General features: G+C 41.1%; 54 protein-coding genes (1 of these 54 cut by a window edge). 29 read left to right on the top strand and 25 right to left on the bottom strand.

Annotation, left to right across the window (positions count from 1 at the left end; translation table 11 throughout):
* The 3 genes in view from gshB to ruvX are tightly spaced (at most 30 nt apart) and all read left to right on the top strand, a layout consistent with a single transcriptional unit that may run on beyond the window.
* Window positions 1–296, top strand: the 3' end of a protein-coding gene (gene gshB, locus L3V38_RS17290; protein ID WP_130150763.1) for a glutathione synthase. It extends 658 nt beyond the left edge of the window; 296 of the gene's 954 nt are visible here — the last part of the coding sequence; its start codon lies beyond the left edge, outside the window; the stop codon is at window positions 294–296.
* 24 nt (window positions 297–320) lie between these two features.
* Window positions 321–878, top strand: coding sequence for a YqgE/AlgH family protein (locus tag L3V38_RS17295; protein ID WP_062570121.1), 558 nt, complete (start codon window positions 321–323; stop codon window positions 876–878).
* A gap of 30 nt (window positions 879–908) precedes the next feature.
* Window positions 909–1358 (top strand): Holliday junction resolvase RuvX, encoded by a 450-nt coding sequence (gene ruvX / locus L3V38_RS17300; RefSeq protein WP_237120139.1) that lies wholly within the window; start codon window positions 909–911, stop codon window positions 1356–1358.
* Here the strand turns inward: ruvX and L3V38_RS17305 are convergent.
* Genes L3V38_RS17305 through L3V38_RS17315 form a run of 3 tightly spaced genes read right to left on the bottom strand, consistent with a single transcriptional unit; the run spans window position 1355 to window position 4412 of the window.
* Window positions 1355–2224, bottom strand: coding sequence for a hypothetical protein (locus L3V38_RS17305; protein ID WP_237120140.1), 870 nt, complete (start codon window positions 2222–2224; stop codon window positions 1355–1357). The two genes, ruvX and L3V38_RS17305, sit on opposite strands and share 4 nt — an antisense overlap.
* Window positions 2224–3357: a PilT/PilU family type 4a pilus ATPase gene (locus L3V38_RS17310; RefSeq protein WP_062570118.1), complete on the bottom strand. Its 1134-nt coding sequence runs from the start codon at window positions 3355–3357 to the stop codon at window positions 2224–2226. Before L3V38_RS17310 ends, L3V38_RS17305 begins: the two co-directional genes overlap by 1 nt.
* Window positions 3358–3371: 14 nt before the next feature.
* Entirely contained in the window at window positions 3372–4412 is a 1041-nt protein-coding gene (locus L3V38_RS17315; RefSeq protein WP_062570117.1) for a type IV pilus twitching motility protein PilT, read from the bottom strand.
* A 2-nt stretch (window positions 4413–4414) separates the two neighbouring features.
* Here L3V38_RS17315 and L3V38_RS17320 point away from each other — a divergent pair, with 2 nt between their 5' ends.
* The 9 genes from L3V38_RS17320 (at window position 4415) to L3V38_RS17360 (ending at window position 12683) form a co-directional block, all read left to right on the top strand.
* Entirely contained in the window at window positions 4415–5128 is a 714-nt protein-coding gene (locus L3V38_RS17320; RefSeq protein ID WP_237120141.1) for a YggS family pyridoxal phosphate-dependent enzyme, read from the top strand.
* A 17-nt stretch (window positions 5129–5145) separates the two neighbouring features.
* Entirely contained in the window at window positions 5146–5967 is an 822-nt protein-coding gene (proC, locus tag L3V38_RS17325) for a pyrroline-5-carboxylate reductase (protein ID WP_237120142.1), read from the top strand.
* A 24-nt stretch (window positions 5968–5991) separates the two neighbouring features.
* On the top strand, window positions 5992–6525 hold the full coding sequence (locus L3V38_RS17330) for a YggT family protein (protein WP_062570114.1): 534 nt from the start codon (window positions 5992–5994) through the stop codon (window positions 6523–6525).
* A gap of 54 nt (window positions 6526–6579) precedes the next feature.
* Window positions 6580–7020 (top strand): DUF4426 domain-containing protein, encoded by a 441-nt coding sequence (locus L3V38_RS17335; protein ID WP_237120143.1) that lies wholly within the window; start codon window positions 6580–6582, stop codon window positions 7018–7020.
* A 7-nt stretch (window positions 7021–7027) separates the two neighbouring features.
* Entirely contained in the window at window positions 7028–7627 is a 600-nt protein-coding gene (locus L3V38_RS17340; protein WP_130150758.1) for an XTP/dITP diphosphatase, read from the top strand.
* Window positions 7624–8760: a radical SAM family heme chaperone HemW gene (gene hemW, locus L3V38_RS17345; RefSeq protein ID WP_237120144.1), complete on the top strand. Its 1137-nt coding sequence runs from the start codon at window positions 7624–7626 to the stop codon at window positions 8758–8760. Before L3V38_RS17340 ends, hemW begins: the two co-directional genes overlap by 4 nt.
* A 40-nt stretch (window positions 8761–8800) precedes the next feature.
* Window positions 8801–10636 carry a DUF885 domain-containing protein gene (locus tag L3V38_RS17350; protein ID WP_130150756.1) on the top strand — a complete coding sequence of 612 codons (1836 nt, stop codon included), beginning with the start codon at window positions 8801–8803 and terminating at the stop codon, window positions 10634–10636.
* Window positions 10637–10738: 102 nt separating this feature from the next.
* Complete coding sequence (locus L3V38_RS17355) at window positions 10739–11419, top strand: hypothetical protein (protein WP_237120145.1); 681 nt, start codon at window positions 10739–10741, stop codon at window positions 11417–11419.
* Between the two features lie 7 nt (window positions 11420–11426).
* Window positions 11427–12683 carry an oligosaccharide flippase family protein gene (locus tag L3V38_RS17360; RefSeq protein WP_237120146.1) on the top strand — a complete coding sequence of 419 codons (1257 nt, stop codon included), beginning with the start codon at window positions 11427–11429 and terminating at the stop codon, window positions 12681–12683.
* Here L3V38_RS17360 and L3V38_RS17365 read toward each other — a convergent pair.
* Window positions 12672–13388, bottom strand: coding sequence for an SIMPL domain-containing protein (locus tag L3V38_RS17365; protein WP_237120147.1), 717 nt, complete (start codon window positions 13386–13388; stop codon window positions 12672–12674). The genes L3V38_RS17360 and L3V38_RS17365 overlap by 12 nt on opposite strands.
* 142 nt (window positions 13389–13530) lie before the next feature.
* Between L3V38_RS17365 and L3V38_RS17370 the strand changes: the two genes are divergently transcribed.
* Together L3V38_RS17370 and L3V38_RS17375 are read left to right on the top strand one after the other, a co-directional pair.
* Entirely contained in the window at window positions 13531–16200 is a 2670-nt protein-coding gene (locus L3V38_RS17370) for a bifunctional acetate--CoA ligase family protein/GNAT family N-acetyltransferase (RefSeq protein WP_237120148.1), read from the top strand.
* A 13-nt stretch (window positions 16201–16213) separates the two neighbouring features.
* Window positions 16214–17164, top strand: coding sequence for an ion transporter (locus tag L3V38_RS17375; RefSeq protein ID WP_237120168.1), 951 nt, complete (start codon window positions 16214–16216; stop codon window positions 17162–17164).
* 24 nt (window positions 17165–17188) lie between these two features.
* On the opposite strand, the gene L3V38_RS17380 is transcribed toward L3V38_RS17375, so the two are convergent.
* From L3V38_RS17380 to L3V38_RS17390, 3 genes are read right to left on the bottom strand one after another with little or no spacing between them, the layout of a single operon-like run.
* Window positions 17189–21694 (bottom strand): EAL domain-containing protein, encoded by a 4506-nt coding sequence (locus L3V38_RS17380; RefSeq protein WP_237120149.1) that lies wholly within the window; start codon window positions 21692–21694, stop codon window positions 17189–17191.
* 12 nt (window positions 21695–21706) lie between these two features.
* Window positions 21707–22135 (bottom strand): GNAT family N-acetyltransferase, encoded by a 429-nt coding sequence (locus tag L3V38_RS17385; protein WP_130150749.1) that lies wholly within the window; start codon window positions 22133–22135, stop codon window positions 21707–21709.
* A gap of 2 nt (window positions 22136–22137) precedes the next feature.
* Window positions 22138–22338: a DUF3283 family protein gene (locus L3V38_RS17390; RefSeq protein ID WP_130150748.1), complete on the bottom strand. Its 201-nt coding sequence runs from the start codon at window positions 22336–22338 to the stop codon at window positions 22138–22140.
* Between the two features lie 140 nt (window positions 22339–22478).
* On the opposite strand from L3V38_RS17390, the gene L3V38_RS17395 reads away from it, so the two are divergent.
* Window positions 22479–23174, top strand: a complete 696-nt coding sequence (locus L3V38_RS17395) for a transporter substrate-binding domain-containing protein (RefSeq protein ID WP_130150747.1) — start codon at window positions 22479–22481, stop codon at window positions 23172–23174.
* On the opposite strand, the gene L3V38_RS17400 is transcribed toward L3V38_RS17395, so the two are convergent.
* The 4 genes from L3V38_RS17400 to zntR all read right to left on the bottom strand — a co-directional run bounded on the left by L3V38_RS17400 (window position 23171) and on the right by zntR (window position 26351).
* Complete coding sequence (locus L3V38_RS17400; protein WP_130150844.1) at window positions 23171–23419, bottom strand: DUF1289 domain-containing protein; 249 nt, start codon at window positions 23417–23419, stop codon at window positions 23171–23173. The two genes, L3V38_RS17395 and L3V38_RS17400, sit on opposite strands and share 4 nt — an antisense overlap.
* A 99-nt stretch (window positions 23420–23518) precedes the next feature.
* Complete coding sequence (locus L3V38_RS17405) at window positions 23519–24646, bottom strand: 1-acyl-sn-glycerol-3-phosphate acyltransferase (RefSeq protein WP_130150746.1); 1128 nt, start codon at window positions 24644–24646, stop codon at window positions 23519–23521.
* 153 nt (window positions 24647–24799) lie between these two features.
* Entirely contained in the window at window positions 24800–25954 is a 1155-nt protein-coding gene (locus L3V38_RS17410) for an SO_0444 family Cu/Zn efflux transporter (RefSeq protein WP_237120150.1), read from the bottom strand.
* Window positions 25938–26351 carry a Zn(2+)-responsive transcriptional regulator gene (zntR, locus tag L3V38_RS17415; RefSeq protein WP_193988341.1) on the bottom strand — a complete coding sequence of 138 codons (414 nt, stop codon included), beginning with the start codon at window positions 26349–26351 and terminating at the stop codon, window positions 25938–25940. The genes L3V38_RS17410 and zntR overlap by 17 nt, the downstream gene beginning before the upstream one ends.
* A gap of 85 nt (window positions 26352–26436) precedes the next feature.
* Between zntR and L3V38_RS17420 the strand changes: the two genes are divergently transcribed.
* Window positions 26437–27381: a D-2-hydroxyacid dehydrogenase gene (locus tag L3V38_RS17420; RefSeq protein WP_130150743.1), complete on the top strand. Its 945-nt coding sequence runs from the start codon at window positions 26437–26439 to the stop codon at window positions 27379–27381.
* A 157-nt stretch (window positions 27382–27538) separates the two neighbouring features.
* Entirely contained in the window at window positions 27539–27922 is a 384-nt protein-coding gene (locus tag L3V38_RS17425; protein ID WP_130150742.1) for a DUF3192 domain-containing protein, read from the top strand.
* A gap of 28 nt (window positions 27923–27950) precedes the next feature.
* On the opposite strand, the gene L3V38_RS17430 is transcribed toward L3V38_RS17425, so the two are convergent.
* The 3 genes from L3V38_RS17430 to L3V38_RS17440 form a co-directional block, all read right to left on the bottom strand.
* Entirely contained in the window at window positions 27951–28874 is a 924-nt protein-coding gene (locus L3V38_RS17430) for a diguanylate cyclase (RefSeq protein ID WP_237120151.1), read from the bottom strand.
* On the bottom strand, window positions 28843–32295 hold the full coding sequence (locus L3V38_RS17435; protein ID WP_237120152.1) for a response regulator: 3453 nt from the start codon (window positions 32293–32295) through the stop codon (window positions 28843–28845). The genes L3V38_RS17430 and L3V38_RS17435 overlap by 32 nt, the downstream gene beginning before the upstream one ends.
* A 62-nt stretch (window positions 32296–32357) precedes the next feature.
* A complete protein-coding gene (locus L3V38_RS17440) occupies window positions 32358–33755 on the bottom strand; it encodes a PhoH family protein (protein ID WP_130150739.1) in 1398 nt (465 codons plus the stop codon).
* Between the two features lie 299 nt (window positions 33756–34054).
* Between L3V38_RS17440 and rapA the strand changes: the two genes are divergently transcribed.
* On the top strand, window positions 34055–36949 hold the full coding sequence (gene rapA, locus L3V38_RS17445) for an RNA polymerase-associated protein RapA (protein ID WP_237120153.1): 2895 nt from the start codon (window positions 34055–34057) through the stop codon (window positions 36947–36949).
* Between the two features lie 55 nt (window positions 36950–37004).
* Here the strand turns inward: rapA and L3V38_RS17450 are convergent, their stop codons facing one another.
* Window positions 37005–37235: a hypothetical protein gene (locus tag L3V38_RS17450; protein WP_237120154.1), complete on the bottom strand. Its 231-nt coding sequence runs from the start codon at window positions 37233–37235 to the stop codon at window positions 37005–37007.
* A gap of 133 nt (window positions 37236–37368) precedes the next feature.
* On the opposite strand from L3V38_RS17450, the gene rluA reads away from it, so the two are divergent.
* Both rluA and L3V38_RS17460 read left to right on the top strand, forming a co-directional pair.
* On the top strand, window positions 37369–38022 hold the full coding sequence (gene rluA / locus L3V38_RS17455) for a bifunctional tRNA pseudouridine(32) synthase/23S rRNA pseudouridine(746) synthase RluA (RefSeq protein WP_130150737.1): 654 nt from the start codon (window positions 37369–37371) through the stop codon (window positions 38020–38022).
* Window positions 38023–38090: 68 nt separating this feature from the next.
* On the top strand, window positions 38091–38984 hold the full coding sequence (locus L3V38_RS17460; protein ID WP_237120155.1) for a DUF3530 family protein: 894 nt from the start codon (window positions 38091–38093) through the stop codon (window positions 38982–38984).
* Here the strand turns inward: L3V38_RS17460 and djlA are convergent.
* Genes djlA through L3V38_RS17475 form a run of 3 tightly spaced genes read right to left on the bottom strand, consistent with a single transcriptional unit; the run spans window position 38967 to window position 41507 of the window.
* Window positions 38967–39827, bottom strand: coding sequence for a co-chaperone DjlA (djlA, locus tag L3V38_RS17465; RefSeq protein ID WP_237120169.1), 861 nt, complete (start codon window positions 39825–39827; stop codon window positions 38967–38969). The two genes, L3V38_RS17460 and djlA, sit on opposite strands and share 18 nt — an antisense overlap.
* A gap of 16 nt (window positions 39828–39843) precedes the next feature.
* Window positions 39844–40509: an N-acetylmuramate alpha-1-phosphate uridylyltransferase MurU gene (gene murU, locus L3V38_RS17470; RefSeq protein WP_237120156.1), complete on the bottom strand. Its 666-nt coding sequence runs from the start codon at window positions 40507–40509 to the stop codon at window positions 39844–39846.
* Window positions 40506–41507, bottom strand: coding sequence for a phosphotransferase (locus tag L3V38_RS17475; protein WP_237120157.1), 1002 nt, complete (start codon window positions 41505–41507; stop codon window positions 40506–40508). The genes murU and L3V38_RS17475 overlap by 4 nt, the downstream gene beginning before the upstream one ends.
* 103 nt (window positions 41508–41610) lie before the next feature.
* Here L3V38_RS17475 and lptD point away from each other — a divergent pair, with 103 nt between their 5' ends.
* From lptD to L3V38_RS17510, 7 genes are all read left to right on the top strand, one after another.
* On the top strand, window positions 41611–43857 hold the full coding sequence (lptD, locus tag L3V38_RS17480; protein ID WP_237120158.1) for an LPS assembly protein LptD: 2247 nt from the start codon (window positions 41611–41613) through the stop codon (window positions 43855–43857).
* Window positions 43858–43893: 36 nt separating this feature from the next.
* Complete coding sequence (surA, locus tag L3V38_RS17485; protein ID WP_062570089.1) at window positions 43894–45186, top strand: peptidylprolyl isomerase SurA; 1293 nt, start codon at window positions 43894–43896, stop codon at window positions 45184–45186.
* Window positions 45187–45191: 5 nt separating this feature from the next.
* Window positions 45192–46184, top strand: coding sequence for a 4-hydroxythreonine-4-phosphate dehydrogenase PdxA (gene pdxA, locus L3V38_RS17490; RefSeq protein ID WP_130150732.1), 993 nt, complete (start codon window positions 45192–45194; stop codon window positions 46182–46184).
* Window positions 46181–46987, top strand: coding sequence for a 16S rRNA (adenine(1518)-N(6)/adenine(1519)-N(6))-dimethyltransferase RsmA (gene rsmA / locus L3V38_RS17495; protein ID WP_130150731.1), 807 nt, complete (start codon window positions 46181–46183; stop codon window positions 46985–46987). Before pdxA ends, rsmA begins: the two co-directional genes overlap by 4 nt.
* Entirely contained in the window at window positions 46971–47360 is a 390-nt protein-coding gene (apaG, locus tag L3V38_RS17500; RefSeq protein ID WP_036965974.1) for a Co2+/Mg2+ efflux protein ApaG, read from the top strand. Before rsmA ends, apaG begins: the two co-directional genes overlap by 17 nt.
* Window positions 47361–47366: 6 nt before the next feature.
* Window positions 47367–48182, top strand: coding sequence for a symmetrical bis(5'-nucleosyl)-tetraphosphatase (locus L3V38_RS17505; RefSeq protein ID WP_237120159.1), 816 nt, complete (start codon window positions 47367–47369; stop codon window positions 48180–48182).
* Window positions 48183–48324: 142 nt separating this feature from the next.
* The gene (locus tag L3V38_RS17510) at window positions 48325–50340 is read left to right on the top strand and encodes a methyl-accepting chemotaxis protein (protein WP_237120160.1); all 2016 of its coding nucleotides are present in this window, start codon (window positions 48325–48327) and stop codon (window positions 50338–50340) included.
* Between the two features lie 377 nt (window positions 50341–50717).
* Here L3V38_RS17510 and L3V38_RS17515 read toward each other — a convergent pair whose 3' ends face one another.
* The 5 genes from L3V38_RS17515 to rplU all read right to left on the bottom strand — a co-directional run bounded on the left by L3V38_RS17515 (window position 50718) and on the right by rplU (window position 53625).
* Window positions 50718–51092 (bottom strand): DUF3718 domain-containing protein, encoded by a 375-nt coding sequence (locus tag L3V38_RS17515; RefSeq protein ID WP_062570084.1) that lies wholly within the window; start codon window positions 51090–51092, stop codon window positions 50718–50720.
* Window positions 51093–51171: 79 nt separating this feature from the next.
* Window positions 51172–51663, bottom strand: coding sequence for a type 3 dihydrofolate reductase (gene folA / locus L3V38_RS17520; RefSeq protein ID WP_237120161.1), 492 nt, complete (start codon window positions 51661–51663; stop codon window positions 51172–51174).
* 66 nt (window positions 51664–51729) lie between these two features.
* Window positions 51730–52881 (bottom strand): Obg family GTPase CgtA, encoded by a 1152-nt coding sequence (cgtA, locus tag L3V38_RS17525; RefSeq protein ID WP_130150728.1) that lies wholly within the window; start codon window positions 52879–52881, stop codon window positions 51730–51732.
* 157 nt (window positions 52882–53038) lie between these two features.
* Window positions 53039–53296 carry a 50S ribosomal protein L27 gene (gene rpmA, locus L3V38_RS17530; protein WP_054551015.1) on the bottom strand — a complete coding sequence of 86 codons (258 nt, stop codon included), beginning with the start codon at window positions 53294–53296 and terminating at the stop codon, window positions 53039–53041.
* Window positions 53297–53313: 17 nt separating this feature from the next.
* Window positions 53314–53625, bottom strand: a complete 312-nt coding sequence (gene rplU, locus L3V38_RS17535; RefSeq protein ID WP_036965957.1) for a 50S ribosomal protein L21 — start codon at window positions 53623–53625, stop codon at window positions 53314–53316.
* Window positions 53626–54035: 410 nt separating this feature from the next.
* Here rplU and ispB point away from each other — a divergent pair, with 410 nt between their 5' ends.
* Complete coding sequence (gene ispB / locus L3V38_RS17540) at window positions 54036–55007, top strand: octaprenyl diphosphate synthase (RefSeq protein ID WP_237120162.1); 972 nt, start codon at window positions 54036–54038, stop codon at window positions 55005–55007.
* A 95-nt stretch (window positions 55008–55102) separates the two neighbouring features.
* Here ispB and mdh read toward each other — a convergent pair whose 3' ends face one another.
* Window positions 55103–56038, bottom strand: coding sequence for a malate dehydrogenase (gene mdh, locus L3V38_RS17545; protein WP_130150726.1), 936 nt, complete (start codon window positions 56036–56038; stop codon window positions 55103–55105).
* Between the two features lie 225 nt (window positions 56039–56263).
* On the opposite strand from mdh, the gene argR reads away from it, so the two are divergent.
* On the top strand, window positions 56264–56731 hold the full coding sequence (gene argR, locus L3V38_RS17550) for a transcriptional regulator ArgR (protein WP_062570079.1): 468 nt from the start codon (window positions 56264–56266) through the stop codon (window positions 56729–56731).
* Here argR and L3V38_RS17555 read toward each other — a convergent pair.
* On the bottom strand, window positions 56728–57627 hold the full coding sequence (locus tag L3V38_RS17555) for a Dyp-type peroxidase (protein ID WP_130150725.1): 900 nt from the start codon (window positions 57625–57627) through the stop codon (window positions 56728–56730). The two genes, argR and L3V38_RS17555, sit on opposite strands and share 4 nt — an antisense overlap.
* Between the last annotated feature and the right edge of the window lie 44 nt (window positions 57628–57671).

A 57671-nucleotide genomic window follows, 5' to 3' on the forward strand; every position in this document is an offset into this window, starting at 1 on the left:
TGCCATACTGTCTTGCTCGTATACCACAAAACGGTGAAACACGTGGTAATTTAGCCGCAGGTGGTCGTGGTGAAGCTCGCCCAATAAGCGACTCAGATCGTAAAATCGCAGAAGCCGTAGCACCTACACTTAAAGCAAAAGGTCTCATTTTTGTGGGGCTGGATATCATTGGTGACCGCTTAACCGAAATTAATGTAACAGCACCAACCTGTGTAAAAGAGATTGAAGCAGCTTATGACATTTCAATCACTGGCTACTTATTTGATGCCATTGAAAGAAAACTGAGCCATACTTAATTTAAACAACAAAAGGGGCGACCTATGCAGTCATTAGAGAATCATTTCTTAATTGCAATGCCTAGCATGCAAGACCCTTTCTTTAAGCATGCTGTAACGTACATTTGTGAGCATAATCAAGATGGTGCAATGGGTTTGGTGATTAACCAACCCATCAATATCACAGTGGGTGAGTTACTCGATAAAATTGAGATCGATAACGATAAAAGCCAAGATGCGGCAAGTCTTGCTGTCTATGCCGGTGGCCCAGTAAAAACAGACAGAGGTTTTGTACTGCACTCCCCAAAGCCAGGCTATGCTGCAAGCCAAAAGCTTAGTAGTGATATTATGATCACCACGTCAAAAGATGTACTGGCAAGCTTAACGACAGCAGAAGCACCCGAGCAATTTATTATTACACTGGGTTATGCCGGTTGGGATCAAGGTCAGCTTGAACAAGAACTACTTGAAAATTCGTGGCTGATCATCAAAGCAGATCCTGAGATCATCTTTAACACCCCAGTAGAAAAGCGCTGGGAAAAAGCAGTCTCAATGCTGGGCTTTGACGTCAGTCAGTTAAGTTCCGAAGCTGGTCATGCCTAATTTTTACCGCCTTATTTTAATTGATTCATTATGACAAAAAGAACGTTTAAGCCTGTAGGCGAGCGAACCGTTATGGGCTTTGACTTTGGTACCAAAAGTATCGGTATTGCCATTGGCCAAGAGTTAACAGGTACGGCGTCAAGCCTACAAGCAGTCAAAGCTAAAGATGGTATTCCTGATTGGCAGCAAATTAAAAAACAAGTGGATGAATGGCAACCTGATCTTATGGTTGTTGGCTTGCCGCTCAATATGGATGGCACCACACAAGAAGTGACGTTCAAAGCGAAGAAATTTGCGAACCGCCTACATAATCATTTTGCTATTCCTGTTGAAACTCAGGATGAACGCTTAACCACCGCAGACGCTAAGGCACGCTTATTTGAACAAGGTGGCTATCGCAACTTAGGCAAAGGGAATGTGGATAATATGTCTGCTGTGATTATTCTTGAGAGCTTTTTTGAACAATTTTACGGTGATTAATCTGTACTGTTAATCACGGTGTAATCGTTTAAGTTAGGAATGAAGCCTGCCTCTTTGTAGGCTTTTTCTATTGCCCCCTGTTTACGCAATTGCTTGAGCCCTGCTTGCAGCGCAGCATACGCTTGGGTTGCATCAGGGTGATGCTTAGAAATAATAAAATGACGGCTATCATTGAGCTGTAAGACTATATTTGGCACCGCGACTAAACGAATGTCCTCCAAATGATATTGATTTTTGAGGCTTGGCATCAGTGGCATCATCACAAAATCAACCCACTTCATAGACACCATACGAACTTGACTCAACCACTCGTCTTCTCTCAGCAGCTCTTTTAATGGCAGCGCAGACAAGGTTTGCCAGTCTGTTAGCCATTTAGGTGTAGATACAGCAGTCAACGATTTGAAGTCTTCACGTTTTTGTAGTTTTAATACACGATGATTAGACGGTGAAGTAAATACACCAGCATAGTACTCCCCCTTACGAATAACCGCATCAGAAATATAAACATCTTTAGCGAGCTGCTCAGCATCAAGGGACCACACACTATCAAAACTAATCAGTAACTTACCGTCTTCAAGTAACTTAGTCTTACGAAAGTTCACATTCCCTGTATGGTAGCTAAACGACTTAGTAAAGCCACCCAACATCAAAGCTTGCTGCGCGATAATCATATCCACCACATCACGGCGGATATATGCCCCAGTAAAGTCTTTCACTTCACTGGGCTGACGGCCATTTAAGAAGCGATTATAATCGTCATACACATCGTCACGGATAAAAATAACGATGTCATTTAAGTTGCTTGCTTTTGTAGGAAAAGCACTCAAAATAAAAAGAACGCATGCTATTTTTATCCGCATCAACATCAGCTATTACCCTTTTCATCAAGGCCGTCAATAGTCACCCCTTGTAAAAAGCCTGCCCCTTTTTGCTCGTTATTTTGTAACTTGATCATCAAGCGTAAATCGTTTGGCGAGTCAGCATGATGCAAGGCATCGGCATAATTAATACGCTGATGTTTATAAAGCTCAAACAAGGCTTGGTCAAAAGTCTGCATACCCATTTCTTTTGATTTCGCCATAGTTTCTTTAATTGAACCAATGTCACCGCGTTTTATAAGTTCTGCGACCATAGGAGAATTAAGCAAGATCTCGATAGCAGCCACACGGCCTTCCCCATCCGCTGTTGGCACCAGTTGCTGTGCAACAATTGCGCGTAGGTTCAGTGCTAAGTCGTATTTTAACTTATCGTGTTTTTCTTTTGGTACTAAGTGCATAATACGGTCAATGGCTTGGTTGGCATTATTAGCGTGCAGGGTTGCGACGCATAAATGCCCTGTTTCAGCAAAGCTTAAGGCATATTCCATGGTTTCTTGTGAACGAATTTCACCAATTAAAATAACATCAGGTGCTTGGCGTAATGAGCTTTTCAACGCTGACTCAAAGCTTTCAGTATCAAGACCTACTTCGCGTTGAGTAATAATACTTTTTTGGTGCTCATGCACAAACTCGATAGGATCTTCAATAGTAAGAATATGTCCACGTTGATTACGATTTCGATAACCTAAAAGCGCAGCAAGCGAGGTTGACTTACCGGTACCGGTCCCCCCTACAAACAGCACTAAGCCTCGTTTTGCCATTATCACATCGGTAAGAATAGACGGTAATCCTAAATCGTTTACATCAGGAATTTGCGTCACAATTCGGCGAATAACCATACCCGCTTGGTCTCGCTGCCAAAATGCAGAAACACGAAACCGGCCTTCTTCTGTTGCAATGGCAAAGTTACACTCTTTTGTTGCGTGAAACTCATTACGTTGCTTTTCGTTCATCGCAGACTCAACCATAGCCAGTGCCTGCTCATCAGATAACTTATCGTCGGTCAGCGGCTGCAATTCACCGTTAATTTTGGCACTAACAGGTAAGCCACTGGACACAAATAAATCTGAACCATTCTTGTCGATCATCACCTGTAAAAAGCGATTTAAAGGTATTGTCATAATTAAGTGCTCCGTTAGCCACCAAACTGAGTTTTATCTTGCGCTTTAGCTCTAGCATCTGCTGTAGTAACAATGCCGTAGTTCACTAAATTACCTAAACATTGATCCATCGTTTGCATACCATGTGATGCGCCAGTTTGAATCGATGAGTACATCTGTGCAATTTTATCCTCACGAATAAGATTTCGAATAGCAGGGATCCCTATCATAATCTCGTGCGCTGCCACTCGCCCACCCCCTACTTTTTTAAGTAATGTTTGCGAAATAACGGCACGCAACGATTCTGAAAGCATTGAGCGCACCATGTCTTTTTCTTCACCTGGGAATACATCGATAATACGGTCAATAGTCTTTGGTGCAGATGTGGTATGCAAAGTGCCGAACACTAAATGACCTGTTTCTGCAGCCGTCATGGCTAAGCGAATCGTTTCTAAATCTCGCAGCTCACCCACCAGAATAACATCAGGATCTTCACGTAACGCGCTACGTAAAGCATTAGAGAAGCTGTGAGTATCACGATGAACTTCGCGTTGGTTAATAAGGCTCAGCTTATTGTCGTGAACAAATTCGATTGGATCTTCAATCGTTAAAATATGATGGTGCTTGGTCTGATTAATGTAATCAACCATCGCTGCTAAGGTGGTTGATTTACCTGAACCTGTTGGCCCAGTGACTAAAACCAAACCGCGTGGGTTATCAGCAATGGTCTTAAATATTTCCGGTGCACCTAAATCATCAAGTGTTAACACATCACTGGGGATTGTACGAAATACAGCTGCGGGTCCTCGGTTTGAATTAAACGCGTTAACACGAAAACGAGCAAGATTAGGTACTTCAAAAGAAAAATCCACTTCGAGATTTTGCTCATAGTCCTTACGCTGATTATCGTTCATAATATCGTAAACCAGACTGTTTACATCTTTTTGTTCTAATGCTGGAATATTAATACGACGTACATCGCCATCGACGCGTATCATAGGTGATACACCCGATGATAAGTGTAAATCCGAGGCCTTATGTTGCACACTAAAGGCCAATAATTCGGTAATATCCATTTATGACTCCACAACCAACTGATAATTATATGGTTACAATAGCAGAACGACTTACATCCGCCTACGCAAGAATAACTCAAGCGGCAAAAAATAATCACCGTGATGAGCAAACGATTAGCTTACTCGCTGTTTCAAAAACCAAGCCTACCGCTGATATCATCTCAGCCTATCAACATGGACAGCGCCTATTTGGAGAGTCCTATGTACAAGAGGCCGTTGAAAAGGTAGCTGCACTGAAAGACTACAACGAGATAGTCTGGCATTTTATTGGCCCTATTCAATCAAATAAAAGCGCACTTGTCGCCGCTAACTTTGATTGGGTACAAAGTGTTGACCGAACAAAAATAGCAAAACGTCTGAATGATCAACGACCAGCCGATAAAGCGCCACTCAACGTATTAATTCAAGTTAATATTAGTTTAGAAGAGGCAAAGTCAGGCTGCCACCCAGACGAGCTAATGACGTTGGCTGAATTTATTAGTCAGTGCGACAATTTATGTCTACGTGGTGTCATGGCTATCCCTGCAAAAACCGACGATAGCCAGCTACAATTACAATATTTTGAGCAATTAAGCGCTTGCTTTGATAAACTAAAGGCCCAATATCCCCAAGTAGACACCTTGTCGATGGGTATGAGTAATGATGTTGAAGCAGCGATTGCCGCAGGTTCAACTATGGTACGCATTGGCACGGATATATTTGGCCAACGAAATTAAAAGGTGATAACAGACATATGTCAGATAAAAAAATCGCATTTATAGGCACGGGTAACATGAGCTACGCCATTATTGGCGGCATGGTAAAGAACGGTTTTGCAGCTAAAAACATCATTGCAACCAATCGCAACCAAGAAAAATTAGCGAAGGTTGCTGCTGATTTCGGGGTGCAAACAACCGCGGACAACAACGCGGCACTTCGCGATGCAGATGTGATTGTATTGTCTGTTAAACCACAAATGATGGGTGATTTATGCCAATCATTCCAAGATTCAGGCATAGACTTCAGCGATAAACTATTTATTTCTGTGGCCGCTGGTTTAACCGTACAACGTCTTCGTGAAATGCTAGGTCAAGACGTTAAAATGGTCCGTTGTATGCCTAACACACCATCATTACTTGGTCGTGGTGTGTCTGGTCTATATGGCGCTGGCGAAACCGTGCAAGAGCATGAATTTGTACAACAAGTTTTTGAATGTACAGGTATTGTTGTGTGGGTAGAAAACGAATCGCAAATCAATGATATCATTGCGGTAACAGGTTCATCTCCAGCTTACTTCTTCTTATTTATGGAAGCGATTGAAGAAAAAGCCAAAGCACTTGGTTTTAGCGATCACGATGCACGCCGTTTAGTACAACAAACCGCGCTAGGCGCAGCCGAAATGGCGCTTTCGCAGCAAGGCATTAGTATTTCTCAGCTACGTGCCAATGTTACATCAAAAGGCGGAACAACCCATGCAGCTGTTGAGCACCTAAAAGGCCAAGGTCTTGTAGGTACTGTTGCAGATGCAATGGATGCCTGTATTGCTCGTGCAGAAGAAATGGAAAAAGAACTTTAAGCTTACTTTTTTGAAGGTAAAACTATGCAAGCCATGCAATTTTTAGTTGAGATTATTTTTGATCTCTTTTTAATGGTGGTCCTTTTACGCTTTTGGTTACAAGCGGCAAAAGCTGACTTTTATAATCCTATGAGCCAGTTTGTGGTAAAAGCCACTTCATTTGCTGTTAACCCATTACGTAAAATCATCCCTGGGTTTGGTGGCTTTGACATGGCTTCTTTACTACTTGCTTATTTAGTGGCAGTAGCAAAAATAAGTGTCATTATGTTGATGTTTTATGGCGGATGGTCAGCAGCACCTGTCTTTGTTTCGGCATTTATGACGGTGATAAAAGAAGGCTTAAACCTGTTATTTTGGGTTTTAATTATCCGTGCATTACTAAGCTGGGTAAGTCAGGGCTATAATCCTATTGAAGCTGTTTTCCATCAACTAACCGAACCTATGCTGCGTCCGATTCGTAAAGTTATTCCACCATTAGGGGGCTTAGACTTATCGATTCTGGTACTCATCATTGGTTTGCAGTTTTTACAAATCCTGTTAATGGATTTTATAGGCTAACGCCATTTGTGAATTAAGAGGCCGCTAGGCCTCTTTTGTTAAGTGAGATATTCCATGAAGCAAATTATTCTTTTTACCTTCCTCTGCCTAAGTTTATTTTTAAACTTTGCTAAGGCGAATGAACAAACAGGCGCTCAATTTAAAAAGCTTGGCCCTTGGGAGGTTCACTATATTGCCTTTCCATCCACCTTTATTCAGCCTAATATCGCCAAAAATTACGATTTAGACCGTAGCCCGAGCAAAGGGGTTATCAATATTTCGGTATTAAAAAATAGCGACAAAATAGCACAAACAGCGACCTTAACAGGCACCGCTCGCAATTTACTTGGTAATAGTAAACAGCTTGAGTTTAAAGAAGTTATTGAAGGCGATGCGATTTATTACTTAGCGCAAATCGACTACAGCAACGAAGAGATTTACCGTTTTAACATCGAAATCAATAAAAACGGCCAAATACAAACACTGAAGTTTCAGCAAAAATTTTACGTAGACTAACTCTCATATGAACAACACCTTGGTTTTAGCCACGGGTAACCCTGGCAAAGTAAAAGAGCTGGCAAGCATGCTCAGCCCGCTTAATATTAACGTGGTTCCACAAAGCGATTTTCAAGTACCAGACGTGCCAGAAACAGGCACCACATTTGTTGAAAACGCCATCATTAAAGCGCGTCATGCGGCGAAGATCACGGGTATGCCAGCCATTGCCGATGACTCGGGGCTTGAAGTAGACGGCCTAAATGGTGCACCTGGCGTTTACTCAGCACGTTTTGCCAAAGAAGGTGCTAGCGATCAAGATAATATCGACAAACTATTAAAAGAACTTGCTGATAACCCTATACGTAGCGCACGCTTTTGGTGTGTATTGGTACTAATGCGCCATGCAGATGACCCAACGCCACTTATTTGTAGTGCAAGCTGGGAAGGCGAAATCACCCAAAGCCAAGACGGTCAAGGTGGTTTTGGTTATGATCCGGTGTTTTATGTGCCTTCTGAGCAGTGCACCAGCGCACAACTAACTAAAGAGCAAAAGAATGCACTGAGTCACCGTGGTCAAGCTCTTAAACAACTCCTTGCCCAATTGCAGCAAAAAGGCGGCCTGTGAATTTACCGCCTTTGAGTTTATATGTGCACGTACCTTGGTGCGTGCAAAAGTGCCCTTACTGTGATTTTAATAGTCATGGCCAAAAAGGCACGATCCCCGAAAAAGAGTATGTTCAGCACCTAATTGATGATCTCAAAGCCGATCTGCATTTAGTACAAGGGCGTAAAATCCACAGCATTTTTATTGGCGGCGGCACCCCGAGCTTATTAACGGGTGATGCTTACACTCGCCTACTTAGCGAAGTCGACAGATTAATAGGCCTAAGCGATAACTGTGAAATCACGCTTGAGGCAAACCCTGGCACTGTCGAAACAGGCCGTTTTAAAGAGTATGTTGGTGCTGGCATCAATCGTATTTCGATTGGCGTGCAAAGCATGCAAAACGATAAGCTAAAAGCGCTTGGCCGTATTCATGGTGCCGATGAAGCAAACTATGCGGCTGAACAGGCTCACCAAGCAGGATTAAACAGTTTCAACCTAGATTTAATGCATGGGCTTCCAGGGCAATCTCTTGAGGATGCACTGAGCGACCTTAAAAAAGTTATTGCATTAAATCCGCCACATATTTCTTGGTACCAATTAACCATAGAACCCAATACACAATTTGCCTCGAAACCACCGACGTTACCCCAAGACGATATATTGTGGGATATCCAAGAGCAAGGGCAAGCATTGCTAGCCGAAGCAGGTTATGAGCAATACGAAATTTCAGGCTATGCAAAACCTGGCTACCAATGTCAGCATAACTTAAATTATTGGCGATTTGGCGATTATCTCGGTATTGGTTGTGGCGCGCATGGTAAAGTCACCAACATAAAAACTGGGGTTATCACTCGCACTGAAAAAGTCAAGCATCCTCGCGGATACATGGACTTAGCAAAGCCTTATTTATATAAGCAATGGCGCGTAGAGGAAGACGATTTAGCGTTTGAGTTTTTTATGAACCGCTTTCGCCTTGTCGAGTCATGCCCTAAAAAAGACTTATCGTCACTTACAGGTTTATCGCAGCAAAGTCTGCAGCGAGCCTTAAATACAGCCATCGCAAAAGGGCTACTAATAGATAACACAGAAACTTGGCAGGTGAGCCAAAAAGGCCATCGTTATTTAAATGACCTGCTAGAATTATTCGTTTAACAACAAAAATTAAATTTCTAACAACGACAAAGGAACTAAAATGCGTAAACTAACCTTCATCGCAGCTGCGGTCAGTGTTGCATTACTTGGCGGTTGCCAACAAATGCAAGAGCAACCGACATCAGCGCCAAGTGTACAAAGCCAGCCTGTACAAAGTGAAATAGATAAAGCCAATGCGTTTTTCGAAGACACTTTTAATCGCGATATAATGAACAGCCCTGTATCTCAAACCTATATGGGTATTAAAAAAGATTACGGCAAATGGGATGATGGTAGCGAAGAGCGTGCTTTAGCTGACTTTGAACAAAAAAAAGCAGACCTAGTCGCACTGAATGCAATTAACCGCGACTTACTTGATGACGCCACAAAAGTTAGTTACGACTTAAAAAAACAAGATCTTGAAAATGACATAGCTGATTTCAAATGGCGTTATTACAACTACCCTGTAAACCAAATGTTTGGCGTTCACTCAATGATCCCTGCTTTTCTAATCAACCAACATCAAATTACTGATGTCTCTGATGCGAAAGCATATATCTCGCGTTTAAACGGTGTCACAACGGTTATTGATCAACTTATCAAAGACCTTGAAGTACGTGCAGACAAGGGCATTATTGCACCTAAATTTGTGTTCCCACATGTTGTTGATTCAAGTAAAAACATTTTACATGGCGCACCATTTGATTCTGGTGATGACTCAACGCTTCTTGCTGACTTTAAACGTAAAGTTGCAACACTGGATATTGCCGACAGTGAGAAATCAGCGCTAATCAGCGATGCTGAAAAAGCCCTAAAAGCAGCTGTGAAGCCTTCTTACACTAAGTTAATCAACTTCTTAGCTCAGCTAGAAAAACGTGCCGATGAGCGTGATGGTGCATGGAAGTTTCCTGATGGTGAAACCTTCTATAACAACGCATTAGCACGTACAACAACCACTGAGCTAACAGCAAAAGAAATTCACTCTATTGGCTTAGCTGAGGTTGCACGTATTCATGATGAAATGCGCGCTATCAAAGATAAAGTAGGCTTTGAAGGCGACCTTCAAGCATTCATGCAATTCATGAAAACAGATAAGCAGTTCTACTACCCAAATACAGCAGAAGGTAAACAACGTTACCTTGACGAAGCAACAGCACTTATCGATAACATGAAGACACGCTTAGATGAGTTATTCATTGTTAAACCTAAAGCAGGTCTGAGAGTGAAAGCTGTTGAAGCATTCCGTGAAAAAGCAGCGGGTAAAGCCTTCTACCAACAACCTGCACCAGACGGCTCACGCCCAGGTATTTACTACGCAAACCTGTACGATATGGAAGCGATGCCAACATACCAAATGGAAGCACTTGCTTATCATGAAGGTATTCCAGGTCACCACATGCAGATTGCCATCGCACAAGAGCTTGACGGTGTACCTAAGTTCCGCAAGTTTGGTGGCTACACAGCCTACATTGAAGGCTGGGGTTTGTACTCTGAGCTAGTACCAAAAGAAATGGGCTTATACGAAGACCCATACTCTGATTTTGGACGCCTTTCTATGGAGTTATGGCGAGCTTGTCGCTTAGTTGTAGATACGGGTATCCATGCAATGAAGTGGACACGTCAAGAAGGCATCGATTATTACGTTAATAATACGCCAAATGCGACCTCTGATGCCGTTAAAATGGTTGAGCGTCACATCGTAATGCCTTCTCAAGCAACCGCTTACAAAGTGGGTATGCTAAAGATTTTAGAGTTGCGTGAAGCAGCAAAAGAAAAACTTGGTGAAAAGTTCGATATTCGTGAGTTCCATGATGTTGTACTTAAAAATGGTGCTGTACCACTTAACGTTCTAGAGCAATTTGTTGATCAGTGGGTTGCTAAAAAACAAGCCGCTTAATAGCATAATTGATTAAAAGGCCGCTTTGCGGCCTTTTTTATTACTGATAAACACGCTATAAATAGCTATACCTACCCCAAAGAATAATAATTGAGAGACTTCATGCTAAGCGCTATTGAACAACTTAACAGCCGACTCCAACATCATCAGTTAAAAGAATTACTCACTGATTACCAAGGTTTGTCGAGCGTATTGCAAGCAGCGCAGTTACAACACCTATATCAATTAGCAAATAGCAGCGAAGTAAAATACCTATTTTTACAAAATGTCGCTGCACATTTGCTCGAAGCAAGCCCACTTCCTAACGAAGCTGTCGGCTTTATTGATGATATCGACAAACTCAGTTTTTTCACGCCAGGGCTCAAATTTCAAAACGCTTTTAATATTACAGATCAACAGGGTAACAACCTATTACATCACCTGTTTAGCCATTGCCAAGCAAATAAACTCCCCTTTAATTACTTACGCTCTTTGATGTTATTTGAAAGCAATGAAAGCTTAGCTGTCGCACTAAAAGCGCAAAACCAACAAGGGTTAACCCCGATAGGATGTTACATTGCTTGTAATAACAACACACAGATGCCAGCAAAACATGAGTTTTCTGCTTTACTGGCAATGATGGAAGTAGATCAGAACCACAACCAAACAACCACCACAGCCCTAGTTAATAAGCTTAAGCAATTTTACAATAGAGATATACCAAATATTACCGACAGCAAAGTGTTGCTTTGTGCTACGTATTTACAAGTGTCAACGACCCAGTTACTCCATACATTAAATTAATAGCTCAATGAACAAGGATGTCGTCAAAGGATTTCTCTCGCTCAGTAGTTTTACTGCTCTGAATCATGCTAGTCGTATTATTCTCACCTTGTGCCTTGCGAGGTTATTAAGCGATGATGAATTTGGTACTTTCGCCGCATTACTCGCGCTTTGTGAAATACTCTTATTGCCTGCAAGCATGGGGTTTGCGTCGTCATTAATGCGAATAAGCTATCCACTTTATAAAGCCCAACAACATGATTTACTACGTGGCTTAAAACATGTTTACTTGGCTGCATCTTGTTTATTCGGTGTGATTCTTGTAGCTGCAGTAGTCATTAGCTTTCAGGCTATTTCCCCTCACCAAAGTGCCAAAGAACATGTCGTTTATTTACTGTTACTGGTGCCGATTGGCGCCATTATGCAAAGCCAATCGGCTTTTTTAGTGGCTTTAAACAAACCTAAAATTGGCTTGATAACGCAGCAATGTATTTTTGAATTGTTAACGGCTGGGTTTTGCTTTTTTGTGTACTTGATACGTGGTGATTTATCTTTAGTCGAGATTTGTATCTTGTTGTTCTGTAGCATCTTGTGTGTAGTGAGTTATCAATACTGGTTAATCAAAAAAATGATTGTCGCAAGCGCTGCTCGCTACCAAACCAAGCAATGGTGTAAAGACTCTTTAATCATGCTCGCAAGTGGTGCAGGAACTGTGTTAGTGGCAAAACTTGACGTGTTGCTGGTGCATCACTGGTTTGGTGCACAAGGTGTAAGCATTTTCTTTCCCGCGGTTGTTATTGCTGGATTACTGACTATTTTAGGTAATGCAGCGAACCAATATTTAAAACCTATTTTAATGGCTGATGAGAATACCGAACAGCAACTTGGCGAGCTAATGAAAGTGGTGTGGCGTTTTAACTTTGCCGCTATCTTACTACTTGCCTTGCTCGCAAAGCCCCTTCTGCATTTATATGGTGAAAGCCAATTACAAGAAGGGTTTTGGATTTTAATACTGTTATTGCTAGGGCAGCTATTATTACCTGCAAGAATCTTAGCCAGTAGTATGATTAAGTTAAAAGGTAACCCGCTTATCAACTTATACGTATTACTTGGCGCAACCAGTGTCACGGTATTGATGGCAGTACTTTTAAAAGATCAGTTTGGCTTAATGGGTGTGGCGGTGGCATTTAGTGGCGGCTTTGTGCTTGGCGCACTTAGCCGCACGGTTATTGTCTGTACTCGCATGCGGCTACCTTTCTCTGTAGTACTTGGCTTAGTCAGATAAGTAATATTCAACGCTGGTAACGACTCGCACCTTTTTAAGCTGTGGTGTATTAGAATCCCTATCTGAAATCGAAAACTGACCTTGACGAGCTGTTTTGATTTTACCAAGTTTAGACTGTGAGTCTTTAGCAAATTTCATCGCCACTTCGCGGGCTTTTTCTGTCGCTTGCTGAACCATGGCAGGCTTTATCTCATTAAGCCCATTAAATAAGTATTGAATGCGTGTTTCGTAATTGTCTTGCACTATAGCAATTCCTTGCTTTGCCAACTGATTAACTTGACCAAGTGCGTGCTGAACTTTTTCAATATCATTAGAATAGACGATAACATTGGAACGAGCGATATAACGAAATTGCTGATTTTCTCCACCATATTCGCGTGCTTGCTTGTCAATTATTGACTGGCTGCCCGTGCTAATTTCTTCATCGCTAAAGCCATTTAACTTCAAAAACGCAACGACCGCATCGTTTTTATTTTCAACACGCCCGACTAACTTTTCAAGGTTATTATCGGCATCAGAAAACTGTAACGGCCAAATAACGGTGTCTGCGGCAACTTCCATTTCAGCCAAGCCTTTAACTTGTACAGTACGCTCCATGGCTTTTACATCAAGCGCAGCACTTTTTAAAATAAAGCCCAGCCCCAATAAACCAATCGTTAATGCAATCGCGGCAATTATGACATTAAACGGCTGCGCTTTATTCATGCTTATCTCCTTGATGTAGGTCACTGTTTTTGACTCGAAAAGTCGCAGTAAACAGGTTATCTTATATAAAAGGGTTATCTTATGTATATAAACTTAACAGACCCTGAAATGTTTACAACTAAGCGCAAGCGAAGGAAATAGCATGAGCGTTAAACGTATTAGCCAATTTTTTAATCCATCTTCAGTCGCTGTCATTGGCGCGTCAAACTCACCTAATCGTGCTGGTTTTGTGGTTATGCGTAATTTGCTACAGGGCGGATTCAAAGGCCCAATTATGCCGGTAAGTTTAAATCACAGCGCAGTGCATGGTGTGCTCGCTTACCCGAGTATCGCCAGCTTACCCAAAGTGCCAGACCTTGCCGTTATTTGTACTAATAAAAACACGTTAATAGACATAATCAAAGAATTAGGTGAGCTTGGCTGTAAACATGCTGTCATCATCGCAGCTGGCCTCAACCCTGATCAAAAGCAGCATTTAAAAGACGCTGCACAGGCAGCAAATGTGTCGTTACTTGGGCCTAACTGTTTGGGGTTGTTAATTCCTCACATTGGCTTAAATGCGAGCTTTTCGCACACGGTTGCAAGTCCTGGAAAACTTGCCTTTGTTTCTCAATCAGCCGCAGTTTGCTCCACAATTCTTGATTGGGCTAAAAATAAAGAAATTGGCTTCTCGTATTTTGTCTCTGTAGGTGACTGCATTGATATCAATTTTGATGAGCTACTCGACTTTTTAGGTCGAGATGCCAAAACCAAAGCTATTCTTTTATACATTGATAACATTGAAGATATCCGCAGCTTTATTTCCGCAGCACGGGCAGCCGCATTCAGCAAACCTGTCATTGCGATTAAAACCGGAAAAACCAGTGCAGGGGCACTTGCTGCCGAGATTCACACTGGGGGTAAACAAAGCTCAGATGCAGTGTACGACGCACTTTTTCAACGCGCAGGTATGCTAAGGGTAAATGACCTTAGAGAGCTATTTGCTGCAACACAAACTCTAGCAATGCACCCTAAACTTCTAAAAGTTGAACAGCTCACTATTTTAACAAATGGGGGGGGCCCTGGGGTCATGGCTGTGGACACGTTATTGCAAAGCTCTGGTAAACTCGCGGAGCTAAGTGATGAAACACGCTCAGCACTAAATAGAGTGATCCCACAATCAGAGATGACCTCAAACCCAGTGGATATTTTTGGTGACTCTGCTCCGAGGCGTTATCAACAAGCACTCGAAATCTTACTGCAAGCAAAAGAGGTTAAAAACTTACTCATTATTCACACTCCGTCCGCGCTTGCACCGAGTGAGGATTACGCAGAGATCATTGTCGAAACCTTACAAAAAATCCCAAAAATGGCACGCCCTTATGTCATGACTAACTTTATGGGTGAAGACGCCGCGTATGCAGCACGCAAAGTCTGTGCTAACAATGCGATCCCAACATACCGTACCCCTGAAGGGGCGGTTGGTGCGTTTATGCATCTAGTCAGTTATCGCCGAAATCAAAAGCACTTAACACAAACGCCTGAATCAAATACCGATGATGCAAAAATAAATAAAGAAGCTGCGCGCGCTGTAGTCAATGAGTTTTTAGCGGAAGAACAAAGCTATTTATCAACCCACGAAGCAAGTCAAATTCTCACTCACTATGGCATTGACTGTATTCAAACTGAGGTTGCTTACACGCCAACGGAAGCAAAAGAGCAAGCTATCGAACTTGGCTTTCCTGTGGCATTAAAGTTAATTAGCCCGAGCATTCCATCAAAATCAGAAGTAGGCGGTGTGGTACTTAACCTAAATGATGCGCAAGAAGTCGAACAAACTGCCTTTGCGATGCTACTTCGTATCAAAAACACCTACCCTGATGCTCATATTGAAGGGTTTTCGCTACAAAAAATGGCACCGCGGGCTGGCGCCAATGAACTGCGCATTGCAATTAAAACAGAACCCAACTTTGGCCCCGTTATTTTGCTGGGTGAAGCAGGCACTGGGCTTGAGTTTGGGCAAGCTGCTGTAGCGCTCCCTCCTTTGAATATGAATCTGGCAAAATACTTAATTGCTGCGGCCCACGATAAAGGCGTACTAAAAGATAGAGTACTCCCTGAAAAAGTCGATAAATACCGTTTATGCGCTCTACTAACACGAATTTCTCAGTTAGTAATCGACCAGCCTGATATAACCAGTGTTGAGCTTAACCCTATTTTAGCTAGTAATGGTCAGTTTTTAGTGCTTGATGCCACCATAGGACTCAGTCGTTATAAAGCCAAGGCAAACCGTAAACGTCTATGTATTCGCCCTTACCCTATTGAATTGGTAAAAGATGTAACGCTTAAAAACAATACCCAAGCGCAATTGCGGCCAATAAAGCCAGAAGATGAACAAGCACATTTAGAGTTTGATCAATCTTTAACTAAAGAGGATAGATACAAGCGCTTTTTTGGTGAGCTGCCTCAATTTAATCACGATCAACTCGCAAAAATGACGCAAATTGATTATGACCGAGAAATGGCGTTTATTGTGAGCCAAGAACAAAATGGTTCAGCGTGCACCCTTGGCGTTTCTCGGGTATTAATGGACCCTGACAAACAAGAGGCAGAATTCGCGATTGTGGTACGCTCAGACTGCCAAGGTTTGGGGCTCGGCAGCATATTAATGAATGCTGCCATTGAGCACTGCAAAAACCAAGGAGTTAAACAAATTGCTGGTATAACATTACCGGAAAATACAGGCATGATAGAGCTTGCCCGTAAACTTGGTTTTAAAATCACTCGCGACTTTGAAGAAGGCAGCATTAATATGGTGCTACAGTTAAACTAAAAAACGGATCATTATTGTGCATCGTTTAAGAAATTATACTGCCCGTGTTTTTGAAGGGAATGGTAAATACCGCAGAGTAGGTCGAGCACTCGATGTGTTCTTGATGTCACTTATCATGATCAATGTTATTGCTATTGTATTAGAGTCGGTTGGTCCTTTGGCAAAGCAATATCATCAGGAGTTTTTAACGTTAGAGTTGGTATCGGTCGCCATTTTCACCTTAGAATACATATTAAGGCTTTGGTCTTGCGTGGATAAGAGCGTGCATAAAGAAAGCCCCTTAACGAACTCTAAAATTCGCATAAAGTACTTATTTACCCCATTAGCCTTAATTGATCTGATTGCTATTTTGCCCACTCTGTTAATGGTATTTGTGAGTGTTGATTTACGCTTCTTACGTGTTCTGAGGCTAATGCGTATTTTTAAACTCACGCGTTACTCACGTGCCATGCAACTGCTTCTTAATTCATTTCGTGAAGAAAGCAGCTCCTTACTCGCAGCATTTTTTATCATGGCAGTGGTATTAATCATTGCCTCATGCGGTATTTACTTAATAGAGCATGATGTACAACCTGATAAATTTGGCTCCATACCTGCAGCAATGTGGTGGGCAATGGTTACACTGACAACGGTTGGTTATGGCGACGTTGTGCCAATAACTCCACTCGGGCGGCTCTTTGGTGGTGCAATCACCTTAGTGAGTATGGGCATGGTCGCAATTCCGACAGGTTTACTCGCGTCAAGCTTCTCTGAGCAATTACGTAAACGAAGACAACTATTTACTGATGCCGTCCACGAAGCGATTGAGGACGGCCACCTGACCCCCGTTGAGCAAGAGCACTTAGAGAACTTGCGCTATAAACTCGGGCTAAGTCAGCAAGAAGCGAATAAAGCGATTCATAATGAATTAAAAAACCGTAACCGTAGCCTTTATTGCCGCCACTGCGGAAAACGCCAAGACTAGCATTTTAATCGCGCATTAGGGTTTTTATTCAGTAAACTCATCTTCCCAATGGGCGTTTAATAATGGGCTAACCGAGTCGCCAGGTACAGGCTTACTAAATAAATAACCTTGAAAATATTCGCACCCTAATTGGCGTAAAAAGTGAAGTTGTGTCTTATTTTCGACACCCTCAGCGACACATTCCTTCCCTAAACTGCGAGCAAGGGTTAGTGTCGAATTAATAATCGCTTCATCATCTTTATCAATACCAATATCATGTACAAAGCTCTTATCTATTTTCAACACATCGACAGGAAAGCGTTTTAAATAGGTGAGTGACGCGTAGCCAGTTCCAAAATCATCGATATAAATTCGACAGCCTAACGCTTTAAGTTTTTCCATACTCTGCTGCGCTTTATTTGAATCATGCATCATCACGGACTCTGTGATCTCAAAAACCACAGCACTTGGCGGAATTTCTGATGTATCCAGTGCCTGATGAATATTCTCAACAAGATGAGTACTTTCAAAATCAAGCGCCGATAGGTTAATTGAAACATATAACTCAGGGTGTGTTATGCGCCACTGACGAAGCTCGATCAGTGCTCGAGATAAAGTTTGCAGCATAATTTTTGTGATTAAGCCCGAGCTTTCAGCGGCGTTTGCAAAATCTTCTGGTTGGTAATTATCATTACTAGGCCAACGTAGTAATACTTCAAGACCTGCAACTTGCTGCGTTTTTGCACTAATAATTGGCTGATAATAATTACAAAACTCATGCTCTTGATATGCTTTGCTTAATTGAGATTCTAAATGCAAGGTGCGTTGAACTTGCAAGTTCATCTCCTGCTTATAAAACTGATAGCTCCCTTCAACATGTCCTTTCGCATGGTATAGCGCTACATTTGCAGCTTTGAGCAATGCTTTGGTGTTGTTAGCATCATCAGGGTAAATTGCAACGCCAACACTCAAATTAACTTTAACGGCTTGCAAGCTAAGCTCAATGTGGCTTTCAACACTCTCCATCACACTTGCGCACAATGCAAGTATCTCATCTATACGCTTAAAGTCCTCTGCAAGAATCATAAACTCATTGCCGTCAAACCGAGCAAGACTATCTTGTGGACGTAGTACCTGCTTTAAACGTTTTGCAACCCGCTTTATAAGCTCGTCAGATTCTTCATGTCCTAGCGAATCATTAAAATTTTTAAAACGCTTTATATCTACATTCAATAAAGCCACTTTTGTACGATGATAATCTGCTTGCTCAATGGCGTGATTAACACGATCACTAAATAAGGTTTTGTTAGGCAAGCCAGTTAAGGTGTCATAATTGGCCAGAAGATGAAGCTCATTCTCAGCCAGCTTTTGTGCACTAATATCGGTTACAATAATCACATAGCAATCTAATTGACGATTACTGCCAGCGACTGCACTTATCTTAATGAGCACTTGACGCTTTTCGCCACTGGCAACCGCAACAACATCCTCTGCAGAAAAATGTTCACCTGATTGCAGTTTTTGCATGATCCTTAAGTAATGAATACGTGCAGATATAGATAAGCCTAATGTTAGAGAGCGGCTTGAACGAGGATCCGCAGGGAAAGCAAAGGCATCTTGAAATGATTTATTAGTAGCTCGAATACGTAAATTTTTATCTAAAATAAAGACCCAATCACGCGTTTGTTCAAAGGCTGCACCAAACAAGCGTGCGTTTTCCTCAAAGACAAGCTCACGGGTCATATTCGTATAAGTTCCAGCTACTTTCTCAGGAACATTCCCATGCCATTCAACGACCTTACCGAAATCTTTATACCAACGCCATTGACCATCCGCATGACGTAGCCGATAAGTACAATTAAAGTAACCTTTTTCAGTTGATAAAAACTCTAACCATTCAAGGCGAAATGTTTGTTTATCGTGAGGATGTATCTTGGCTAGGTAATCATCCAAGTTGACCCCATCAACATCATAGCCAAGCTCATTCTTAAGCCTTGGTTGATAGATAATGAGGCTTTTTGATGACCAATCCCACATCCCTGAGTGGCTTCCTTCTAATGCAAGCTTAAGACGGGCTTCACTTTCTTTACTCTCTTTGTGGGCAGCAAGGAGTATTTGTTGCGTACGATTTCGTCTGTAAGCCCACGTTGCGACCAGTAGAGCAATCAGCAATATATATAAGAAAATAAAATGAGGGGCTCGCCAAAGGGGGTATTTAACTTCTATGTTCAAAATCGCAGGTGGCGTTAGCTCACCTGTCAAAGGGTCTTTTGCCCAAACTTTTAAATGATATTTGCCAGCACTTAATTTAGGAAAAAGAACGCGATTATTGTTGCGAGTATAAGTTTTTTGGCCATCCCCTAATTGATACTCGTAAATAATTCGCTCTTGGTAGTTAAATGCCATCGCTGAAAAGGCCACTTCAAGGCCGATATCGTCGTGTTCAAGCACAACGCTATCAATGGGTTGCTTGAGCTCTGCTGGTAAATCACGAGACATGAGATCAAGGTTCGTAATATTGACATGATCAATTAAAGCTTGTTGATAGTGGTTATCCATTGGGTAAAAATAAGTAAACCCTTTCAGCGTACCATAGACTATTTGCCCTGATTCTAGTTGTGTGAATGCCCCACTATTAAACTCTGTTGAAAGTAACCCTTCAGCCCCTGTAAATTGTTGGAAATGTAAGTTTTCGGGGTTCAAACGCCACAAGCCTTTGTGGGAACTCATCCAAATCATACCTGCTTCATCTAACACCATGTCATAAAGCAAAGTGCCGAGTTTATTTTTTTCTAAATCGATTGTGTAGATATGCTCATAAGTCGTTGCATCAAGACCTATTAAGCCGAAATTAGATAAAGATAACCACAATACATTGTTGTTATCGATAATGTAGGACATAACATTAACAGCGACGTTTTCATGTTGCTCAGGAACAGTATAAATTGTTGTTAAGTCAAAAGTCTGCGGGTCTACTTGATACAAAATTCCCGCATTATAAAAAAGAGGTGCATCCGGTTTACTTGATAAGGCAGGCAGAAACCCATAGGCCAAAAAAGGTTCAAACTCATCAAATTTGCCACCTAAACGGGTCACTTTTTGGTTATCAATATTATATGCAAACATGCCATAATCTGGATGGACATAAAGTAAATCCCCCGTTGGCATCAATAATACACCATGCACCCAATCATTAATTAGAACTTGCTGTTCAGGATCTGCTGTTTTGACTGGATTAGCTTGTCCTGTTGTCGGATCAAAGCTAAAAATACCACGATTAGTGTGCAACCACAGTTTACCTTTGTAAGGCATGATTTGATAAACGCTAAATTCTGTTGTGATCAGATCAACTTGATAGTTTTTTAGATATACTTCACTTTCATAGGTATCTAAATCGACGGCAGTTAACCCATTATGAGTGGCAAGCCAAAGGCGGCCTTGATACTCAGTCAGCCCCCAAATAGAGTGATGTGATAATCCATCGCCTTTAATTGAGCTAGCAACAACATTAATGAAGTTATAGTTATCGTAGGACAAGTAAAATGCCCCATCATTTTTAGTTGCCAGCCACATACCGCCAGATCTGTCTTTAACGACATCAATAATACTAGTATCTGCAAGTGTATAGCCGCTCTCTTTCAAGCGGGTATTTTTTATCAGCTCTCTCGTTGCTAGGGTATAATCAAATAGCCCCTTATCTGTTCCTAAGGTCACTTTTGATTCTTGTTGAATGATTTTCCAGATATTTAAATCACGTACTAACAGCTCATTATTAAAGGCAATATCAGGTGTTGTAAACATCTTATCAAGCTGGCTAATATCGACCTTATACAAGCCTTTAACAGCACCCACTAATAAGGTTTGGTCATTGACGACAGCGAAAGACTTTACATAGTTTTGATATATGTGGGCTGGCTTATCTTGCAAATGCTCAAGTTTTCTCACTTTTCCCGAAGCGATTTGATATACATATGCTCCGTTACTTGTGCCCATAAAAATATACCCTTTATAAGGGTATAGCTCGCGAATGACACTGCTTTTTATTCGCTCTGGTATTTCAAATAATGAGGTTACTTGCTTGGTTTCTAAGTCAAGCTTTGCAAAATCCTGACCTCGCCCTAGCCAAAGCGTTTTATCATCTACCGCAACCATGCTGAATACCGATTCAATGAATATTTGCTCTTCGGTAGTCGGTTTCGGGATAAATTGCTCATATGAATCTTCGCTAGGGTCATAACGAAATAACCCTGCTTGTATTGAGGCTATCCAGATATACCCTTGTGGGTCTTGATAAATACGATCGATAATTGCGTCTTCAAGCTCACCGTTGGGGCCTTTAATGTTAACAACTTCATAACCATCATAACGGTTAAGTCCGCCCTCAGTTGAAAGCCATAGGTAACCGCTGTTATCGATGAGCATGGTGTTGACATAACTTTGCGATAAGCCTTCACTTGTTGATAAACGTTTGACCTGTGCAAAGCTGATTTGACTAGATAAACAGGCTATTAGAATAGTACAGAAGATAATTCTGGATAAAAACTTAGTCATTAACGTTCCAAATTACTTACTTGGCACGGCGTCACATGTAAACTGCATTGAGACAATACCTCGATGCGCATACACCTCAAACAACGATTGCAAAGAACAGGGTAATGTTAATGTATAGTTAAACCCATTTTGTAGATAGAAATCAATTAGATTTTGATAAGCAAAAGTAAAAACGTTCCCTTTTTGTTCGGCGAGTAGAGCCTTAAGTAACTGAGACGCTACATTTTTACCACGCCACTGGGCATCAACATATAACGTTGATAAAAATAAATAGCCATGTTGATTTTGTACACGACAGGCGCCAACAATGTTTATCTCATGGTAAGCAACCCACACTTGGTCAGCTTTCGTCGCTCTACCACGCGCACCGTGTTTATTATAAAACTTATTTACTAGCGGTGTTTTTATAGGATCGAGCAAGCAAAACGTTAGCTTGGGCATTACTAACTCATTAATGACAGGTAATGCTCAAATTGCTGCTTTAAAAATGCTTGTTCAGACATGGGTCTACTATTTATGCTTGTGTACACGCCTTCTCGCGTGTTTTTACCACGCTTAATCTGGTAAGCCCAAAAAGACGCTTCATAATCTAGTTGAATTTGGTACTTTTGCTCTCTTGGCAAATTACATAAATTAAAACTCATGCTATCTCAGGAATAAAGTGACAATTTTCGCAGTATAACAAAATAAAGAAAAAATTAGCATATTAACGACGTGCCAACCTTGATTTTAAACACACATGAAAGTAAATTAACGACGAATTTATGCTCGCAAGGAAAGCACAATGCCAAAGTTTATCATTTATTTTTTTGCATTTGTTTTACTTTGCGTTTCTTACTCTACTCACGCTAGTTTGTTAATATTCAACCGCCCTGCTGATACACCGCAAGCACGTTATGTCATAGATTTACTTCGTACGGCTTATAAAGAGATTGGTTACGAGTTGCACATTATTGATTTTAATCACCAAAGTTCCTTGGCTGCTGCAAACGAGGGAATTCTTGATGGGCAATTGGGCCGCATTGCTGACGTAACACAAGACTACCCTAACCTCTTAAAAGTTGATTTCCCATTGTTCAACTTTAATTTACTGCTACTAAAAAACTGTCAAACGTGTCGTTATAGCGACCTAAAGTCATTAGCAATCCAGTCCAGCTATCCTGCTGCACAAAGTTTTTTAGATAAACACCCATTTCATGGCGATGTTATCACTGTTAGAAATATCACTGCTCAGCTAAATTTACTGACGCAAAAACGCGTTGAAGGAACCCTCTTACTCGACTTTTTGCTATCAACGAAACACCCTAACTTTGATCAGAGTCCATTTCATAAAGAGATATTAATGCCCATGCAAAGCTTTCACTTTGTACATAAGCGCCACGCGGCATTAATCCCAAAGCTGACAGCAGCATTAAAGAAGTTAGATGAGCAAGGCACAGTGCGATTTTTAAAAAACAAATATAACCTTACCGACTTCTAAAAATCGAAACCACCTTGCTCAGGGCTAGATTGTGTGTGTGCAGCGGCATTGAGTTTTTTCTGAAGGAAGCGTTTATAACGTTGCTGACATAAAATAATGACTTTTCTTTTTTCCGCATTACTGAAGTTATTCCAATGAAATCGCTCATCACGGCTACGATAACACCCTTTACAGTAACCACGGTTATTAACCTGACAAATTCCTTTGCAAGGGCTTGGGATTTCAAATATTTCAATTTGTTGCATCACAATTTGCCAGTAAATTAAAGGTACTGAAAGTATAGCCTGAAATTTAGTCATAAAAAAAGCCACTTAAAAAGTAGCTTTTAAAATACCTTACTCTGATTAAGATTCGCTCGTTGCAAGCTCCGCTTTACGGTGAAATGGCTTTGCATACATAGCCAAGACCAAAGGCTTTAATTCTTCAGGAACTTGGCTTAAACGCGTATCAAATGCTTCAGCGTCTTGTTTATCTATTACTGCTTGTTTACAGCCACCAGCAATATAATTACCTGGATGTAAGAAAAACGAATCAACAATTTGCTGATCAATGGTTTTTGCTAATTCCTCTGGTGATTCACAACCTGATTCGATTGGCTGGCCAAACGCTAAGTGAACATGCCCTTTAGCGGTACTGAAACCTTCAACAATGCTGGCTATATCTTCACCTTGCTGCTTCACATACTGGCCATGTTGTTGCTTATGATATAGCTCTTTTGCTTTTGCAATTGCACATGGTTCATACTGATAAGAAATAGAAACAGGTACTATTTTTAGCTCACGCACATAATCTGCAAATTCTTTTTTCTGTTTACGACCTTGTAATTGCAACATTTTAAGTAGTGCAGGATCCGTTTGGTCAAAACCATCCTTCGCACGACCTTCTTTTTGCGCTATCCAAATAGAGTGGCCTTCAGCCAGTGAATCATAAATATAAGCAGAAAGTTGCGATAGCGCTTTTAACATTTCTTTTGGTGCTTTTGCCGAGCGTTTAACGATAAAACTCTTATTTAAGCGCATTAACTCAGTAATATATGGAATTTGCAGCAGGTTATCACCAATTGCGATGCGAACAGTCGGCATGTTGTGCTTAAACAAGCCCCAGTTAACCAGAGCAGGGTCAAGAACAATGTCACGGTGATTAGAGATAAATAGATAAGCTTGCTTCGGATCAAGTTTATCGATACCTGAAAATGTGACTTCCGATGTAGTACGAGTAATTAGCTTATTCAGATAATCAGCAACTTCATGCTGAACTTGTTCAACTGAGTTGGTTTTACCCCACTTTTTTCTTAACTGCTGACGTACTAATGGGCGTGTTATAAACGGAAAATAAGATAAAAAGCGTGGTAGATTATACTTAGCGATAACATCCACAAAGGCATTATCAGCAATTAAACGTGCCACTGAATCTGCAACTTCATCATCATTGTAAGGTCTTATATCTGCGTATTTATCCACACATTCACTCATAAAAACTACTTAAGTTAAAAAACGGCACGCTTAGCGTACCGTTTAAAGAATTGGCGGATTATAACTCAGGCAATTTTAAATGCGAACCGAGACGCGATAGTTAACCAATATCTTCTCTCAATTGTTATAAAAATATATTTTTATAACAATCAATTAGCTAATGCTCTTACCAGTCTGTGTTGACTTCTTTAAGCACATTTTTAACACTAACCTCAACATTAAAACGACCAATAATACGCCACACACTAAGCTCAACCAGTGCGGTAATACTTGATGTTCATCCCCCATCATGGGTGCCACCACAAAACCAAACTCAGACACTAGGTAATCCGTTAAAAACCCGAATAGTAATGCAACGCCTATTACACCAATTAGATAAGCAACTACAGCGCGTTTTCCCAACTCTTTACCCACCACACCCAGTGTTGCAATATTTGTGGCAGGGCCTGCCAACATAAACACCAACACGGCGCCTGGTGATACACCACTGAGCAATAAACCTGCTGCAATAGGGGTTGAGGCCGTCGCACAAATATACATAGGAATGCTAATTAAGATCACCACCAGCATTGCAAAAATACCACTCCCCCACTGACTCAAGTACGACTCAGGCACATAGGTTTGGACCAGTGCGGCAAAAAATAAACCGATAACCAACCATATCATGGTATCTTCAAGCAACTTATTGCAGCTAAAACTTATTGCGCGTTTAAGTTTTGCAACCCCCCCTTCAATTTTAACGGCTTCCTTTTTGCTTGCGCAGCAGCTTGTTTTCTCAACAGCAGGAGCTTGCTCTGTACTACAACAACTTGATGCAGGCTCTTTCGCGATTGCTTGCTTGGTGCTACAACAACTACTTGTTACTTTTTCATGGTTATTATTCGAGGCTTTAGTATGCTCATCATTAATTTCACTCTCTTTACCAACTAACATACCAGCAGCAATTGCACTGCATACAGCTGCAATCGGCCTGATCACTGCCATAAACGGGCCTAATAAAACATAAGAAACAGAAACAGAATCAACACCTGTTTCAGGGGTCGATACTAAAAAAGCCGTCGTAGCACTTTTCGAAGCGCCAGCCCGTCTAAGTCCTATAGCGGCAGGGATCACACCACATGAACACAATGGCATTGGAGCGCCAATAAGAGCAGCTTTAATTGTGGTCCAAAGTCCTTCTTTACCAAGATGACGATTCAAAAAGTCAGTAGGCAAGTAAACATTTAATAGCCCTGCTATTAATAACCCCAACATCAACCAAGGGGCAGACAGTAAAAATAACTGCCAAAAATTAGTGAGTAAGTCCATCTATATCCTCCAATGTCGTTAATATAGAACAATTTTCAGCTGGCTCTTCACCGCCGCAACATTTTTGAGCTAATAGCGATAATGAATCATAAAACCGTGTTAACTCTTCAATACGCTGAGCAACTAAATCACGTTTTTGTAGCGTCATTTCTTTAACTTCATGGCACGAATGCTGATCTTTATGAATTTTTATTTGCAACAACTCATTTATTTCAGACAAGCTAAATCCCACGTTTTTAGCGCGTAAGATAAACGACATCTGTTTAATGTCTGTATCTGTATAAACACGGTACCCTGACTCCGATCGCGAACTAGGCGTTAACAAACCATGTTTTTCGTAGTACCTTAATGTATCTGTTGAAACACCCAACTTGCGGGCAAATTCACCTATTTTCATCACCGTCTCCATTTAAAAGCTTATACGTACTATAAACCTTGGAGTACACCCTAAGGTCAAGCATTAAATTAAAAAAGGAAAGCACATGAATATTACCATCCTTGATACCGCCACATTAGCAGATACCTCATTAGATTCGTTGGCAAACTTAGGAACGCTATCTTGCTATGATTTAACAGACCCACAAGATGTTGTTTCTCGTTGTCAGGATGCCGATATTATCATTACTAATAAGGTTGTTATTGATCAAAAAGCGATGTCGCAGCTTAGCAACCTAAAACTAATTTGTGTTGCAGCAACCGGCACCAATAACATTGATTTAGATGCAGCCAAAACACACAACATTGCTGTCACCAATGTGGCAGGCTACTCTACCCCTTCTGTGGTACAGCATACATTTGCACTTATCACTAACTTATTAGGTAATACGCACCGTTATATTCAAGATTGCCAATCTGGAAAATGGCAGCAAAGCCCTATGTTCTGTCGTTTAGATTACAGTTTTAATGACATGTCAGGCAAAACACTTGCGATTATTGGTTATGGTTCACTTGGTAAAGCGGTTGCTGATGTAGGCCGTGCTTTTGGTGTTAATGTAATAATAAGTGAGCGCAAAGGGCATGCTCCTCGCGAAGGACGTGTTAGCTTTGAAGAGGCCATCAAAACAGCAGATATAATCAGTGTTCATTGCCCGCTGACCGATGAAACTCGCGACCAAATCGCAGCTAAAGAACTCAATATGATGAAATCAACAGCTATCCTAATAAATACAGCACGAGGGGGAATTATCAACGAAGCTGATTTAGCCCACGCCCTTGCTAATAATGTGATTGCGGGTGCCGGTGTGGATGTGTTGAGTAAAGAGCCAGCAGAAGAAAATAACCCACTTGCTATTTATCAAGGTGACAACTTACTCCTAACACCTCATATTGCTTGGGCTAGTCAAGAATCAATTGCTCGACTTGTGGCTGAAATAGCACTTAACATCAACGCCTTCAGTCAAGGTGAGGCACGTAATAGACTGGTCTAAAAAGCAATTTTTTAGTCAAATAAGCTAAGTAATGAGTTCCATATTACTTAGCTAGCTCGCAAATACAAATTAAACCCTTGATTATAAAGAAAATAAAATATTGGCAAATGGATTGCTATATATGAAAAAACGAAACGATAAAACAAGGGATATAACAATGAAAAAAGCACTTCTTATTGCCGCACTAACAGCACCTTTTTTAACTGGTTGTGTCATTGCCGTGTCAGATGGTGAAGCCGAAACTCACTGGGCAGGCGACTCGTCAACAAGCTGGCAAAAACACCACAAAAATAATCGTGAAGTCATTGCAAACTTAGCACTTGATACGCCTTACCAAACGGTACTCAACAAACTAAGCACACCTAACTTTACAGAGTTACTTAAACAGGACGACGGTGTATACCAAGTACTTTTTTATGCCACTCATAGCATCCACTCAGACAGCAAAACGACCAAAGATGAGTGCACCCCTTTGGTCTTTAAAAACGATAAATTAATTGGTGTGGGCGACACTATTTATAAATCACTCAGCAATAGCTAATTACTTTATGCAGGGGTAGACAAATAACCTACTCCTGCATTGTCGCCGATACTAATCGCGATACCACTTGATCGCGCCCAGCTCCTTTGGCTTGATATAAACCTAAATCGGCTTCTTCAAGAAGTGTTTGCTCAGCATAAACTTGTCCTGATTCAGTGGTAGCAATACCAATACTTATTGTTACATACTCTGAATTTAAAGAGGCCTTGTGCGGAATATTCAACTTATTAACTGCGTTACGTAATTTATTAGCAAATGCAACCGCCTCTTTTGCGGATGTATTCGGTAACACAGCTGCAAATTCTTCGCCACCGTAACGGGCAACAAAATCACTCCCTCGCTCACATGAGCCAACAAGTGCATGCGCTATTTTTTTAAGGCAATCATCACCAGCACGGTGACCATAACAGTCGTTGTAACGCTTGAAGTGATCAACATCCATCAATAAAACTGATAAAGGGGTATGATCTCGCCTTGAACGTCGCCACTCCCTTGATAAGTTTTCATCTAGGTAACGTCGATTAGGAATTTCAGTTAAACCATCAATCGATGCCAACATTTCGAGTAGATCATTCTTTTGTTTGATCATTAACTGATTGCGAACACGGGCACGAACAATCGCAGCGCTAAAAGGCTTAGTTATGTAATCCATCGCCCCTAGCTCAAGGCCCTTGGCCTCATCATCATGGCTGGTATTTGCGGATATAAAAATAACAGGCAACATGTTTGTTGTGGTATTTTCTTTTATTTTCGCTAGCACTTCATAGCCATCAATACCAGGCATAACAATGTCTAATATTAATAAATCAACGGGTTGTGTTTTTAAAAATGTAAGTGCTTTTTCGCCACTTTCAACACAAAAAACATCGTAATCTTGTCGCAATGTTTTTTCTAAGACCAAGCGATTTAACGGATCGTCATCAACAATCAGTACCTTGGCTTTTTTCAACATTTGTAGATCCTTGTTCGATGATAAATGCAATAACTTGTTTTATTTGTCGTTGCAGCTCATCGTTTAATAACTCAGGAAGCTTGCCTTGCGTTTTAAGTTTAGCCTCACACTGTTTAGCACATGCTGACAATCGCTTAAAACCTAAATTACCAGCAGACCCTTTTACATTATGCACAACTCTAACCAGTTCTTCTGTAGTACTTAAGGTAGAAATTTCTAATAATTGCTGTGCGGCCATAGTGGCAAACTTTGATAACATAGTTAATACCAAATCACTATTATTTGCAAACTGAGTTAAAACAAAAGAATGATCAAAAAACGGTTCAATGGGTTTATCAAGTTCACTCATTGCTAAAAATAGCTTATTTGCAACAATTGGCTTTGTTAAATGCTTATTCATACCTGCAGCGACAGATTGTTCAATATCAGCAGCTTCACTATGAGCGGTTAATGCATATATAGGCATCTGCTCTTTTGTGAATGATTGCCTTATAATTCGTGTCGCCTGACAACCATCCATCTCTGGCATTTGAATATCCATAAAAATCAGATCTGGAGTTAAACTCGCAGATAACTCTATTGCTTTTGCACCGCTATCAGCACAAACAACAGTAATATTAGCCTGCTTTAGAATACTTTTAATAATATTTAAATTAAGTGGATTATCATCCACCGCGAGCACTAATAGACCTGATAAATCTGTAGTTGATGGTAGTAACGGGCTGCTTTTTTTGGCGGTCTGTGTGGTTTTATCAAGCTGTAAGCAAAAGCTAAATTCACTGCCCTTACCCTTTTCACTTGTGAGTTTAATTTCCCCACCCATCAATGCGACTTCATATTTAACAATTGCTAAACCAAGTCCTACACCTTGATGAGAACGAGTAAGCGACTCGTCTCCTTGCGTAAAAGCATCAAATAATCGGCTTTGATCAGCATCGCTAATACCAATCCCCGTATCCTTAACCACAAAGCAAATAAGTTGCTGCTCATCAGACTGTTCAACTAAACTAAGACTCAGTTTTACACTGCCATGTTCTGTAAATTTAGCCGCATTGGTTAATAAATTTGCGAGGACTTGCTGTAGACAAATTTGATCACCCAATAAATTTGCATTAATGGTGTCATCACATTCGACGATAAACTCTAAATCTTTTTTACTGCAAAGAGGCGTTGCAATCCCTTCACAGTAATCAATTAAGTCAGCCACGCTAAATGGTGCCTTATTTAATTGCACTTGTGCACTTTCAACACGGGCAAAATCAAGCATACGATTAAGTAGTGACAACAAACTATTTGCTGCCGACTTAGCTTGCGATGCGTAACCTCGCTGCTCTTGCGATAAACCTTGTAAAGCGATTACATCTATTAAACCTAACACCGCATTAAGGGGCGTACGTATTTCATGACTTAAATTCGCAATAAAACGACTTTTAGCTAATGTCGCTCTCTCCGCATCATTCTTTGCCTGAATTAAATCTGTGACATCTTGCACGTGCAAAACATAATAATCAGGGGTTTGTTCATTATCCCATACCAAGGAGACACTTATTTGCAACCAACGCTTTTGCTCTTGTTGAGGTAAGCTAAAGTGATAAACATTTTTCTTCTCACTATGAAGCTGCTCAAGTGTTTGCGTTAATTTTTCTAGTGATTGCTCAACGAATAAATCAGCCAACATGTACTGACTGGGTATATTGTAGCTTTTCTGCATTGAAAATATCTGGCGGGCGGCTTTGTTAGCCTGCAACACTTGGTAATCTAGAGATAATAAAATAACCCCATTCGCAGCATACTCCATGGCACTTTTGAGCTTTGCCTCTGAGCTTTGCAACGCATTAAGTGCTTCATGCTGCTCTGTTATGTCTCTACCAATGGTCATCGTACCTAACAGTTGCTGATGCTCATTATAAAATGGCGCAATACTGAGGTTGTATGTTTTATTATCTGTGACTAAGCGCTTTTGATAGACTTGGCGCTCAGTTAACACTTTTTCTTCTAATAAATTGAGCTCAGTATTATCTTGATTTGTGTTAGTAAACTTTTCACCAACGAGTTCTTCTTGTGGCATGCCTACGTAACTTTCGTAAGCTTTATTGCAACCTAAAAAAACACCGTAAGTATTTTTAAAATAAATGAGATCTGGCACATTGTTAAGCATAGTGTTTAACAAGGCTAAATGACGTTCTTTGGCATCAATACTACGTCGTAATTGCTCTGATTTTACTTGAACTTGTGAATCAAGTGCCTTATTGGCTTCTTGTAAAGATGTAACTAGCTCTTCATTACGTTTAAAGACCTGCTTAACTCTGCTGAACCATGGCTGCCAATCTGTCGGTATACGATAATGTAAAAGCGGGTTACTGTTCTCATTATGCTGATCTAAATAGCAGATTAAGTGTGTCATGGGCTTAACAAATATACGTTGGCTCAACCAAAAAACACCACTAAACATCATTATTAAAAAGACGCACAAAAATATAAACTCTACAAGAATATCGTAACGAATTGGCTCACTAAGCGCCTGTTTAGATTCATAAAAGCGGGTGTAGATGGGCAAGTTGTCTGAGGGCTGAACTAAGTAGCTATGTAATTTTTTTGCGGGCCGCTTAGTGTCAATAATCATTGGTTCAGGCCAGTAATCACCTGCACTGACGACACTATTTAAACGCACGTCAGAGCTGGCTATAACTTGGTTATGTTGATTTATAAAAATATACTCACCCTGCGGTGGCGCTATTTTCTGCAACCAATTTGAAATTGCTTCTAAATCATAAATTAAAATGATGTAGTCATGGCTTGTGGCGGTTCGCTTTTTACCAATTGCAAAATAAGCACGCTCATTCACAGTAATGACTTGGCTTGACGAAAGCGTGTTGTCGTTCAATTGCTGTGGTTTAAGTTTATTGTCGAGTATTGTCGTTAATAAGGTGCTGTCTGCGGTTGAGCGCCGCTTGGTATAAGCAAAACCTTGTTCATTAACATAAGCAACCGCTTGTAAAGATTGGATAAGTGAGAGCGTGGTATTAAAAGAAGGTCCTAATGCAATAACTTGGCGCCACTGTTCAAGTGCATTAGATGTTGAAGCAAACTTACCTTGTCCAACTATTTCACCTACTTCGTCACCAACTGGCTGATAATAATAATGCTCAAATTGGTTTACATCTTTGGTCCAGCTTGGGTCGAAATCATACGATAATGGCTGCTCGTATAATACAAACATGGTATCAATCAGCCCATCGGCAGCACTCATTGCATGGCTCAGTTGAGCTGAAATATTGCTAAAGCTGCTGTGGCGATTCTCAATTGCACGCTCAAGTTTTAAGTCATACAAATGCAAGCATAAGAAAAATGCCACTAGCAATGGCACAATCAATGCGACAGTGATAGAGCGGTAATAACGTTTAAGTGGTAAAAAGTTCACTAGCTTTAAAGTACCTTGCCTCGGAACTTTCTAGATTAACGAGGCAAGGATCTGCTGGCAAGTTATAAATTTTCTTCAGCAAAGCTTGCCAAGCGACTACGAACAACACCATTTAAGTTTACGGTGGCACTTCCTTCAAAATCTTTAAAGCGTTCAACAATGTAAGTTAAGCCTGAGGTAACTGGAGTTAGGTAGTTACTATCAATTTGCGCCAAATTACCTGAACATATGAGCTTGGTTCCTTCACCACAACGCGTAATAATGGTCTTCAATTGTGAAGCCGTTAAATTTTGGCTTTCATCTAAAATCACCACGGCATTTTGAATACTACGACCACGCATAAAGTTCACCGATTTAAATTGCACATTGGCCTTTTCCATAATGTAATTACGACTCGAAATCGGGTTTTCATCACCTTTATGTAACACTTCTAGCGTGTCTGTGATAGCAGCCAGCCAAGGTGCCATCTTCTCTTCTTCAGTTCCAGGTAAGAAACCGATAGATTCGGCAATTTCAGGTGTGTTACGGGTGACGATAACTTTATCATAAATGCCTTTTTCAATAATCATTTCAAGGGCACTGGCAAGCGCAAGTAGCGTTTTACCACAGCCTGCGGGGCCAGTTAAAATAACCAACTCAATACTTGGGTCAAGTAAGGCATCGAGCGCCATACCTTGATAAACATTTTTTGGTTTTACTCCCCATGCCGTATGGCTCATCAGGCGCTCAACACTGATATCTTTTAACGTGATTTGTTTATCATCATAACTTTTTACTCGCGCAGCAAAGTGATCGCTACTATCAAGAATGTATTCATTACAAAATACGTCACTGATGGTATTTTTTGCTACATGGTGATAGGTGTCCCGCCCTTGTTGCTCAGTTTCGCATTCTCCTACCTGTTGCCAAAAATCGCCTTCTATCTTTTTATAGCCACTGGTCAATAAGGCAATGTCATCAATTAGCTGATCTGTCCTGTAATCTTCAACAAATTTAAGCCCTGCCCCTTTGGCTTTGAGTCGCATATTGATGTCTTTCGTAACAAGCACCACCTTGCTGTCACTGTGTTGTTTTTGTAGATGCACCGCACAATTGATAATACGGTGATCATTTTCATTACCTGGTAAACCAGAAATACTGTCTGCAAATAAGTGGTCGTTAACAATAATAAGTCGACCTCGAGACTGAACTTTCGCTTTTTTATTACTGGGTAACGCCACCCCCTGTAACATTTGCTCTGGGGACGCATCTTTTAACACTTCATCTAAACCACGAATAGCAACACGAGCATCACGGCTGACATCATGTTTTCTATCTTTAATGTGGTCGAGCTCTTCTAATACTGTCATGGGGATAACAACATCATGTTCTTGGAAAGATAAATAAGCGAGGGGTTCGTGGAGTAATACATTGGTATCGAGCACATACATTTTACTATCAAGGTTCGAAGCTTTTTCCATAGCACTTTCCTTACGTTTTATGATTTTTATGCTATACCCAAGTAACTAAACAAACGGGAATTGAACCTGTTATTTATTTGTTAGGTATATACTCAGTTTAGTCTATTTGTAGCAAAAGTCCTTTTTATGACAGCTAAAATTACAATTATTTAAGTGATTAAAATACATACAAATTCTATCCAAAAAAATGACTTTAAATGATTGACTAAATTTAATTGTATAAGGCGAGTTTACTGCCTTGAAGTACCAAGACGATACAGGTAACATAGCCGCCTTTTTTCTTCATAGATGAGACATATATGAATTTTTCCTTAGGTCAACGTTGGATCAGTGATACAGAGTCAGATTTAGGATTAGGCACCGTTGTTGCCCTTGAAGGCCGTCAGGTCAGCATTTTATTTCCTGCCAGTGGAGAAAACCGTGTTTACTCTTTAACTGAAGCGCCTGTTACTCGTGTCGCATTCAATCCAGGTGATACTATTCGCAGCGTTGAAGAATGGGAACTTGAAGTTGAGTCTGTTGAAGAACAAGGTGATTTATTGTGCTACCACGGCATTCGTACTGACAACGGTGAGAAAGCACAATTAAAAGAAACCTTTTTAGATCACTTTATCAAATTTAATAAACCACAAGACCGTTTATTTGCCGGTCAAGTGGACCGCTTTGATCGTTACACTCTTCGCTACCAAACTTGGCAACACCAGTTTGAGCGCCAACAATCACCACTTAAGGGCTTAATTGGTCAGCGTGCCAATCTTATTCCTCACCAGCTGTATATTGCTCAAGAGGTCGGTAAGCGCTTCGCACCCCGTGTATTACTTTCAGATGAAGTTGGCCTTGGTAAAACCATTGAAGCGGGCATGATTTTACATCAGCAAATCATTACAGGTCGCGCAAGCAGAGTGTTAATTGTCGTGCCTGAAAACTTACAGCATCAATGGCTTGTTGAAATGCTACGTCGTTTTAACCTACGCTTTTCTATTTTTGATGAAGAACGCTGTGACGAAGCATTTGCAGACTCGCCAAACGTATTTGAAACCGAACAGTTAGTACTTACTAGCCTTGAGTTTTTAAGCAAGAAAAAGCGCTGGTTTGAACAAGCTACACTGGCTGACTGGGACTTACTGGTCGTTGATGAAGCTCATCACCTAAGTATTAATAATGGTAAACCAAGCACTGAATACCAACGTATGGCAGAGTTGAGCCAAGACATTCCGGGGCTTATTTTACTAACAGCAACACCCGATCAACTTGGTCACCGCAGTCACTTTGCGCGCTTGCAATTACTCGATCCTGATCGTTTCTACGACTACGATGCGTTTGTTGAAGAGGAAAGTAACTACAAAGATGTTGCCGAAGCAGCCAACCAACTCCTTGCTGAAAAGGGCTTGGTTGATGCATCACGTAACGCGTTAAAAGCACTCTTAAAAGAAACAGACATCAGCGAATTACTTGCAAGTGCAGAGCAAGGTGATGAAGCTGCCCGTAACGAAATTTTATCTATGCTATTAGACCGTCACGGCACGGGACGTATTTTATTTAGAAATAGCCGTAGTGGCATCGATGGCTACCCTAGCCGTAAACTTCATGCTTACCCTATGGCAATGCCAAAGCAATATAAAACAGCCATCTCAGTTTTGGGCAATATGGGAGGTATTCAAAACGCAGAACTAACCGCTTTGCGTGCACTGTTTCCTGAAAAGATTTTCCAAGAGTTTGAAGGTGAAAATGCCAGCTGGGGGGCATTTGACCCTCGTGTTGATTGGCTAATCGAGACATTAAAAACACTTAAGCACGAAAAAGTCTTACTTATCTGTGCTAAAGCTGAAACTGCTATTAGCCTTGAACAAATTTTGCGTGAGCGTGAAGCAATCAAAGCGTCTGTTTTCCATGAAGGAATGTCAATCGTTGAGCGTGACCGTGCGGCAGCATTCTTTGCCGATGAGTACGACAGCGCGCAAATTCTGCTGTGTTCTGAAATTGGGTCAGAGGGGCGTAACTTCCAGTTCTCGCACCACTTAGTATTATTTGATTTACCTCTTAACCCTGATTTGTTAGAGCAACGTATCGGTCGTCTTGACCGTATTGGTCAAACCCAAGACGTAAACATTCATGTGCCGTATTTCGAGAATACCGCACAAGAAGTCCTATTACGTTGGTACAACGAAGGCCTTGATGCATTTGAAACAACCTCAACAACAGGCCAAATGCTGTATAAAGAGTTTGGTGAAGAATTACTTGAGTTTGTTGGCTCTCATAATTGTGACGAAGAAGAGCTTGAGCCACTTCTAGAGCAAGTTGCTAAGCAAAATGCTCAGTTGCGAAAACAAATGGAAAGTGGTCGTGACCGCTTATTAGAGCTGCATTCAAGTGGTCAAGGGCGTGCTGAGAGCCTAGTTGCTGACATTGAAGAACTAGACGATCAATTCACGTTGCCAAGCTACATGATTAATGTGTTCGACACTTTCGGCGTCAGCCAAGAAGACAAAGGTGAAAACACCATTATCTTAAAACCAACAGAGCACATGCTAAACCCATCTTTCCCATGTTTGAAAGATGATGGCATTACAGTGACGTTTGATCGCAGCACGTCGCTTTCGCAAGAAGACGCGCATTTCATCAGTTGGGATCACCCTATGGTGCAAGGCAGCTTAGATATGATTTGTGATGATGACTTTGGTACTGCGTCTGTGGCGTTACTGAAAAACAAAAAGCTACCAGCCGGTACCTTCTTTGTTGAGCTTATTTTCATTGCTGAAGCTATGGCACCTAAAGCACTACAAGTGGGGCGTTTTTTACCACCTACACCTATTCGTATTTTGCTGGACAAAGGCAGTAATAACCTAGCTGACAATGTTGCCTTTGACGCGTTTAACCAGCAACTATCAGCCGTGGGCCGTCAAACAGCAAGTAAGTTAGCCAGTGCTTTACAAAGTGCTATTCACCCAATGATCACCAGCGCACAAGGCATGGCACAAACAAAACTTGAGGCACTACGTGCTGAGTCGTTAGAGAAAATGCAAACAGCACTTGCTGAGGAACAATCGCGCTTAGCCGCTCTTAAGCAAATCAATCCGAATATTCGTGATGAAGAGCTTAACTTTTTTGATAAACAGCGCAGTGAACTGACGACTTATATTGAAAAAGCCCAAGTTAAATTGGATGCAATTCGTTTGATTGTGGTTTCGCACTAACGTTAAATAGCTAAACTCAAACTACAAACGCGATGTGTTTTCACATCGCGTTTTTTTATGCAAAAAACACCACAAGGGTAATAATTACGGCCAATGCCGCTAGCTTGCAAAATAACTTAGCTAAGCTTTTGTTTCTTTTTATTAAATCGTCTTTGTAAGCTTGCTTCAAATATACTGCTTGTAGGTCTGAAAAGCCTTTACAATGCGGACACTCTGGCTCAAGGTCATTAACTTCTAAGCCACAACGTGTACAAGGTTTACTGCGAATTAAACCAAGGCGAAACATTCACTTGTCCTTTTATTTAAACTCCATAGCTGAATTTACTGTATCTTAGCTGCTACTCGAAAACCAGCACTGGCATTGTGTATGCGCTCATACTCCTTTAAAATAGCGCCCTTGCATATCATCGAGGCTGGCTGTGTTACTCAATTATAATCCCCCAATGACACCTTATTTAAGTATTGTTTATCAAGACGATGACTTGCTTATTGTGAATAAACCAAGCGGCTTACTCACTGTACCAGGGAAAGATCCAAAACACGCCGACTGCCTAATTGCACGGGTTAATCGCGTATTTCCAACAGCAAAAATTGTACACCGCTTAGATATGGCAACCTCGGGAATTATTTGCTTAGCAATGCACAAAGAAGCGCATCGTAACTTAAGCATGCAATTTCAAGATAGAAAAACCGCTAAACGCTATATTGCACGCGTGTTTGGTAAACTCGAACAACAAACTGGCTCAGTGGATTTACCACTTATTTGTGACTGGCCTAACCGTCCAAAGCAAATGGTTGACCATGACAATGGCAAACCTTCACTAACCCACTTTAAAGTGCTTGAGCATGAAGACAATGCAACTCGCGTAGAGCTCACCCCTATTACTGGTCGCTCACATCAATTACGTGTTCATATGCTGTCTTTAGGCCATCCTATTTTAGGGGATAGACTGTACGCCCACCCAGCAGCATTAGCGATGGCGCCAAGACTGCAACTGCATGCAGAAATGCTCAGTTTGGCTCACCCTGTCAGTGGTAAAGAAATGGTTTTTGAAGCCACACCTGAGTTTTAACAATAATATTGCTAAATATTTAGCATGAGGTGCCGATAGTCTAATTAGACTTCAGTTAGGGTATCGGCATGACTTTAAGAGTATTAAATACATTACTTTACGCCACTAGTTTTGCGTTTATAAGCAATGTAAGTGCACTCGACTTCATTAAACCAACACCTTGGTCAAGTATCGTTAGTAACGATATTCAACGCTTTATTCCTGATGGTGAGGTACGTACCTTGCTTGCTGGTGATGATGAGTTTATCAGTCTTTATCGTCAATCGATGGCTGCCACTCAACGAGGTGTGGTTTTAATTATTCCAGATTGGCAGCATCCGCCTACCAGTAATACAGGCCTAAACTTTCTACGTAAACAGCTTAATGACTTAGGTTATGCAACTCTTGCCATGACGATGCCTGATATAGATTGGCATCCTGCTGACACTGATACACAATCAAGCGATACGCAAAGTGACACTACGACAGAATCAACAGAGCCAAAAGAGCAACCCCCTCACTTTGTCTCTGCAACTCCGACAATTAGTGATGCTGTACTCAATGACTATAAGCTCAAACTAATTACTCGCTTTAATGCGCTCTATAATAATGCCTTAGATGAACAAGGGGCTATTATCGTCCTTGCACAGGGTGCCAGCGCGGGGCTATTAATTGAACATTACGCTAGCTTTCCAAATACCAGTGTGAACGCATTCATCAGCCTAAGTGGTTATTTACCTAATAGTGAGCGCAATCAACACCTTAACGCAACACTATCGACAATCAGTCCACCGCTACTGGATATATTTTACAGTGAAGGGAATCAAGACATAATACACAGTGCTCATGAGCGAAAGCGCTGGGTAAAACGCCATGCAAAGTACGATTATCGTCAAAGAGAATTGTTTGGCTTACCCACTGAGCCTGAGCAACACGAGCGGCTGCTCAAAGAGGTAGACGGCTTTCTACGCCGCCTTTTTTAAATATTCGTACGCAGCTTGAATATCCTGACTTTTCTTTACTGCAACTTCCATCATATGTTTTGGTAGACCCTGTGACACAAGCTTATCTGGGTGATGCTGCGCCATGAGCTTTCGATACGCAACTTTGATATCACGCGAAGTTGCATCATTGCTTAATCCAAGCAATGCTAAGGCTTGGGCACGGTTCATGCCATTATTCGGTGGCACTCGATGGCCTTGTTGCTCATTGTGCGTGCTGCGTTGTTGATTTTGCTGCTCATAAAAACGTTGCTGTTGCTGACGAAATGCAAACTCGGCTTGATAACGTTTAAGTAAAAATGAAAACTGAGTACGAGATATTCCTAATTGTTTGCTGACTTCTTGCAGTAATTGCTTTTCTTGCTCTGCAAGGTGACCATCGGAAAACGCCATTTGAATTTGTATTTCTAAAAATAGTTGTAATAAGTCATGGCGGCGGGCGAAACGCTCTTTAAAATCATGAACCGTTTCTTTTAGTGAAAAGTCACTTTCTTTACCACTTCGAAACGCATCTTGTGCTTCGCGACGCTCATCACCTGACAAGTTCATCTCATCCATAAACAAACTAGCGGCACGAATGTGAGTTTCACTTACTCGACCGTTTGATTTAGCAATGTGCCCCATCACAGCAAAACAACTCGAGAAGAACAATGCTTGGCGTTCGTTAATATCATCGCCTTTAAACAAACCTGAAAAGCCCCCCGCTTTATCAAAGTCTTGTTTTAAGGTGCGATCAAACATATGACCAAGGTATAAACCGAGTAAAGCACCTATGAATTTTCCAAACATAAAGCCAAAACAAAAACCCAGTACTTTTCCCCACATCGTCAATGCATCCTCTTTAAAAATCTTGAACAGCTAAGCGCTGATTTAACTCATCGAGCCTAGCTGGCGTGCCAATATCATTCCATTGACCAATATACAGCTCAGTTGACACGCGATGTTCAGCTAATCTTTCACGTAAAATAGGACCTAACGCAAGCACGCCAGCAGCAAGGTCTTTAAAAAAGTCACTATGATATCGGCTAATTCCAGAAAATGTATACTTCTGACTCTCAGGGCTCATGTGGCTCAACGCAAAGTCTCCTGTAAGGTTATGGCTTGGGTTTTCAACCAGTACGATATGCGCCTCACCAGAGTGCAAATGTAGCTGAGTTAATGAGCTAACATCATAATCAGAAAATACATCACCATTTATCACCACAAACTGCTCCCCAAGCAAAGGAAGCGCGTGGATAATTCCCCCAGCGGTTTCAAGCCCGCCTTCGGGCTCTTGGCTGTACTGAATATTCACACCAAAAGCAGCTCCATCACCAAAGTGACTTTTTATTTTATCGCCTTGCCACGCAAGATTAATGACAATATCTACAATACCTGCTTGACGTAAATTATTAATATGGTGCTCAAGTAATGGCTTATTAGCAACCTTGAGCATTGGCTTTGGTAGGTGCTCGGTCAGTGGCATCATCCGCTTGCCACGCCCTGCAGCTAAAATCATTGCTTTCATTTTATCTCTACCGCTAATCGCTTTTCAGTTAAAGGAATAATGATTGTTTCCATCCATTCACGTAATGTTTCAAGCTCAGGGTATTCCTTACTTACGCTGCTAATGTATTTAAGGGTGGGCAGTACATTATTCAAATAACCTGACTTACCATCGCGTAATTTTAAGCGGCAAAATATGCCTGCGGCTTTTAAGTGACGTTGCACACCGGTTAAATCAAACCAGCGTTTAAACGCTGAAAATGGTACGTCATTGATAAGTTGCTGCGCGATAAACTCGTCATAAGCATAGTGTAATAAATAGTCGAGTTCTTTTTCTGGTAATTGAAAATAGCAATCTCTTAATAAAGACACGAGATCGTAGCAAACAGGTCCTTGCACTGCGTCTTGATAATCAATAATCGCCCACTGCTGGCCGGTACGCATAATATTACGGCTGTGAAAATCACGGTGCACTGTTACTTTAGGTTGTTCAAGGGCATTATTTATTAGTAACTCACATACTCGCTGCCACATGCTTTGCTGCTCATCCAGCATCGTGTAACCAATAAATGCATCGACTAACCATTCTTTAAATATGCTTAGTTCAAACTGTAAAAATTCACTATCAAATACTTTCATATGCTGGGCTGGCGGGATTTGAGCCCATTGCGCACTTAATTTTATTAAATGTTTATAATGTGAGGTGCGATCATTATCGCCAAGTAAATCAGCTAAGTGTGTATTACCTAAGTCACTTAATAAGAAAAACCCTTGCTTCTCGTCTGCTTGAAGAATTTTTGGTAATTTAAAGCCATGCTTAGAAAACACTTTATTAAGTTCAATATAAGGTGTGTTATCTAATTTATTTGGGTCTGAATCCATGACGATATAGCTATGATCGCCCGTATTTACACGAAAATAGCGGCGAAAACTTGCATCACCAGTAATGGCGGCTAACTGATATTCATCCTCTTTAAAGTGAGGATTTAAAAACTGCTGTAAACTTTTATAACGATTCATTTAGTAAGATATCTATTTTTCACTAAGTCAATTACTGTATTTGCCATTGTTTTCCTTTATTATGTCTAGCTTATATCCAACCAAAGAGCATTAAGGTCATTAAATGAGCAAAACCTGGGGCATAATGATGCTAAGCGTACTTAGCGCACCATCGTTCGCCGAAACTGAACTGACACACAATTTTTGTGGCACTTCAATGCAAACCAGAGCTTGGCAACCGCTCCCAGGCCTTGAACTTAATATGATCGATATCAAATCTGATGATATTGAACTATTGGGCACCCAAAGCGCAGAATTTACCGGCAACGTAGATATTAACACCCTAACGATGAATTTGTCCGCACAAAGTGCACTGATTGACAAACAACGTGGTCTACTTAATGCAACTGGGCCTATCGTCTATCGCGATAAGGTAAGCCAAATTAACAGCTCGGGGCTCAATGCTGATTTAAATAATTCAGAGTTAAGCTTACTGGGTGCAGACTATAAGCTCACCGACCAACTTGGTCATGGTGGTGCAGAAAAACTAACGGTTAACCAGTCTGGCCTAAACCTGATGAACGCAAGCTTTACTACCTGCCCTGGTGAAACACCCGTGTGGACAATCGAAGCTGATAAAATTGATCTATCAAGTGATGATGGCTGGGGCGAAACCCATAATACAGTTCTGCGTGTGTTTGATACGCCCGTTTTATACTTACCGTATTTTACGTTCCCGTTAGATGATCGCCGTAAGTCAGGTTTACTCACACCAAACTTCTCAAGCTCAGGCCGTTACGGTATTGAAACCATCACCCCTTATTACTGGAATATAGCGCCAAATTACGATGCGACTATTACCCCACGTTATATGTCTAAACGTGGTTTACAGATGATTGGTGAGTTCCGCTATCTGACTGAACATAACAATGGCTTAGTTGCCGTCGAATACTTAGATAAAGATGACGAAGAGCCGAATGTTGACTCACGTTATTTATTCCACTGGCAACAGCAAAGCTACTTTGGCGAAAATTGGCGTGGTGCAATCGATGTAACTAACGTCAGTGATGATAATTACCTAACAGATTTAAATTCAAGCTATGCAACGCGCACAGATACTCAGCTTTACCGCACAGGTTCTTTGACGCATTTAGGAGAAACGTGGCGCACCAATATCAAATTACAAAGCTTTGAGGTATTGGGAGATCATAAAGATTCATACGCCGCCTTACCACAAATCAGTTTCTCGCAAACTGATGCCTACGATTTTTATGGTGTCGATTTGACCCTTGATGGCGAATTAAGCTATTTCACCAATGATAATGCTGTGATTGATGAAGCAAGCCGTCTTCACATTGAGCCAAAAGCAAGCTTAGGTTATCAAGAATATGCGTGGTCGTTTTTATCTGAGGTCAGTTTACTGCATACAGAATATAATCAGCATGGTGATTTGAGCGGTACTAATTTTGATGAAAAAGTCACGCGTACCCTGCCAAAAGTTCGCTTATACAGCCAACTAAACTTTGAACGTGAAACCGCTTTTTTCTTTAAAGACGGTATACAAACTCTAGAGCCACAGATCCAATATTTGTATACACCAAATAAAGACCAATCAAATATTGGCCTGTACGATACCACTAAATTACAAGACGACTTTTTTGGTTTGTTTCGAGATCGCCGCTTTTCAGGTATCGATCGCATTGCAACAGCGAACCAATTTACACTCGGTGCAACAACGCGTTTATTTAGTAGCGATAATGAAGAAGTCTTTAATTTTAGTGCGGGTCAAATATTCTATTTAAGCGACGAAGCAAAACCAACATCTCAAGGATTAGGCACAGATACCAATTACAATGCCTTGTTTGCAGCGCAAACCATGTTACATTGGCACCGTCGCTGGTATTTGTCTGGTGGTATTCAATATGACACCGACGGTAAAGAAATCATCCAATCTAATGTCACATTAGATTATAAAGGTGATGATAAACAGCTTGTACAATTGAACCATCGCTATGCAAATGATGTCTCAGGCAATACAATCGAACAAGTTGGTTTATTTACGAGTATTCCACTAACAAAAGATTGGCAATTTGTTGGTAGCTACCACCGCGATTTAGAAAGTGGTCGTAGTATTGAAGTTTTCACCGGTCTTCAGTATGAATCGTGCTGTTGGGCGTTTCAAATTACAGGCCGTCGCCAAATCGAAACTGATTTGAATCAAGCGATAGGCCAAGAACAAGCTACTTTTGATACCAGTATTGGTTTTAATATTGTATTAAAAGGGCTTGGAAGTAAAAGCCGTTATGATGCGCAAAAATTATTACAACAAGGTATTTTTGGCTATCGTAGACCGTATTTTCTTAATAACTAGTACCGCAGTACTATTAGCAAGAGTATTAGAAAAAATATGAATTTTAAAAAATTATTTGCATCTGCATTATTAACAGTTGGCCTATGCCAAAGTGTTTTCGCCAAGCCTGTCGAAATTGACAAAGTAGTTGGCGTGGTTAACCAAGGCGTAATTTTACAAAGTGAAGTCGACACGATTATTAACCGTGTTAAAGCGCAAGCAGCAGAACAAGGCCAAGAGCTTCCTTCTGATGACACCTTGCGTATTCAAGCAATTGAGCGTTTAGTAAACCAAGCGCTTATGATGCAACTTGCCGAGCGTATGGGTCTTGAGATTTCTGATTCACAACTTGATCAAACTCTTGAAAACATGGCGCGTGAGCAAGGCGGCAGCATCGCTGATTTACGTCGCACGATAGAAGCGTCAGGTGAAAGTTTCCCTGCTTATCGCGAAGAAATCCGTAAAGAAATAACAACCCAGCAAGTGATGCGTGCCAATGTAGATCGCCGAATTTATATTAGCCCACAAGAAATCGATAACCTTTTAAAAATCATGGAAACTCAGGGTAAAAATGCCGAAGAGTATGACATCGGTCACATCTTGATTGATATCCCAAGTGATGCAACACCTGATGAAATTGCGAGCGCAAAAACTCGTGCTGATAAAGTCATCGAGTTCTTAGAAGATGGTAAAGAATTCAAGCGTATTGCAATTTCATCATCAAGTGGCTCAAAAGCACTTGAAGGTGGTCAACTAGGCTGGATGAGCATCAATGAAATGCCCTCTCTTTTTGCTGAGGCAGTAAAAGGCCATAAAAAAGACGATATTGTTGGCCCACTTCGTTCAGGCGCAGGCTTTCATATTATTAAAGTTCAAGACGTACGTGGACGCCAAGTTGTTGAAACAACAGAAGTACGCTCTCGCCATATTCTTATCAAGCCTTCAATCATCTTAAGTGAAGAGAAAGCCCGTGATATGCTAAAAGGCTTTGCAAAAGAGCTACGTGAAGGCAAAGCTGACTTTGCAGAGCTAGCAAAAGAATACTCTGAAGACCCTGGTTCAGCATTAAAAGGTGGCGAGTACGACTGGACTGATCCAAGTACCTATGTACCTGAGTTTAAAAATACACTTCTTTCATTAGAAAAAGATGAAATCAGTGAACCATTTAGAACACAGTTCGGTTGGCACATTGTACAACTTTTGGGCAAACGCGTAGCAGACAAAACAGAGCTGGCAAAACGTAACCGTGCTCACCAATTACTGTTTAACCGTAAATTTAAAGAAGAAAGCTTCAACTGGCAGCAAGAAATGCGTGAACAAGCCCATGTTGATATCTTTCCGGCAGAATAAACGTCATGACAATTAGAGTAGCAATAACCCCTGGTGAGCCTGCTGGCATAGGCCCAGATTTACTTATAAAACTAGCTCAACATCAATGGGATGCTCAACTGGTTGTGATCGCTGACGGCGCGCTTTTAAAAGAGCGCGCTAAGCAACTAGGATTATCAATCGACCTAATTAAGTTTGATGAAAATCAAGCGCCAACAACGGCTCCTGCAGGGAGTGTTTATTTACATCAAGTTGATCTTGGTGCAGAGGTTGAAGTTGGCGTGTTAAATGATGCCAACGGACAGTATGTCTTAGACACGTTACGTATAGCCAGCGAAAAAAACATGGATGGCACCTTTGCTGCTGTAGTCACTGGCCCCGTGCATAAAGGTATTATCAATAAAGCGGGTATCTCATTTAGTGGTCACACTGAGTACTTTGCTCAGCAATCAAATACCGCCGATGTTGTTATGCTATTAGCCACTGAGGGCTTACGTGTTGCGCTTGTTACCACGCATATACCACTGGCTTATGTATCGCGAGCAATTACAGTAGAACGTCTGAGCAAGGTTGCCACAATTTTAAACCATGATTTACAAACCAAATTTGGAATCGAAAAGCCACGTATCTTAGTGTGCGGTTTAAACCCGCATGCAGGTGAAGATGGCCACCTAGGCCGTGAAGAAATCGAAACGATAACACCAACACTTGAGCTTTTAAATAATCAAGGTATGAACTTAATAGGGCCATTACCCGCCGATACCCTTTTCCAAGATAAATATTTATCTCAGGCAGACGCGGTACTCGCAATGTATCACGATCAGGGATTACCTGTGCTAAAATACAAAGGTTTCGGCAATTCAGTTAACATCACCCTTGGATTGCCATTTATTCGCACATCAGTCGATCATGGTACAGCTCTCGATCTCGCTGGAACTGGTACAGCTGATGTGGGTAGTTTTGAATTAGCAATCCGCGAAGCGATTAAGCTCGCCCATGAAAAAGCACAAAATCAATGACAGATAAAGTACATTTAGGACATCGCGCCCGTAAGCGTTTTGGTCAAAACTTTTTAAATGATGACATGATCATCGACAAAATAGTCACGGCTATTGATCCTAAACCTGAAGACAATTTAGTAGAAATCGGCCCAGGCCTTGGGGCTATTACTGAGCCTGTGGCTGAGCTAAGCGGCCATTTAACTGTTGTTGAACTAGATAAAGATCTAGCCGAGCGTTTAACCAGTCACCCTTTTTTAGGACCTAAGTTAACTGTGCATCAAGGTGATGCGATGAAGTTCGACTTTAGCTCTTTGATAAAAGCAGATGAAAAGCTAAAAATTTTTGGTAACTTGCCTTATAACGTCTCAACGCCGCTACTCTTTCATCTATTTGAATTTGCAGACAATGTTGAACATATGCACTTCATGCTACAAAAAGAAGTGGTGAAGCGCATGGTAGCAGGCCCTGGTAGCAAAGCATTTGGTCGTTTAAGTGTGATGACCCAGTACTATTGCCACGCAATGCCAGTGATTGATGTTCCGCCAGAGTGCTTTAAACCTGCGCCTAAAGTTGACTCAGCGGTCATCCGTTTAATCCCTAAAAAGCCTGAGCAACGTAGTGCAAAAAGTACCAAACTATTAAATACAGTCTGTTTAGAAGCATTTAATCAACGCCGTAAAACATTACGTAACAGTTTATCAAACCTACTTACAGCTGAAGAGCTCACAAGTATTGGCATTGATATCACGCTTCGTGCAGAAAGCCTGTCTTTACAACAATTTATTGATATAGCTAATTGGATTTATGACAACAAGCAGTAATCTGGGTTCACCTATAAAAGTCTCTGTGGAGACCTTTTATGTTGAAGGGCAATCAGAACCTGAACAGGATAAATACGTTTTTGCCTACTCTATCACTATTAAAAACCACAGTCTGTGCAGTGCTAAGCTATTGAGTCGTTATTGGTTAATAACGGATGCTAATGGCAAAGAAGTTGAAGTACAGGGCGAAGGTGTTGTTGGTGAAACTCCAACCATTGCCCCTGGAGAAAGTTACAAATACACCAGTGGTGCTGTGCTCGATACACCTGTTGGCACGATGCAAGGCTATTATACGATGCGCAATGAATTCGGCACTGAATTTGAAGCCCCCATTGACGTATTTCGTCTAGCTCGCCCTAATATTCTGCATTAAGTAACAATGGCCGACTACGCAATTGGTGATCTACAAGGCTGCTATTTTGAATTTAACAGGCTTCTCGAGCGTGTTAACTTTAATCCAAGTCAAGATCACCTTTACTTAGTCGGTGATATTGTCGCCAGAGGCCCTGACTCTTTAGCTTGCCTTGAACGGCTTTATAATATGCAAGGCAGTGTCAGTATCAGTTTAGGTAATCATGACCTACATCTTATTGCCTGCCATTATTTAAACAAGCTGGCAAACCCAAAAGATAAACTCGGCCCTGTTTTTGACAGCCCTAAACGTGCTGACTATATCAAGTTTCTTCAGCATCAACCTCTTGCAATTTGGCTTGCACATCACGACACTTTTATCAGCCATGCTGGCTTAAATCCAAACTGGTCCATTAAAAAAGCGCTAAAGCGGGCACAATTTGCACAGACTTGCTATCAAGGACCTGATGCTATCCATTACTTCACTCACATGTACGAACCACACCCCACTGAGTGGCAATCGACTTTGAGTAAAGAAGCCAAGTTTCGCTATATTGTTAACTACTTTACACGTATGCGCTTTGTCGATAGTGATGGCAAGCTTGAGTTAAATAACAAAACCAGTGTTAGTGACAATAGCTCAATAATACCTTGGTTTGAGCACCCTAATATTTCACAATTAAAACAACACCTTGTTTTTGGTCACTGGGCTGCCCTTGAAGGGAAAACCAATAAAGAAAATGTGCATGGACTTGACACAGGTTGTGTTTGGGGTGGGAGCATGACACTTATGGAACTCGCACAAAAGAAGCATTTTATCGAAAGTTCCCACTCTTTCATCTAAAATAAACTGAAAATTAGCTGAACATCTGTTAGATTTATAACAATTAAAGTAAATTTAAATTAAAGCTAATTAAATTTAAATACTTAACTTATTGGCAACCCTGCCGATAAGTTTGGATTAGTACTCTTTTGTGGAATTATTTATGAACTTGACCGTTAGACAGCGTATTTGGGGTGGCTTCATTGTCATTACGTTACTCCTGCTATTTATTGGTGGTAACTCATTGATCAGAATTACCAGTATTGATCAATCAACACAGCGAGTGAACCAACTATCGTTGCCTGCTCTAGACAAAAGTTATGAATTACAGGTCGAGTTCATTTTAATGAGTAAATCAGCTCAAGCGAGCTTTTATTCAACCTCTCAAGATGAGCTTGCAGGCTTACGAAAAAGCTTTAATGAGCAGAAAAAACGCTACGATAGCTCATACCAAGACCTACAAGATGTTGTTAGCAACGATCCTGAACTTAAGCAAAGTAGTCAGCAAGTTGAGCAAACCTACAAACGCTTTGTTAAATCTGTAGATAACTTATTTGCCGATAAGAAAACCCAATTAGAACTTAATAAGACACTTCGCACTCAATTAGAAGAGATTGAGCTCAGTGCTGAAGACGCCAACTCAGTCGTGCTTGATATTATTGACATCGATGGACTTGAAGAGAACAACTCACGCGCTTATCAAGCAGCCAATAGCATGGAGAATAATTTTCAGTCTGTGGTAACAAATAGTACCGATATGCTAACGGTTAAAACCCACAACACCCTCGATATCATAAAAAATGAGCAAACATACTACCTTGAAGAAGTTGAGCGTAGTTTAGGTTTAATCCGCCCTGCTATTATTGATAGCAATGCGGGTTTATTTAATGATCTGAACGGCTACTACGAAGCACTGGCTAAAAATGTAAAAGGTAATAATAGCTTATCTGCAAATAAAAAGCGTTTGATTGATGCTATTGCACAAACTCAAGCTGAGCTGGCAAATGCAGAAAAGTCGACGGCAGAAGCTCTAAAGCAACTTAAAGAGCTCGTAGATCAATCGACCGTGCTTGCTTTCGACTTACAACAAGATGTAAGTGGCAATGTATCTACAGCAACTATTTGGACTTGGATTGCCATGGTTATCGCAACTTTACTTGCCATTGCTGTTGCAGCGATTACCGTTAGTCGTATCACTAAGCCACTTGCTGAAGTAAACCGAGTACTCGATATTGTTGCAAGTGGCGATATGACACAACGTTTAGATGATACTGCCAAAGATGAGTTTGGTGAGTTATCGCGAAGCTGCAATACACTAATCGAAAGCTTGCGTACACTTATCCAAGGCATTATCTCTCGTTCAACTCAGCTTGCGGCGGCATCTGAAGAGACTTCAGCCATCACTGAAGAATCTAGCCAAGCTATCCGTAACCAACAAGCTCAGGTTGAACAAGCTGCCACCGCAACCACTGAAATGAGCAGCACCTCACAAGCTGTAAGCAGCAGTGCACAGCAGGCATTGAGTGAAATTAAAAACGCAGATAAAGAAGCAGAGCGTGTTAAAGGTATCTCATCGCAAAACAAGGCAACTATTGAACAGCTTGCTCGTGAGGTAGATGATGCATCGCAAGTTATCAATAAGCTTCATAAAGACAGCGCGTCAATTGGCGGTATCTTAGATGTAATTCGTGGTATTGCAGAACAAACTAACCTGCTTGCACTGAATGCCGCTATTGAGGCAGCACGTGCTGGTGAGCAAGGCCGAGGCTTTGCGGTTGTAGCAGACGAAGTACGCTCTCTAGCAAGTAAAACACAAGAGTCTACGCAAGAGATTCAAGCTATGATTGAATCGCTTCAGGTTGGCGCTGAAGCTGCTGTATCGGCTATGTCGAAAGGTAAGCAACAAGCTGAATCATGTGTTGAGCAATCAGATCAGGCCAATACAGCTCTTGATTCAATCACTGCAGCCGTTGCACAAGCACATAACGTAAGTGAGGAAATATCGACAGCGGCACACGAGCAACAGCAAGTATCACAAGAAATTAGTGAACGATTAGAGTCAATCGTTGCAATCGCAGAGCAAACGGCAGAAGGAGCTAACCAGACCAACATCTCAAGCTCTGAAGTCGCTAAGCTTGCCGAGGAGCTTCGCTTATCAGTTGATGCGTTTAAAGTGTAGACGGCTACTGACAATTTAGACTACTAAAAACCGTGTTTGCCATAGCAAACACGGTTTTTTTATAAATAAAATCAGGAGTATTTGATAAATGTCTCGCGAACAGCAACCATACCAATTAGCTTAATTAACTGGCCTATTTTGAGGCAATAAAACCTCATTGGTAACAAGCAAAAATTTCGTTATTTCGTTGTTCTCGGCAATTGCTCCTGCATTGCTCTACCTCCTGCATCCACACAGTCGTAAATCAGAAATTTTTAACGCAGGTAGCGCATGTTTAATCCCTCAAAATGATTAAGTAGTATTACGGATTGGTATCACTCAGGCACAAAAAAACCGCAACATGTGCGGCTTTTCAAACGCTTTTATGACTTTTGGAATTAAAGTCCTGCGCGCTCTTTAATAACTGCGATAAGAGGCGAGCCACTATGATTAGATTCAGCCCAAGCAAGGTCTGCACCGTCTTCTAAAGAGCTTTTAGAAAGGTTTTTAACAATGTATTCGCCGGTATCATTTGCACCGCTCTCAATCGCGTGGCGAAGCATATTGTTACCATTACACTTTACAGAATCAATGATGTTACGAATTTTAATACGTGAACTTTTTAATTTACCACGTAAACGACTTTTGTCGTCCGCAGCAATATACTCACAAATAGAAACAGCTAGTTGATCATTAGCTTTAACGGGTGCGGTGTACGCAACTGAAGCCGAAACAACTGCCGCAGCTAGTAACATATTTGGTAGCTTTATCATATTTTGCCCTTATGTAATACTTTTTACTTACCAAGATTGACTATTATTGTACCAATCAATCTGATTCATCGCAATAATGTTACGAATTTTTATACAAAGTAACAAAGGTATATGAGTAAGGGTTTTTGTTATCTGGTTGCTTCTGCTCTTGCTCTACAATTGTCCAATCTGCAACATTTTTGTAATCTGGGAACTGTGTATCCCCTTCTACATCTAAGTCGATAAAGGTTAAATATAGACGTTCAGCTTGAGCAAGAAACTGCTGATAGATGTTTCCACCACCGATGATCATCACTTCATCTTCTTCTTTTACAAGGGCTAGCGCCGCTTCAGGCGAAGTCACAACCTCAATGCCTTCAGCTTTATATTCTGCATTACGGCTAATAATAATATTTTGACGCCCAGGTAAAGGTCGGCCAATAGATTCAAATGTTTTACGGCCCATAATGACAGGTTTAGCCATTGTTACTTGCTTAAAGTGTTGTAAGTCAGCAGGTAAATGCCATGGCATTTGATTATCTTGGCCAATAATACGGTTATTTGCCATTGCAGCAATCATTGAAATTTTCACATTAAATCCTAATACTTTTTTCCTAACAACAAAAAAGGAGCAAAAGCTCCTTTTTTATTTAAAATTTTAACGTTCGTAAATGACTTCAACGTCGTAGTCATCTTCGTCCCAATCATCCCAATCGTCATCATCTTTCGATGTTGCTTTTTGATGATAAGTATCCCACTTAAATTCAACTTCTTCTTTTTCTTCTTCAGCAAACTTTTCTTTTGGCATGCTATCCAATAGCGCCATAATGTCATGACACAAGGCTTGCGTATTTTGCTTATTTGCTGCTGAAATTTGATACACGTTTGTCTCTTCGCCTATCTCCTCAGCAATTTGCTTACATAAAGCCTCAGCTTCATCTTCTGGTAGTAGATCAATCTTATTAAATACTAACCAGCGAGGTTTCTCAGCAAGCTTAGGGCTGTATTGGTGTAGCTCATTAATGATAGCAAAGGCATTATCGACAGGGTTTGAACCGTCAACAGGCATCACATCAATAATATGTAAAAGTACGCGACAACGCTCTAGATGCTTTAAGAAACGAATTCCTAAACCTGCACCGTCTGATGCGCCTTCAATTAAGCCTGGGATATCAGCAATCACGAATGACTTATTAGCATCAGGACGAACCACACCTAGGTTTGGTACCAATGTAGTAAACGGATAATCTGCCACTTTCGGTTTGGCTGCTGATACGCTGCGAATGAACGTTGACTTGCCTGCATTTGGCAAACCCAGTAAACCAACATCTGCAAGTAGCATTAGCTCTAAACGTAAACTACGAACCTCACCTGGTGTCCCCAGTGTTTTTTGACGAGGGGCACGGTTTGTGCTCGATTTAAAGCGTGCATTCCCTAAGCCATGGAAACCACCTTTAGCAACAACCGTTTTTTGACCGTGTTGAGTAAGATCACCTAATGACTCTTCAGTATCAACATCCGTAATACGTGTGCCAACAGGTACTTTTAACACAAGGTCTGCACCTTTTTTACCCGTCATATTACGGCTTTGACCATTTGTGCCACGCTCTGCTTTATGAAAACGCTCAAATTGATAGTCAATAAGTGTGTTTAAGTTTTCATCAGCTTGTAGATAGACACTGCCACCATCGCCGCCATCACCGCCGTCAGGACCGCCATCCGGCACATATTTTTCACGTCGGAAAGATACGACACCGCTGCCGCCATCACCCGCGTCACAACGAATTTCTACTTCATCTACAAACTTCATGATTACTCACTTTAAGATTGGCTTATTAATAACTCTATTATACACCTAATTATATAGCTAAGCATCTTCGTACAGTGCCGAAGATGCTTAGCTATATAATCGAGTACCTTAAAACAAAAAACCCCGCAAAGGCGGGGTTTTTCAAATATCGAGATGATTACTCAGCTACGATATTTACGTATTTACGGTTTAAAGGACCTTTCTGTTCGAATTGAACTTTACCATCTGCTTTTGCGAAGATAGTGTGGTCTTTACCGATACCTACGTTAGCGCCAGCGTGGAAACGAGTACCACGTTGACGAACAATGATGCTGCCCGCTAGAACTGATTCGCCACCAAAACGCTTAACACCTAGGCGTTTGCTTTCTGAATCGCGACCGTTACGAGTACTACCAGCTGCTTTTTTATGTGCCATTTCTCAGTACCTCTAAATTAAGCGCTAATGCCAGTGATTTTAACTTCAGTGAACCATTGACGATGGCCCATTTGCTTACGAGAATGCTTACGACGTCTAAATTTAACAATCTTCACTTTCTCACCGCGACCGTGTGAAACAACCTCAGCTGTCACTTTACCACCGTTTACGAACGGTACACCGATCTCGATTTTCTCACCATCAGCAACTAAAAGTACTGAATCAAATTCAACTGCTGCACCAGTTTCAACGTCTAATTTCTCAAGACGAATTGTTTGACCTTCAGTCACACGGTGCTGTTTACCACCACTTTGGAAAACCGCGTACATAATTAACTCCGTCTGTGCGCCCTCAAATCGACGCAACTAAAATATTCTTCAATAGGGCGCGAAGTTTACGCTAATGCGCAAAAACTAGCAAGCCTCTTTTTCGATAAAATGAATAAAAAATAGCTGCATTGAGAGCAATTCAATATTTTCCCTTATTTTATCCTAAAAACGCCTCTTGCCAAGCGCTTTTTACGATCTTGTGACAATTAAATTTCAGTCACAAAACCGAGTCACCGAGGTAGTAATACCGATTACTTATTAAACAAGGTGATAAACTTAACTCCACAAATTTTGCCCTAAATAAAAAACTTTAAGGTGTTTTTTTAGTGAATCGTCACAAAATATCGAGCAAGCGCAATTTTTGATGTACAATCAGCCCCGTATACCCATAAAAATCGGCTCGGAGATCAATGGATATAAAAGCTATCCAGACGTTAATTGAAAGTGAAATGAATGACGTCAATCAACTAATACACGCCCAAATGCGCTCAGATGTCGCATTGGTAAACCAGCTTGGCTTATATATAGTAAACAGCGGCGGCAAACGTGTACGCCCTATGTTAGCTATTTTAGCGGCAAAAGCACTTGGTTATGAGGGTAAAGACCACATTACGCTTGCCACCATCATAGAGTTTATTCATACCGCAACCTTACTACATGATGATGTTGTAGATGAATCTAACCTGCGCAGAGGAACACCCACTGCTAATGCAGAGTTTGGTAATGCAGCCAGCGTATTAGTAGGTGATTTTATCTATACTCGTTCATTCCAGTTAATGGTTGGGCTGGGTAAAATGCCTATTATGCAAACACTTGCAGATGCAACGAATGTCATCGCAGAAGGCGAAGTACTACAATTAATGAACTGTAATGACCCTGACACCACAGAACAAAGCTATATGCAGGTTATTTACAGCAAAACCGCCAAATTATTTGAGGCTGCTACCGGTTTAGCCGCCATTATCACTGAGCAAGATCAACACACCCTTGATGCCTTAAACTTATACGGCATGCATTTAGGCACCGCCTTCCAGCTTGTTGATGATGTGCTTGATTACAATGCAGATGCCACGCAACTTGGTAAGAATATTGGTGATGATTTAGCTGAAGGTAAACCTACCCTACCGCTAATCTACGCAATGCAAAAAGGCACACCAGAGCAAGTTAAGCTAGTACGCGAAGCCATTGAGCTTGGTAATGGTATGGACCACTTAGAGAGCATTCTAACGGCATTAGCTGATACTAAAGCCCTTGAGTTTGCGATGCAAAAAGCAGAACAAGAAGCCGACAAAGCGATTGCTTGTATTGCTTTTTTACCAGATACACCGTACAAGCAAGCACTTGAGAGTTTAGCCCGTATCGCCGTTGCACGGGACCATTAAACTTAATTTATTCGAGCCATAAAAAAGCCTGCAATTGCAGGCTTTTTTATTATTGAAGACATCGACTAGAGAATATCCCCATTTTCATCTGGGTATTAACCGTTGATGAAATCAACACCTTCTTGAATGTCTTTGTTAAGTGTCGCTAACATATCGTTCTTAGCTTGCTCTTCAAAAGCACTTAACTCACCGTAAGAAAGGATTTCTTCAACACCGTTTTTACCTAAACGTACTGGGTGTGCGAAGTATGCTGCATCACCGTTCTCAACTGCAACGTATGCGTAATCAACAACTTCTTCACCTTGTAAGCCTTTAACTAAAGACATACAAAAACGAGCTGCAGCTGCACCCATTGAAAGCGTCGCTGAACCGCCACCCGCTTTAGCGTTAACAACTTCAGTACCTGCATTTTGGATACGTGGTGTTAATGCTGCAACTTCTTCGTCGGTGAAAGTAACACCTTCCACTTGAGAAAGAAGAGGAAGAATAGTCGTACCTGAGTGACCACCGATCACTGGAACTTTAACGTCTGTAGCGCTTAAACCTTTAAGCTCAGCAACAAATGCTTCTGAACGGATCACGTCAAGTGTTGTGATACCGAATACACGATTCGCATCGTAAGTACCCGCTTTTTTGAATACTTCAGCAACGATTGGCACAGTACCGTTAACTGGGTTAGTAATGATACCTACTAACGCTTTAGGGCAGTTTTTAACGATGCCTTCAGCTAATGTTTTGATGATACCTGCGTTTACGTTGAAAAGGTCCGCACGGTCCATACCCGGCTTACGCGGCATACCCGCTGGGATAAGAACGATATCACAACCAACTAAAGCATCGTCTAGGTTGTCAGCACCAAAGCCTTCAACTTTAACGTCTGTTGGGATGTGAGAAAGATCAACCGCTACACCAGGAACAACAGGGGCAACATCGTATAACGATAATTCAGAACCTGCAGGTAAACTTGTTTTTAATAATAAAGACAATGCTTGGCCGATACCGCCAGCTGCGCCTAAAACAGCAACTTTCATTGGAATTCTCCGTAATTTGAGGTAGGAAATACTTGTGGCCCTAAAGATAATGAAATTAGCGACTAAAAACAAATTTATCCTGCTTATTTCGCATATAATTTCGACCATAGTTGTAAACTATGCTGTAAAGTGTCTTCATTTGGCCGACAAATTCAAACAAATACTGCATAAGTATGCATAATTGTGTAGAATTACCTCACATTTTATGAATAAAGATACGACAGCATGCAACCTCAAGATAAACAAGAAGCACTAATCAAAGCGTTTAAATCGTTATTAAAAGAAGAAAACTTCGGCTCACAAGGCGAAATTGTAGATGCATTAAAAGAGCAAGGCTTCGATAATATCAGCCAGAGTAAAGTCTCGCGCATGTTGAGTAAATTTGGTGCGGTACGTACTCGTAACGCAAAACAAGAAATGGTGTATTGCTTACCGGCTGAAATGGGCGTACCAACAGCGAAAAGCCCACTACGTCAGCTTGTTATTGACATTATGCATAACGAAATGATGATCATCATTCGCACTAGTCCAGGTGCTGCACAGCTTATTGCACGTTTACTTGATTCATTAGGTAAAGCAGACGGTGTGCTGGGAACCATTGCAGGTGACGATACTATTTTTATTGCCCCTGCAAAGGTCTCTGAAATTGACGTTACGCTTGAGCGTGTTCGCACCTTATTCGATACAGTTTAAAGTTGCTTTAGAAAATTCACTGACGGGGCGAAAAATGCCGATCCCATATCAGCTTGTGTGAAATCAAGCCAATGATCATAATGCTCGCCCTGCCCTAAACGACTTTTCAGTACATGTTCAAACGAGTCACCTTGCGCGGCACACGACACCATAAGTATGCCCTGTTTGTGAACGTCGCCAAATGGCATACTCTGATTAAGTAATAATGGCTGACCATGCTCATCTTTAAGCTCTGACCTCACTGCATGGCTCGTTTCAATTGCCGGCACAACCAAGGTATTATCAAGGCGAGTACGCCCCATTATTTGCTCTTGCTCTGATAAAGACAAGTACTGCCACACCGTTAGGTCGTGGACAAACCGCTGCACATGAATATAACTACCTTGATCTTCAAAATGCCCTGGTTTATTGACTAGTGCCGTACTGCGTTTTTGTCTTCCGTGGGGCGTGTCGCCGGCGTAGATAAAACCATTAAAATCTCGCCCATCTAAAAAACGAAAATTACGAACTTGCTCCACCAGTTCAACATCCGGTGTAAACAATTTTAAAATTTGCAGAGCAAATAAATGATTGACGTCTTCACGGTCAGAGCGGATTTGCACAAATAAATCGAATGGTTGTGCGCTTACAACATGTTCACTGTGTGTGACATTAGGAAAGCTCTGTAATTGACTTGGAATAAACTCAGGCAATATATGCGGCCAATATTGCGCCCCAACAGCAACAACACAAGACAGCATAGCCTCAGAAAACTGATCAGAAAACTCGTCTTGTATTACATTTACACGCTTTAGTTTTTTTCGTAATGACTCATCGTGGCCATCATAGACGTTAAAAAACAGGTGCAAACCATGTAAGTTTGCTTCAGCACAAATCCCAGATTGCGCTTGCGCCATAGTGAATCCTTAGCTATTCATTATCAGGCACACAATCAACAATT

It is taken from the genome of Pseudoalteromonas sp. L1 (assembly GCF_021728095.1).
Taxonomy (GTDB): domain Bacteria; phylum Pseudomonadota; class Gammaproteobacteria; order Enterobacterales; family Alteromonadaceae; genus Pseudoalteromonas.

What these genes read in the sequence shown, in the direction of transcription:
- L3V38_RS17355 (WP_237120145.1), top strand. Translation starts at nt 10,739, where the DNA reads ATGCTAAGCGCTATTGAACAACTTAACAGCCGACTCCAACATCATCAG.
- L3V38_RS17320 (WP_237120141.1), top strand. Translation starts at nt 4,415, where the DNA reads ATGACTCCACAACCAACTGATAATTATATGGTTACAATAGCAGAACGA.
- L3V38_RS17440 (WP_130150739.1), bottom strand. Translation starts at nt 33,755, where the DNA reads ATGGAAAAAGCTTCGAACCTTGATAGTAAAATGTATGTGCTCGATACC.
- L3V38_RS17555 (WP_130150725.1), bottom strand. Translation starts at nt 57,627, where the DNA reads ATGGCGCAAGCGCAATCTGGGATTTGTGCTGAAGCAAACTTACATGGT.
- L3V38_RS17390 (WP_130150748.1), bottom strand. Translation starts at nt 22,338, where the DNA reads ATGAGTTTTAATTTATGTAATTTGCCAAGAGAGCAAAAGTACCAAATT.
- rsmA (WP_130150731.1), top strand. Translation starts at nt 46,181, where the DNA reads ATGACAGATAAAGTACATTTAGGACATCGCGCCCGTAAGCGTTTTGGT.
- zntR (WP_193988341.1), bottom strand. Translation starts at nt 26,351, where the DNA reads ATGAAAATAGGTGAATTTGCCCGCAAGTTGGGTGTTTCAACAGATACA.
- L3V38_RS17395 (WP_130150747.1), top strand. Translation starts at nt 22,479, where the DNA reads ATGCCAAAGTTTATCATTTATTTTTTTGCATTTGTTTTACTTTGCGTT.
- L3V38_RS17460 (WP_237120155.1), top strand. Translation starts at nt 38,091, where the DNA reads ATGACTTTAAGAGTATTAAATACATTACTTTACGCCACTAGTTTTGCG.
- L3V38_RS17340 (WP_130150758.1), top strand. Translation starts at nt 7,028, where the DNA reads ATGAACAACACCTTGGTTTTAGCCACGGGTAACCCTGGCAAAGTAAAA.
- L3V38_RS17385 (WP_130150749.1), bottom strand. Translation starts at nt 22,135, where the DNA reads ATGCCCAAGCTAACGTTTTGCTTGCTCGATCCTATAAAAACACCGCTA.
- L3V38_RS17335 (WP_237120143.1), top strand. Translation starts at nt 6,580, where the DNA reads ATGAAGCAAATTATTCTTTTTACCTTCCTCTGCCTAAGTTTATTTTTA.
- ruvX (WP_237120139.1), top strand. Translation starts at nt 909, where the DNA reads ATGACAAAAAGAACGTTTAAGCCTGTAGGCGAGCGAACCGTTATGGGC.
- rpmA (WP_054551015.1), bottom strand. Translation starts at nt 53,296, where the DNA reads ATGGCACATAAAAAAGCAGCTGGTAGTACTCGTAACGGTCGCGATTCA.
- cgtA (WP_130150728.1), bottom strand. Translation starts at nt 52,881, where the DNA reads ATGAAGTTTGTAGATGAAGTAGAAATTCGTTGTGACGCGGGTGATGGC.
- L3V38_RS17420 (WP_130150743.1), top strand. Translation starts at nt 26,437, where the DNA reads ATGAATATTACCATCCTTGATACCGCCACATTAGCAGATACCTCATTA.
- L3V38_RS17430 (WP_237120151.1), bottom strand. Translation starts at nt 28,874, where the DNA reads ATGTTGAAAAAAGCCAAGGTACTGATTGTTGATGACGATCCGTTAAAT.
- L3V38_RS17400 (WP_130150844.1), bottom strand. Translation starts at nt 23,419, where the DNA reads ATGCAACAAATTGAAATATTTGAAATCCCAAGCCCTTGCAAAGGAATT.
- proC (WP_237120142.1), top strand. Translation starts at nt 5,146, where the DNA reads ATGTCAGATAAAAAAATCGCATTTATAGGCACGGGTAACATGAGCTAC.
- murU (WP_237120156.1), bottom strand. Translation starts at nt 40,509, where the DNA reads ATGAAAGCAATGATTTTAGCTGCAGGGCGTGGCAAGCGGATGATGCCA.
- L3V38_RS17450 (WP_237120154.1), bottom strand. Translation starts at nt 37,235, where the DNA reads ATGTTTCGCCTTGGTTTAATTCGCAGTAAACCTTGTACACGTTGTGGC.
- L3V38_RS17305 (WP_237120140.1), bottom strand. Translation starts at nt 2,224, where the DNA reads ATGTTGATGCGGATAAAAATAGCATGCGTTCTTTTTATTTTGAGTGCT.
- L3V38_RS17310 (WP_062570118.1), bottom strand. Translation starts at nt 3,357, where the DNA reads ATGACAATACCTTTAAATCGCTTTTTACAGGTGATGATCGACAAGAAT.
- L3V38_RS17405 (WP_130150746.1), bottom strand. Translation starts at nt 24,646, where the DNA reads ATGAGTGAATGTGTGGATAAATACGCAGATATAAGACCTTACAATGAT.
- ispB (WP_237120162.1), top strand. Translation starts at nt 54,036, where the DNA reads ATGGATATAAAAGCTATCCAGACGTTAATTGAAAGTGAAATGAATGAC.
- rplU (WP_036965957.1), bottom strand. Translation starts at nt 53,625, where the DNA reads ATGTACGCGGTTTTCCAAAGTGGTGGTAAACAGCACCGTGTGACTGAA.
- L3V38_RS17515 (WP_062570084.1), bottom strand. Translation starts at nt 51,092, where the DNA reads ATGATAAAGCTACCAAATATGTTACTAGCTGCGGCAGTTGTTTCGGCT.
- rapA (WP_237120153.1), top strand. Translation starts at nt 34,055, where the DNA reads ATGAATTTTTCCTTAGGTCAACGTTGGATCAGTGATACAGAGTCAGAT.
- L3V38_RS17380 (WP_237120149.1), bottom strand. Translation starts at nt 21,694, where the DNA reads ATGACTAAGTTTTTATCCAGAATTATCTTCTGTACTATTCTAATAGCC.
- surA (WP_062570089.1), top strand. Translation starts at nt 43,894, where the DNA reads ATGAATTTTAAAAAATTATTTGCATCTGCATTATTAACAGTTGGCCTA.
- L3V38_RS17315 (WP_062570117.1), bottom strand. Translation starts at nt 4,412, where the DNA reads ATGGATATTACCGAATTATTGGCCTTTAGTGTGCAACATAAGGCCTCG.
- mdh (WP_130150726.1), bottom strand. Translation starts at nt 56,038, where the DNA reads ATGAAAGTTGCTGTTTTAGGCGCAGCTGGCGGTATCGGCCAAGCATTG.
- L3V38_RS17505 (WP_237120159.1), top strand. Translation starts at nt 47,367, where the DNA reads ATGGCCGACTACGCAATTGGTGATCTACAAGGCTGCTATTTTGAATTT.
- L3V38_RS17350 (WP_130150756.1), top strand. Translation starts at nt 8,801, where the DNA reads ATGCGTAAACTAACCTTCATCGCAGCTGCGGTCAGTGTTGCATTACTT.
- L3V38_RS17330 (WP_062570114.1), top strand. Translation starts at nt 5,992, where the DNA reads ATGCAAGCCATGCAATTTTTAGTTGAGATTATTTTTGATCTCTTTTTA.
- L3V38_RS17475 (WP_237120157.1), bottom strand. Translation starts at nt 41,507, where the DNA reads ATGAATCGTTATAAAAGTTTACAGCAGTTTTTAAATCCTCACTTTAAA.
- pdxA (WP_130150732.1), top strand. Translation starts at nt 45,192, where the DNA reads ATGACAATTAGAGTAGCAATAACCCCTGGTGAGCCTGCTGGCATAGGC.
- L3V38_RS17365 (WP_237120147.1), bottom strand. Translation starts at nt 13,388, where the DNA reads ATGAATAAAGCGCAGCCGTTTAATGTCATAATTGCCGCGATTGCATTA.
- djlA (WP_237120169.1), bottom strand. Translation starts at nt 39,827, where the DNA reads ATGTGGGGAAAAGTACTGGGTTTTTGTTTTGGCTTTATGTTTGGAAAA.
- lptD (WP_237120158.1), top strand. Translation starts at nt 41,611, where the DNA reads ATGAGCAAAACCTGGGGCATAATGATGCTAAGCGTACTTAGCGCACCA.
- L3V38_RS17410 (WP_237120150.1), bottom strand. Translation starts at nt 25,954, where the DNA reads ATGGACTTACTCACTAATTTTTGGCAGTTATTTTTACTGTCTGCCCCT.
- argR (WP_062570079.1), top strand. Translation starts at nt 56,264, where the DNA reads ATGCAACCTCAAGATAAACAAGAAGCACTAATCAAAGCGTTTAAATCG.
- L3V38_RS17425 (WP_130150742.1), top strand. Translation starts at nt 27,539, where the DNA reads ATGAAAAAAGCACTTCTTATTGCCGCACTAACAGCACCTTTTTTAACT.
- L3V38_RS17510 (WP_237120160.1), top strand. Translation starts at nt 48,325, where the DNA reads ATGAACTTGACCGTTAGACAGCGTATTTGGGGTGGCTTCATTGTCATT.
- L3V38_RS17295 (WP_062570121.1), top strand. Translation starts at nt 321, where the DNA reads ATGCAGTCATTAGAGAATCATTTCTTAATTGCAATGCCTAGCATGCAA.
- L3V38_RS17360 (WP_237120146.1), top strand. Translation starts at nt 11,427, where the DNA reads ATGAACAAGGATGTCGTCAAAGGATTTCTCTCGCTCAGTAGTTTTACT.
- L3V38_RS17370 (WP_237120148.1), top strand. Translation starts at nt 13,531, where the DNA reads ATGAGCGTTAAACGTATTAGCCAATTTTTTAATCCATCTTCAGTCGCT.
- apaG (WP_036965974.1), top strand. Translation starts at nt 46,971, where the DNA reads ATGACAACAAGCAGTAATCTGGGTTCACCTATAAAAGTCTCTGTGGAG.